Source organism: Ensifer sp. LC163, assembly GCF_001695855.1.
Taxonomy (GTDB): domain Bacteria; phylum Pseudomonadota; class Alphaproteobacteria; order Rhizobiales; family Rhizobiaceae; genus Ensifer.
This window is the reverse complement of sequence record NZ_MBSS01000004.1, coordinates 1-57671: the sequence shown is the minus strand read 5'-3', so window position 1 is coordinate 57671 and position 57671 is coordinate 1. Positions and strand designations below refer to the sequence as shown.

47 protein-coding genes, 1 tRNA gene and 1 pseudogene (1 of these 49 running past the window's edge) are annotated in these 57671 nt (G+C 63.0%); 18 read left to right on the top strand and 31 right to left on the bottom strand.

Translation table 11 applies throughout. The annotated features are described in order from the left end of the window. The 4 genes and pseudogenes from BC360_RS04500 to BC360_RS04485 form a co-directional block, all read right to left on the bottom strand. A pseudogene (locus BC360_RS04500) lies at nucleotides 1-1123 on the bottom strand (translocation/assembly module TamB domain-containing protein); its annotated part reaches 1709 nt to the left of the window's first position; the annotation flags it as partial. A 1458-nt stretch (nucleotides 1124-2581) separates the two neighbouring features. Continuing rightward, nucleotides 2582-4495: an autotransporter assembly complex protein TamA gene (locus BC360_RS04495; RefSeq protein WP_065780790.1), complete on the bottom strand. Its 1914-nt coding sequence runs from the start codon at nucleotides 4493-4495 to the stop codon at nucleotides 2582-2584. Nucleotides 4496-4776: 281 nt separating this feature from the next. Beyond that, the gene (locus BC360_RS04490) at nucleotides 4777-6006 is read right to left on the bottom strand and encodes an MFS transporter (RefSeq protein ID WP_065780828.1); all 1230 of its coding nucleotides are present in this window, start codon (nucleotides 6004-6006) and stop codon (nucleotides 4777-4779) included. Between the two features lie 242 nt (nucleotides 6007-6248). Then, complete coding sequence (locus BC360_RS04485; protein ID WP_065780791.1) at nucleotides 6249-6506, bottom strand: YMGG-like glycine zipper-containing protein; 258 nt, start codon at nucleotides 6504-6506, stop codon at nucleotides 6249-6251. Nucleotides 6507-6942: 436 nt separating this feature from the next. Here BC360_RS04485 and BC360_RS04480 point away from each other — a divergent pair, with 436 nt between their 5' ends. From BC360_RS04480 to hemA, 4 genes are all read left to right on the top strand, one after another. Then, complete coding sequence (locus tag BC360_RS04480) at nucleotides 6943-7431, top strand: (2Fe-2S)-binding protein (protein ID WP_065794440.1); 489 nt, start codon at nucleotides 6943-6945, stop codon at nucleotides 7429-7431. An 83-nt stretch (nucleotides 7432-7514) separates the two neighbouring features. Beyond that, nucleotides 7515-9863 (top strand): xanthine dehydrogenase family protein molybdopterin-binding subunit, encoded by a 2349-nt coding sequence (locus BC360_RS04475; RefSeq protein WP_065794439.1) that lies wholly within the window; start codon nucleotides 7515-7517, stop codon nucleotides 9861-9863. A gap of 15 nt (nucleotides 9864-9878) precedes the next feature. Continuing rightward, nucleotides 9879-10676 carry an FAD binding domain-containing protein gene (locus BC360_RS04470; RefSeq protein ID WP_065794438.1) on the top strand — a complete coding sequence of 266 codons (798 nt, stop codon included), beginning with the start codon at nucleotides 9879-9881 and terminating at the stop codon, nucleotides 10674-10676. A 225-nt stretch (nucleotides 10677-10901) separates the two neighbouring features. Next, nucleotides 10902-12116, top strand: a complete 1215-nt coding sequence (hemA, locus tag BC360_RS04465; protein ID WP_065780795.1) for a 5-aminolevulinate synthase — start codon at nucleotides 10902-10904, stop codon at nucleotides 12114-12116. Nucleotides 12117-12284: 168 nt separating this feature from the next. Here hemA and dxr read toward each other — a convergent pair whose 3' ends face one another. After that, on the bottom strand, nucleotides 12285-13460 hold the full coding sequence (gene dxr / locus BC360_RS04460) for a 1-deoxy-D-xylulose-5-phosphate reductoisomerase (RefSeq protein ID WP_065794437.1): 1176 nt from the start codon (nucleotides 13458-13460) through the stop codon (nucleotides 12285-12287). Between the two features lie 239 nt (nucleotides 13461-13699). Between dxr and BC360_RS04455 the strand changes: the two genes are divergently transcribed. After that, nucleotides 13700-14425: an META domain-containing protein gene (locus BC360_RS04455; protein WP_065780796.1), complete on the top strand. Its 726-nt coding sequence runs from the start codon at nucleotides 13700-13702 to the stop codon at nucleotides 14423-14425. 155 nt (nucleotides 14426-14580) lie between these two features. Here the strand turns inward: BC360_RS04455 and BC360_RS04450 are convergent, their stop codons facing one another. Both BC360_RS04450 and BC360_RS04445 read right to left on the bottom strand, forming a co-directional pair. Then, nucleotides 14581-16413: an ABC transporter ATP-binding protein gene (locus BC360_RS04450; protein ID WP_065794436.1), complete on the bottom strand. Its 1833-nt coding sequence runs from the start codon at nucleotides 16411-16413 to the stop codon at nucleotides 14581-14583. 45 nt (nucleotides 16414-16458) lie between these two features. Beyond that, complete coding sequence (locus tag BC360_RS04445; protein WP_065794498.1) at nucleotides 16459-17658, bottom strand: aminotransferase class V-fold PLP-dependent enzyme; 1200 nt, start codon at nucleotides 17656-17658, stop codon at nucleotides 16459-16461. Between the two features lie 229 nt (nucleotides 17659-17887). Here BC360_RS04445 and BC360_RS04440 point away from each other — a divergent pair, with 229 nt between their 5' ends. Next, nucleotides 17888-18667 carry an IclR family transcriptional regulator gene (locus tag BC360_RS04440; RefSeq protein ID WP_065794497.1) on the top strand — a complete coding sequence of 260 codons (780 nt, stop codon included), beginning with the start codon at nucleotides 17888-17890 and terminating at the stop codon, nucleotides 18665-18667. Between the two features lie 19 nt (nucleotides 18668-18686). On the opposite strand, the gene BC360_RS04435 is transcribed toward BC360_RS04440, so the two are convergent. From BC360_RS04435 to BC360_RS04410, 6 genes are all read right to left on the bottom strand, one after another. Further along, nucleotides 18687-19178, bottom strand: coding sequence for a RidA family protein (locus tag BC360_RS04435; protein ID WP_065794435.1), 492 nt, complete (start codon nucleotides 19176-19178; stop codon nucleotides 18687-18689). Nucleotides 19179-19222: 44 nt separating this feature from the next. After that, nucleotides 19223-20434, bottom strand: a complete 1212-nt coding sequence (locus BC360_RS04430) for an amidohydrolase/deacetylase family metallohydrolase (RefSeq protein WP_065794434.1) — start codon at nucleotides 20432-20434, stop codon at nucleotides 19223-19225. Nucleotides 20435-20437: 3 nt separating this feature from the next. After that, a complete protein-coding gene (locus tag BC360_RS04425) occupies nucleotides 20438-21307 on the bottom strand; it encodes an ABC transporter permease (RefSeq protein WP_065794433.1) in 870 nt (289 codons plus the stop codon). Continuing rightward, a complete protein-coding gene (locus tag BC360_RS04420; RefSeq protein ID WP_065780801.1) occupies nucleotides 21307-22248 on the bottom strand; it encodes an ABC transporter permease in 942 nt (313 codons plus the stop codon). The genes BC360_RS04425 and BC360_RS04420 overlap by 1 nt, the downstream gene beginning before the upstream one ends. Nucleotides 22249-22362: 114 nt before the next feature. Next, the gene (locus BC360_RS04415) at nucleotides 22363-23892 is read right to left on the bottom strand and encodes an ABC transporter substrate-binding protein (RefSeq protein WP_065794432.1); all 1530 of its coding nucleotides are present in this window, start codon (nucleotides 23890-23892) and stop codon (nucleotides 22363-22365) included. 458 nt (nucleotides 23893-24350) lie between these two features. Next, nucleotides 24351-24427: transfer RNA gene (locus tag BC360_RS04410), tRNA-Arg, on the bottom strand. A 265-nt stretch (nucleotides 24428-24692) separates the two neighbouring features. On the opposite strand from BC360_RS04410, the gene BC360_RS04405 reads away from it, so the two are divergent. The 8 genes from BC360_RS04405 to BC360_RS04370 all read left to right on the top strand — a co-directional run bounded on the left by BC360_RS04405 (nucleotide 24693) and on the right by BC360_RS04370 (nucleotide 33093). Next, nucleotides 24693-25589 (top strand): ROK family protein, encoded by an 897-nt coding sequence (locus tag BC360_RS04405; RefSeq protein ID WP_065794431.1) that lies wholly within the window; start codon nucleotides 24693-24695, stop codon nucleotides 25587-25589. A gap of 11 nt (nucleotides 25590-25600) precedes the next feature. Further along, a complete protein-coding gene (locus tag BC360_RS04400; protein ID WP_065785587.1) occupies nucleotides 25601-26095 on the top strand; it encodes a heme-degrading domain-containing protein in 495 nt (164 codons plus the stop codon). Nucleotides 26096-26099: 4 nt separating this feature from the next. Continuing rightward, entirely contained in the window at nucleotides 26100-27284 is a 1185-nt protein-coding gene (gene pmi / locus BC360_RS04395) for a mannose-6-phosphate isomerase Pmi (protein WP_065794430.1), read from the top strand. 325 nt (nucleotides 27285-27609) lie between these two features. Continuing rightward, on the top strand, nucleotides 27610-31383 hold the full coding sequence (gene metH, locus BC360_RS04390) for a methionine synthase (RefSeq protein WP_065794429.1): 3774 nt from the start codon (nucleotides 27610-27612) through the stop codon (nucleotides 31381-31383). 516 nt (nucleotides 31384-31899) lie between these two features. Beyond that, nucleotides 31900-32109, top strand: a complete 210-nt coding sequence (locus BC360_RS04385; RefSeq protein WP_025424998.1) for a cold-shock protein — start codon at nucleotides 31900-31902, stop codon at nucleotides 32107-32109. A 124-nt stretch (nucleotides 32110-32233) separates the two neighbouring features. Next, nucleotides 32234-32518, top strand: a complete 285-nt coding sequence (locus tag BC360_RS04380) for a cold-shock protein (RefSeq protein ID WP_065794496.1) — start codon at nucleotides 32234-32236, stop codon at nucleotides 32516-32518. A gap of 56 nt (nucleotides 32519-32574) precedes the next feature. Beyond that, on the top strand, nucleotides 32575-32811 hold the full coding sequence (gene rpsU, locus BC360_RS04375) for a 30S ribosomal protein S21 (protein WP_025424996.1): 237 nt from the start codon (nucleotides 32575-32577) through the stop codon (nucleotides 32809-32811). A gap of 57 nt (nucleotides 32812-32868) precedes the next feature. After that, on the top strand, nucleotides 32869-33093 hold the full coding sequence (locus BC360_RS04370) for a hypothetical protein (protein ID WP_065785584.1): 225 nt from the start codon (nucleotides 32869-32871) through the stop codon (nucleotides 33091-33093). Between the two features lie 248 nt (nucleotides 33094-33341). Here BC360_RS04370 and BC360_RS04365 read toward each other — a convergent pair whose 3' ends face one another. Together BC360_RS04365 and BC360_RS04360 are read right to left on the bottom strand one after the other, a co-directional pair. Next, nucleotides 33342-34364: a DUF1254 domain-containing protein gene (locus BC360_RS04365; RefSeq protein ID WP_083222447.1), complete on the bottom strand. Its 1023-nt coding sequence runs from the start codon at nucleotides 34362-34364 to the stop codon at nucleotides 33342-33344. Nucleotides 34365-34381: 17 nt separating this feature from the next. Beyond that, nucleotides 34382-35800 carry a DUF1254 domain-containing protein gene (locus tag BC360_RS04360; protein ID WP_065794428.1) on the bottom strand — a complete coding sequence of 473 codons (1419 nt, stop codon included), beginning with the start codon at nucleotides 35798-35800 and terminating at the stop codon, nucleotides 34382-34384. Between the two features lie 233 nt (nucleotides 35801-36033). Between BC360_RS04360 and BC360_RS04355 the strand changes: the two genes are divergently transcribed. Continuing rightward, nucleotides 36034-38250, top strand: a complete 2217-nt coding sequence (locus BC360_RS04355; RefSeq protein WP_065794427.1) for an adenylate/guanylate cyclase domain-containing protein — start codon at nucleotides 36034-36036, stop codon at nucleotides 38248-38250. Between the two features lie 24 nt (nucleotides 38251-38274). Here BC360_RS04355 and BC360_RS04350 read toward each other — a convergent pair whose 3' ends face one another. From BC360_RS04350 to BC360_RS04310, 9 genes are all read right to left on the bottom strand, one after another. Next, on the bottom strand, nucleotides 38275-38736 hold the full coding sequence (locus BC360_RS04350) for a YHS domain-containing (seleno)protein (RefSeq protein ID WP_139109918.1): 462 nt from the start codon (nucleotides 38734-38736) through the stop codon (nucleotides 38275-38277). 85 nt (nucleotides 38737-38821) lie between these two features. After that, a complete protein-coding gene (locus tag BC360_RS04345) occupies nucleotides 38822-39412 on the bottom strand; it encodes an ankyrin repeat domain-containing protein (protein ID WP_065785579.1) in 591 nt (196 codons plus the stop codon). 167 nt (nucleotides 39413-39579) lie between these two features. After that, nucleotides 39580-40239 carry an aspartate/glutamate racemase family protein gene (locus BC360_RS04340; RefSeq protein ID WP_065794425.1) on the bottom strand — a complete coding sequence of 220 codons (660 nt, stop codon included), beginning with the start codon at nucleotides 40237-40239 and terminating at the stop codon, nucleotides 39580-39582. Continuing rightward, nucleotides 40236-41699: an MFS transporter gene (locus tag BC360_RS04335; RefSeq protein WP_065794424.1), complete on the bottom strand. Its 1464-nt coding sequence runs from the start codon at nucleotides 41697-41699 to the stop codon at nucleotides 40236-40238. Before BC360_RS04335 ends, BC360_RS04340 begins: the two co-directional genes overlap by 4 nt. 327 nt (nucleotides 41700-42026) lie before the next feature. Continuing rightward, the gene (locus tag BC360_RS04330; RefSeq protein ID WP_065785590.1) at nucleotides 42027-42869 is read right to left on the bottom strand and encodes a MurR/RpiR family transcriptional regulator; all 843 of its coding nucleotides are present in this window, start codon (nucleotides 42867-42869) and stop codon (nucleotides 42027-42029) included. Nucleotides 42870-42981: 112 nt separating this feature from the next. Continuing rightward, entirely contained in the window at nucleotides 42982-43902 is a 921-nt protein-coding gene (gene ppk2 / locus BC360_RS04325; RefSeq protein WP_065785576.1) for a polyphosphate kinase 2, read from the bottom strand. A gap of 136 nt (nucleotides 43903-44038) precedes the next feature. Next, nucleotides 44039-45517: an aldehyde dehydrogenase family protein gene (locus tag BC360_RS04320; RefSeq protein WP_065794423.1), complete on the bottom strand. Its 1479-nt coding sequence runs from the start codon at nucleotides 45515-45517 to the stop codon at nucleotides 44039-44041. Nucleotides 45518-45622: 105 nt separating this feature from the next. After that, a complete protein-coding gene (locus BC360_RS04315) occupies nucleotides 45623-46831 on the bottom strand; it encodes an MFS transporter (protein WP_065794422.1) in 1209 nt (402 codons plus the stop codon). Nucleotides 46832-47093: 262 nt separating this feature from the next. After that, nucleotides 47094-47582 carry a DMT family transporter gene (locus tag BC360_RS04310; protein ID WP_065794421.1) on the bottom strand — a complete coding sequence of 163 codons (489 nt, stop codon included), beginning with the start codon at nucleotides 47580-47582 and terminating at the stop codon, nucleotides 47094-47096. Between the two features lie 89 nt (nucleotides 47583-47671). On the opposite strand from BC360_RS04310, the gene BC360_RS04305 reads away from it, so the two are divergent. Further along, the gene (locus tag BC360_RS04305) at nucleotides 47672-48622 is read left to right on the top strand and encodes a LysR family transcriptional regulator (protein WP_065794420.1); all 951 of its coding nucleotides are present in this window, start codon (nucleotides 47672-47674) and stop codon (nucleotides 48620-48622) included. Between the two features lie 220 nt (nucleotides 48623-48842). On the opposite strand, the gene BC360_RS04300 is transcribed toward BC360_RS04305, so the two are convergent. The 7 genes from BC360_RS04300 to BC360_RS04270 all read right to left on the bottom strand — a co-directional run bounded on the left by BC360_RS04300 (nucleotide 48843) and on the right by BC360_RS04270 (nucleotide 56277). After that, nucleotides 48843-49883 (bottom strand): Tim44 domain-containing protein, encoded by a 1041-nt coding sequence (locus tag BC360_RS04300; protein WP_065794419.1) that lies wholly within the window; start codon nucleotides 49881-49883, stop codon nucleotides 48843-48845. 141 nt (nucleotides 49884-50024) lie between these two features. Then, on the bottom strand, nucleotides 50025-51620 hold the full coding sequence (locus BC360_RS04295; RefSeq protein ID WP_065794418.1) for a GMC family oxidoreductase: 1596 nt from the start codon (nucleotides 51618-51620) through the stop codon (nucleotides 50025-50027). A gap of 72 nt (nucleotides 51621-51692) precedes the next feature. Beyond that, nucleotides 51693-52679 (bottom strand): branched-chain amino acid ABC transporter permease, encoded by a 987-nt coding sequence (locus BC360_RS04290; RefSeq protein WP_139109911.1) that lies wholly within the window; start codon nucleotides 52677-52679, stop codon nucleotides 51693-51695. 1 nt (nucleotide 52680) lies between these two features. Continuing rightward, the gene (locus BC360_RS04285; protein ID WP_065785568.1) at nucleotides 52681-53568 is read right to left on the bottom strand and encodes a branched-chain amino acid ABC transporter permease; all 888 of its coding nucleotides are present in this window, start codon (nucleotides 53566-53568) and stop codon (nucleotides 52681-52683) included. 3 nt (nucleotides 53569-53571) lie between these two features. Beyond that, complete coding sequence (locus BC360_RS04280; protein WP_065785567.1) at nucleotides 53572-54273, bottom strand: ABC transporter ATP-binding protein; 702 nt, start codon at nucleotides 54271-54273, stop codon at nucleotides 53572-53574. 1 nt (nucleotide 54274) lies between these two features. Further along, on the bottom strand, nucleotides 54275-55057 hold the full coding sequence (locus BC360_RS04275; protein WP_065794494.1) for an ABC transporter ATP-binding protein: 783 nt from the start codon (nucleotides 55055-55057) through the stop codon (nucleotides 54275-54277). Between the two features lie 14 nt (nucleotides 55058-55071). Further along, nucleotides 55072-56277: an ABC transporter substrate-binding protein gene (locus BC360_RS04270; protein ID WP_065785566.1), complete on the bottom strand. Its 1206-nt coding sequence runs from the start codon at nucleotides 56275-56277 to the stop codon at nucleotides 55072-55074. A 236-nt stretch (nucleotides 56278-56513) separates the two neighbouring features. Between BC360_RS04270 and BC360_RS04265 the strand changes: the two genes are divergently transcribed. Further along, nucleotides 56514-57452 (top strand): LysR family transcriptional regulator, encoded by a 939-nt coding sequence (locus tag BC360_RS04265; RefSeq protein ID WP_065794416.1) that lies wholly within the window; start codon nucleotides 56514-56516, stop codon nucleotides 57450-57452. Next, nucleotides 57449-57667 carry a hypothetical protein gene (locus BC360_RS31305; protein WP_139109910.1) on the top strand — a complete coding sequence of 73 codons (219 nt, stop codon included), beginning with the start codon at nucleotides 57449-57451 and terminating at the stop codon, nucleotides 57665-57667. The genes BC360_RS04265 and BC360_RS31305 overlap by 4 nt, the downstream gene beginning before the upstream one ends. The last annotated feature ends 4 nt before the right edge of the window (nucleotides 57668-57671 follow it).

Genomic DNA, 57671 nt, shown 5'->3' with positions numbered 1-57671 from the left:
CGGTCGGCGCCGCGAGCTTCAGCGCAATCCGCTTCGGCGTGGCGCCGAAAGAGGAAAGACGGATTTCCGTGCGGCCGCCCGAACTCGTCAGATCGCCCTTGGCCGTTAGCGGCCCGCCATCATATTTGCCGTCGATGGCAAAGCCCGTCTTGCCCGCCTGCTGGGTGAAATCGAGGCTCAACCCAGAGACCCGGTTGGCCCCCTGGGCAATCGTCTCTGCCCGGACGCTGCCCTTGATCGCCAGCGCCGAAAGGTCGGCAATGGTGATGTCGGCCGTCGGCTTGGCGATCGTCAGGTCGTCGCGCTTGATGCCGCTGCCGCCAGCTTTGAGAACGATGGAGGTGATGCCGTTGGTCGTCCGGATAGCGGCCGATCCCGAGAGGTCGCCGGAGGCTTTCTGGCCGGCCATCGCGGCAAGCAGCCCGAGGTCGGGAAGATTGAAGTCGACGGTGCCGTCGGGCTTGAAGTCGGGGGTGAAGTTGATTGCGCCGGTCAGCGTGTTCTCACCGATCTTGGCTTCAAGCACCGGGATCGATGTGCGGCCATCCCTGGAGACGACGTCGGCACGCACGTCGATCGGCTGGCCGTCGAGCGCACCGGTTGCCGTCAGCTTGGCCTGCGGGCTGCTCTGGTTGGCGGTGGCGTCGGCGTTGATCGTCAGGTCGCTGAGCGTGCGGCCGGCGAGCGTCGCGCCGCTCGAGGACAGCTCCGCCTCGATGCCAAGCTCGGCGAGTGGTCCGGTTACGGCGGCGGTGAAATCGGCCTTGCCCTTGGCATCGGCCAGCAGTTTGCCGAGATCCGGCAGAACGCCCTTGAGGTCTGCGGTCAGATTGCCGTCGGCGAGTGCGACGGAGCCGGCAGCCTCGATCGTCCCGGATTTGAGATCGATATTCTCGACGGTGACGCTGCCGTTGGCGCCGGTCTTGAGGCTTCCCGCAAGCGCGATAGTGCCGTCGAATTTTTCCGCGGCTGCCGGCGGCAGGGCGGCTGGGACCGTAAAGAGCTTGAAGGTTGCCGCGACGGTGTTGGTCTCGCGGGAGAAGGCGCCTTCGACCGTGCCGCCGATGCCGGGACTTTCGAGCGTCACCGGCGCAAAGGCGATGCTGTCCTCGGCAACCGAGATATCGCCGACGATCTTCATCGGCGCCTGGACCAGCCGGGCGAGATCGGCATTGTCGAAGCCGGCCTGACCGACCTCGATCGTCGTCTTGATCGGACCCGACTGTGTCGCCAGGTTGAAGCCGTCGCTCCGGGCCGACAGCTTGATGGCGCCGAGCGCCACGTCCGGCAATGCCACGGAGGCCACATCGGCCGCCACGTCGAGGATTGCCGACTGAGCGTCGCCGATCAGCGACAGATTGACGGTGTTGATCAGGGTGCGGGCTTCGCCCTTTTCCAGCGGCCAGCGGAAGTCGATGGCGCCGTTGGTGCCGGCGAGCCTTGCCTGCAAATTGTTCTCGCCCTTGCTGTCGAAGGTGCCGAAGGCAGCGAAGGCGAGCGCACCGGTCGCCACATGCCCCTTGTCGACGCGCACCATGCCCTTGCCGTCGAAGACGGCAGCGAGATCGATGCTGGTCTGACCCTCGAACATCGGCCGAAGTGCCGGCGGCACCAGCGAACCGAAGCCGCCGCCGCCCGAAAGCGTGAGCCGGTGCATGCCATCGGCCGTCTGGACATGGCGGCCGTCGAGCTTGAGGATCTCGGCGCCGTCGAGCGCCGCCGTGCCGGTTCCGGTCCAGTCCAAAAGCGGCCCTTCGCCGGTCACCTTGATATTGACGGCGGGTTCGTTCGGCAGGCTCAGCAGCTTGGCCAGCACGCCATTGGCGGGCTCATCGACGGTCGCCTCGAGCTTCAGCTCGTTGCCGGCCGGATTGAAGACGATGTCGGCAACGGCGCGGGCCTCGGGCCGATCGCGCTGTGCTGCCGTTAGCCCGAGTGCGATGCTCTCGTTGGTGGCATTCACCTTGCCGCTCGCCGTCAGGAACTGGTCCTCGCCGGCGATCGCCTTGCCGATGACGATTTCCTTCAGATCGATCGCGTCGATCTTGACGTCGACCGGCAGCGCGAAGGTCGAACGCACCTCCTTGGTTTCCGTCGAAGGTACGGGCATGCGCTCGACGCGGACAGAGCCGGCCGATATCGCCGCGGCGTCGAAGCGGAAGGAGAAGAGGGCTGCGGGCGACCAGTTGAGCGAGAGGTCGCGAACCTCCGCATAGATGCCTTCGCCATCGAACAGCGTCACGCTGCCGGCGGTAAACTGGCCGGTCAGGAGCGGGCTCGGGTCGGCAATCCGGACGATCTGGTCGGGGGTCGCTGCATATTTCTCGATCGCCCAGGCGACAAGGCGGGCGCCGGGTGTCGTGAAGCTCACGAAGGCGACGAGAAGAAGGGCTGCGACCGCGAGAGCGCCAAGCACATAGAGGCCAAAGCGCAGCGTCGCGCGAAGAAAGCGGACGACCTGATTCATGATCTACCCATAACGCAACTTGCGCCGCTGCGGAATCTTTGGAGACCGAAACTCCAGGCGATTGGGCGAAATTTACCGGCTGCGCGCAGAAATCGGTTCGAACCGGTGCGGATATCAGAAGGATTGGCCGATACCGGCATAGATGCCGTAGCTGGTGCCGCCGGGGTATTTGTTGAGCGGCATGGCCACATCGAGACGGATCGGCCCGAACGGCGTCTGATAGCGAAGGCCGATGCCGGCACCGGCGCGAATGTCGGAGAAATCAGGCGTGGTGCTGGTTGACACCGTGCCGGCATCGATGAAGGGAGCGATGCCGATCGTGTCGGTGATGGCGATGCGCGCCTCGACCGAAGCGTTGACATAGGAGCGACCGCCGGTCAGGTCGTTGTTGCTGTTGCGCGGGCTGATCTCCTGGTAGGAATAGCCGCGCACCGAGCCGCCGCCGCCGAGATAGAAGCGGCGGTTTGCGGGAATGTCGGCAAGGCCGTCGCCGCCGACCAGCACGCCAGCACCGATCTTGCCGGCAAGAACGAAGCGCTTCTCGTCGCCAAGCGCGTGATAACCCGAAGCGGACGCCTCGAAGGACGAGAAGAAGGTCTGGCCCTTGATCTCGTAGCTTGGCTTGGCGTTGATGAGCGCGCGGTAGCCCTCGGTCGCGTTCAACTTGTCGTCGCGGGTGTCGCGCACATATTCGAGCGGAATGGCGGCGGTCAGGTAGGAGTTCGAGCCGAAGGCGTCGTCGACATCCGCCCAGCTCAACTCGCCGCCACCGGAAAAGGTGTCTGTCGGCGACAGCTCGAAGGTAGCACCTGCCGCACCGGTCAGGATCTTGGCGCGATAGGCGTCCGGATCCTGGATGTTGGCCTTGAGGCTTGCCGTAAAGGTCGAGGCCGGACCGAAGGCGCCCGGCTTGGCAAAGAGGATGCCGGCGGAATAGTCGAGCTTGTCGAGCTCCTGGGTCTCGCCGATACGGTCGATCGAGCCTTCGACACGCAGCGATTCCGCCTGGCCGAACAGGTTGCGGTGTCCCCAATAGCCCGAAAGCCCGAGGCCATCCGTGGTCGAGACCTGGGCGCCGAAGCCGAAATAGCGATGCTTGCCCTCGGACACCTCGATCTTCATCGGAATGGAGCCATCGGGCGAAAGCGTGTTGGCTTCCTTGATGGTCACGCTCGAGAATACGCCGAGCTGGCGCAGCCGCTCGGAAGCCCTGCGGATGTCCTCGGGCGAATAGGGGCGGCCTTCGTTGAGGCGCGAATAGTCGCGCACGAAACCGGGATCGACGGTCTTGGTTCCGGAAACGCTGACCTCGCCGACGGGCGCCACCGGCCCGCTTTCGGCTGATATCACCACGTCGACGGTCGAATCCGCGTGATCGGCAACGACGCTGCGCTCGGTCAGCTTGGCAAGCGGCCGTCCCTGCTCGCGCAGATCGTTGACGACCTTTTCGCCGGCCTTGATGATCCGCGTCGAATCCGCCCTTGTCCCGAGCGCGAGATCGTAGTCGGCTGGGTTGAGACCGGCGGCATCGCCTTCGAACTTGACCGAGCCGAGCGAAAACACCGGGCCCGGCGTAACATTGACGGTGACGGGTATGGCCTGGCCGTCGGGGAAGGCCGGATCGGGCGGCAGGCTGTCGATGTCCTGGCCGTTGATCCGGATTGCGACCGTGCCGCCGTAACGCGCCTTCTCATAGAGTGCGGCCAGCAGGCGGTCGCGGTCGTCGCGGGCGCGGATCGCAAGGCCAAGGTTGCCGGAAACGGGTTTTTCCTGGCCCTGGACCAGCTGCGAGCTGTTCTCCAGCGCCTCTTTCAGTTCCTTGTCGTCGGTGCCGGCGTCGAAGGTGAGGGTATAGTTGACCGGGTCGATGACCTGGGCTTCGTCCTCGTCGCCCTCGAAAAACTTCATGCCGAAGATCTTGAACGCATAGGCCTTGGTGGCGGACATGGGGCCGAGCGCGCACGAGACGGCAACCGCAAGCGCAGTCGCTGCCTTCCAGTACGCAATACTCGACCGTGGTGGGGACATTCGCTTCCGCATCCCGTCTTAAGGCGACCCAATACAAACTGCCTTCATATGCGGCGGGGGTCACTATTGCATGCCTAAGGTTTTCCATCTGTTAACGATGACGGCCGCCCGCATCCACCCCCGAGGCCCGGATTCCGCGTCGATTCCTTTGAAAAAGAGCCGGAATGTTGTCAACGCAGCACAAAATCCGGGCGCCTCGGCCAGGATGTCGGTGGCGGCGCGAGGCTCTCGGTCGCCGTTTGCAGGGCGTCGAATGGTTGCGTCGAGGCAACTCCACCAGGTCAGGCGGCCTCGGGCAAGGCCCGCAGCCTGGGTACCTGGGAAACGAGGATCACCAGAAACTGGACGAGGAAACCGACTGTGGCGACCAGGAGGCAAGCCTTGACGCCGAAGTGAGTGGCGACGATGGCGCCGATCACTGCGCCAATCGGTCTTGCGCCGAACGTGGCCGTGGTGATGAAGGCCGAAACCCGCCCAAGCATTGCGTTCGGGGTGATGGCCTGCCTGAGCGTGAGGGTCGCAATCGACCAGAGAACCGGCCCCGCGCCGAACAGAAAGAAGCTCAATCCGGCAAGGGTGCCGAAGGGAAACCACACCGTCAGCAGCATCACCACGGCCGCGAGGAGACCGCCGAGCGGACCGAGCGCGATCATGACGCCGAACGGGATACGGTGCGCAAGGGCAGGGGCGGCATAGGCTCCGATCATCATCCCGGCTCCATAGATGCCGAGCGTGATGCCAACCCCCGTTGCCGTCAGCCCGAGCGTCTGGACGGCATAGGCGACATAGACTGCCTGCAGCACGAACCAGGATGTGTTGAACACGATCGCGGTGACGAGTATCGGCCGCAGGAGCGGATGGCCGGCGAGGAAACGCGCGCCTTCGATCAGATCGTGCAGCAGTTTGCGTTGTGGCCGGGTCGATTGCTCCTGTTCGCTGAGGCCGGAGAGCAAGACGACAGCGAGAAGGGAAAGCGTGGTGGCCGCGACATAGGCAAGCGAGGTGCCGGTCGAGGCAACGATCGCCCCGCCGATCGCCGGCCCTCCGGAATAGGCGAGGCTGCGGGCAAGTTCCAGCCAGCGATTGGCGTCGGCGAGTTGGGCGCGCGGAACGATGGCGGGGATCAGTGCCGGTGCGGCGACATTGTAGCAGACCGTTCCGATCGCGCCGACAAAGCCCATGATCGCCAGAAGCGCCAGGGTGAGGTGGCCGCTTGCCATCAAAAACAAGGTGGTGACGAGGGACGACGCGCGCAGCACTTCGGAGAAAACCATGAGGGTTCGCCGCGAGGCGCGATCGACGAGCAGGCCGGCCGGTATCGACAGCAGTAGAAACGGCAGCGTCTGGGCCATCTGCAGCCAGCCGGTTTCGGCCGGGCCAGCCGAAAGCAGAAGAACGGCAGCGAGTGGCGCTGCCGCCAGGGCGATCTGCTCGGAGAACTGCGCAAACAGGTTGGACCAGGCGATGCGCTTGAAAGCGGACGGCAGGGTGGCGGCAGGCGGTTTCGGCATGGAAATGTCCTCGATCATGCTGTTTCGAGGCACCTGACAGGATTGCGCTACCGCGAGCCACCCAGTTCCTGCGTCACCGCATTTGGTGTGACTGCTGGGCTCAGAATTTGACCGTCAGATTGATGAGAGGGGCAGGAAAACGAAAAACCCCTCACGGCAGGCGGCCATGAGGGGTGGTGTCTCGTCCGCTCCGTCACTCGACAGGCGGACGTCATGTCGATGTTATCGACTGTCCCGGCGGCTTAGCGCGGGCAGGAGTCGATGTAGCGGCGGCCGTAGCGGTCGCGGTAGTAGCACTGGCCCGGCTGTTCGGTGACATTGCCGATGACCGCGCCCGAGACACCGCCGATGGCAGCACCGACAGCAGCACCACGGACGTCGCCGGTGATCGCGCCGCCGATGATCGCGCCCGAAACGGCGCCGATGCCGGCACCCTTTTCAGTCTGGGTGCAGCTTGCAACCGACAAGGCAACCAGCACAAGTGCGATGGCTTTCTTCATTGTTGTTCTCTCCGATCTCTACGGATCTCAGCCTGTCGCCTCGTCCGTCCCTTACGTGATTGGCGCAAAGACGAGATGTCTTTCACCACTTGAACTTGCAATTTCAGAAAATAAACCGGCCGCTGTGAAAGTCTACAGGAGGTCCGGCGGATTCTCTTCGCCGCCAACATAATGATATCGTTCCTGAACGGGACATGAAGGCGCCATTCCGGCCAACACAACCATCACGCAAATTTTTTATCGCACCTAGCCCTCGGATGGTTGCGACATTCCAAAAAAAGACAATGATACAGACAAGCCACGAGTATCCGGAGGAGCGGGTCTCGAGGCGAAGGGCATCGATAGCAGTTGGCGCGTTTCTCAAGTCGCGTGGACAGATCATCACCCGGCTTACCGTTCGCGCTCGTGTTGGCATTGACCCACCCGGAGGAGCGAAATGGCGAAAATTACAATGACGGTCAACGGCCGTCAGGTGAGCGGTCAGTGCCATGACCGGACGTTGCTGGTGCATTTCATTCGCGAGAACCTTGGACTGACCGGCACCCATGTCGGCTGCGACACGTCGCAATGCGGCGCCTGCGTCGTGCATATGGACGGAATGTCGATCAAGAGCTGTTCCACCCTCGCCGCGCAGGCGGCGGGCTCTGAGATCACCACCATCGAAGGGCTGGCCGCAAATGGCGAGCTGCATCCGGTGCAGGCGGCCTTCAAGGCCAATCACGGCCTGCAATGCGGTTTCTGTACCCCCGGCATGGTGATGACGGCCGTCGACATGATCCGCCGACATGGCGGTCAGCTCGACGAGGCGACCGTGCGCGCCGAGCTCGAAGGCAATATCTGTCGTTGCACCGGCTACCACAACATCGTCAAGGCGATTCTTGCGGCCTCGGCCGAGATGGGCGGCGCGCGCGTCGCCGCCGAATGACGTCCGGCCCGCGGCGATGACTTCTCGCCGCGATCACATTTCACCGCAGGACTTTCGCTGGATATCTCGGGAGGAGATCGGCAATGGGCGTTGAAGGTATTGGCGCGCGGGTGGCGCGCAAGGAAGACAAGCGGTTCCTGACCGGTAAGGGACGCTATACCGACGACATGTCGGTGCCGGGCATGAAGTATGCGATCTTCGTGCGCAGTCCCTATGCGCATGCGAAAATCAGGTCGATCGACGCCGCGGCGGCCAGGGCCATGCCCGGCGTGATCGACGTGCTCGACGGCAAGCAGCTGCTCGCCGACGGTATCGGCAATCTCATCTGCGGTTGGATGATCCATTCCAAGGACGGATCGCCGATGAAGATGGGCGCCTGGAGGCCGCTCGCCCATGAAACGGTGCGCTATGTCGGCGATGCGGTCGCGATCGTCGTTGCCGACAGCATCGCCGAGGCGAAGGATGCGGCCGAAGCCGTCGTTGTCGACTACCAGGAACTGCCCGTCGTCACCGATGCGACGAAGGCACTGGAACCGGGCCAGCCGCAGTTGCACCCGGAGGCGCCGAACAATCTGATCTTCGACTGGCAGATCGGCGATCCCGCCGCCACCGACAAGGCGATCGCCTCGGCGGCGCATGTGACCGAGATCACCATCCAAAACAACCGCCTGTCGCCAAACCCGATGGAGCCGCGCGCCACGCTCGGCATCTATGACGGCGGCGACGATCACTACACCTGCTACACCACCAGCCAGAACCCGCATGTGGCGCGGCTGGTGATGAGCGCTTTCTACAATGTCGCGCCGGAAAACAAGCTGCGCGTCATCGCGCCGGATGTCGGTGGCGGCTTCGGCTCGAAGATCTACATCTATCCCGAAGAGATCGTCTGTCTCTGGGCCTCCAAGCGCACCGGCGTGCCGGTGAAATGGACGTCGGACCGAACCGAGGCCTTCCTGACCGACGCGCATGGCCGCGACCACCTTTCGACGGTGAAGATGGCTTTTGATGCCGACAACCGGATCATCGGTCTCAAGGTCGACACAACAGCCAATCTCGGCGCCTACATGTCGCTGTTCTCCTCGGCGGTGCCGACCTATCTCTATGCGACGCTGCTGTCCGGCCAGTACGACATCCCGGCGATCCACGCCAATGTGCGCACCGTCTACACCAACACCGCCCCGGTCGATGCCTATCGCGGTGCCGGCCGGCCGGAAGCGACCTATCTCCTGGAGCGCACCATGGAGACGGCGGCGCGTGAACTTGGGGTTTCGCCGGCGGAACTCCGGCGGGTGAATTTCATCCGCTCCTTCCCGCACCAGACGCCCGTCATCATGAACTACGATGCCGGCGACTACGAAGCCTCGCTCAATGCCGCGATGCAGGCCTCCGACTGGAACGGCTTTGCCGCCCGCAAGGCGGAAGCAGCCAAACGCGGGATGAAGCGCGGCATCGGCATGAGCTGCTATATCGAGGCCTGCGGCATCGCGCCGTCGGCTGCGGTCGGCTCGCTTGGCGCGGGCGTCGGTCTTTGGGAGTCGGCGGAGGTCCGCGTCAACGCCGTCGGCACGATCGAGGTTCTGACCGGGTCGCACAGCCACGGACAGGGGCATGAAACCACCTTCGCCCAGTTGGTCGCCGATCGCTTCGGCGTGCCGATCGACAGCGTCAACATCGTGCATGGCGATACCGACAAGGTGCAGATGGGCATGGGCACCTACGGCTCGCGCTCGGGCGCGGTCGGCATGTCGGCCGTCGTCAAGGCGCTCGACAAGGTCGAAGCCAAGGCGAAGAAGATCGCCGCCCACCTGATGGAGGCGGATGAAAGCGACATCGTCATCGAGAACGGCGAGCTCAAGGTCGCCGGTACCGACAAGGCCGTGCCGTGGTTCCAGATGGCGCTTGCCGCCTATACCGCCCACAACCTGCCGCCCGGCATGGAGCCGGGGCTGAAGGAGGGCGCCTTCTACGATCCGGCCAACTTCACCTTCCCGGCCGGCTGCTACATCTGCGAAGTCGAGGTCGATCCGGAGACCGGCGTCACCAAGATCATCCAGTTCGTGGCTGCCGACGATTTCGGCAACATCATCAATCCGATGATCGTCGAGGGGCAGGTGCACGGCGGCCTGGCGCAGGGCATCGGCCAGGCGCTGCTCGAGGGCGTTCACTACGATCCGGCCAACGGCCAGCTGCTGACGGCGAGCTACATGGACTACGCCATGCCGCGCGCCGACGATCTGCCGTCGTTCAAGGTATCGACCTCGAACACGCCCTGCCCGAACAATCCGCTCGGGATCAAGGGCTGCGGCGAGGCCGGCGCCATCGGCTCGCCGCCGGCGCTGATCAACGCCATCACCGACGCCATCGGCAACAACCGGCTGACTATGCCGGCGACGCCGCAAAAGGTGTGGGCTGCCGCCCATGCCGCAAACTGAACGGGAGGACGTGTCATGTACGAGACCCATTATCACCGGGCGTCCTCTATCCAGGATGCCGTCAAGCTCAAGCAGGCCGCGGGGGAGGGCAAATATCTCGCCGGTGGGATGACGCTGATACCCACCATGAAGCAGCGGCTTGCCGCACCGACCGATCTCATCGATCTCAGGCATGTCTCCGAAATGAGGGGCATCAAGGTGACGGGGAAAACCGTGAGGATCGCTGCGGCGACCACCCATTTCGAGGTGGCGTCCTCCGCCGAGCTTGCGGCCGTATGCCCGGCAATCTGCGGGCTCGCCAGCCATATCGGCGACCCGCATGTGCGCCACATGGGCACGATCGGCGGCTCGCTCGCCAACAACGATCCGGCGGCCGACTATCCCTCGGCAATGCTGGCGCTCGACGCGACCATTGTCACTGACCGGCGGGAGATTGCCGCCGGCGATTTCTTCACCGGTCTTTTCGAGACTGCCCTCGAGGACGGCGAGCTGGTGACAGCGATCACCTTCGAAGCGCCGGCGAAGGCGGCCTATCAGAAGTTCGCCAACCCGGCCTCGCGCTACGCCATGGCCGGCGTCTTCGTCGCAAGGCGGGACAATGGCGATGTTCGCGTCGCGGTGACGGGGGCCGGCTCGAGCGGCGTCTTCCGGCACAAGGGCATGGAGACAGCGCTTTCGTCCAACTGGTCGCCGGATGCGCTTGCCAATGTGCCGGTCGACGCTTCCGACCTGCTTTCCGATATCCATGCGGATGCCACCTATCGCGCCAATCTGGTGAAGGTGATGGCAAAACGCGCGGTGGCCGCGGCATGAGCAATGCGCACCCCGCTTGATGCGTCAAAAAGGACGGTTTCGGCCGCCCTTTTTTCGTCCAAGCTTGACTTCGATCAAGCTTGGAGGGATTTACATGCGCTAAGGCTTTCTTTGGAACGGTTCAAAACTAGAGGCCTTTTGCCGCAGGCGGTGGGCGCAGCGCAATGCGGGGTTGACCCCAGGTCGCTTTGAATCAAGAAAAGCGGCAGGGCACTGGAGAAGATGATGGATTTCGAGAATTTCTTTAAAACCGAGCTGGACGGGCTGCATCAGGAAGGTCGCTACCGGGTTTTCGCCGATATCGCTCGCCATCGCGGCAACTTCCCGAAGGCTGCGCGCCACACGGCCGAAGGCATCCAGGAAGTCACGGTCTGGTGTTCCAACGACTATCTCGGAATGGGCCAGCACCCCATCGTCACCGAAGCGATGAAGCGCGCGATCGACGAATGCGGTGCCGGTGCCGGCGGAACCCGCAACATTTCCGGAACGAATCACTACCATGTGCTGCTGGAGCGCGAGCTCGCAGATCTGCATGGCAAGGAATCGGCGCTGCTGTTCACTTCGGGTTACGTGTCCAACTGGGCTGCGCTTGGAACGCTCTGTTCGAAGATTCCCGGTATCATCGTCTTTTCGGACGCCGGGAATCACGCTTCGATGATCGAGGGGATCCGTCATTCCAAGTGCGAACGCGTCATCTTCAAGCACAATTCGGTGGCCGACCTCGAGGCCAAGCTTGCCGCTGCCGACCCGCGCGCGCCGAAGATCATCGCCTTTGAGTCCGTCTATTCGATGGACGGCGACATTGCCCCGATCAAGGAATTCTGCGATCTCGCCGACAAATACGGCGCGATGACCTATCTCGACGAAGTGCACGCCGTCGGCATGTATGGTCCGCGCGGCGGCGGCATTGCCGAGCGCGAAGGCCTGATGCATCGCCTGACCGTCATCGAAGGCACGCTCGGCAAGGCCTTCGGCGTCATGGGCGGCTACATCACCGGCTCGACGGCGCTTTGCGATTTCATCCGTTCGTTTGCCTCGGGCTTCATCTTCACGACGGCGCTGCCGCCGACGCTTGCTGCCGGGGCGCTCGCCTCCATCCGCCACCTGAAGGTAAGCCAGGTCGAACGCTTCGCCCACCAGGAGCGCGTGCGCCGGCTGCGCTCGCTGCTCGACCAGCGCGGCATCCCGCATATGCCGAACCCGAGCCATATCGTGCCGGTCATGGTCGGCGATGCGGCCAAGTGCAAGTGGATCTCCGACCTGCTGCTTGACCACTTCGGCGTCTATGTGCAGCCGATCAACTATCCGACGGTGCCGAAGAAGACCGAACGCCTGCGCATCACCCCGACGCCGCTGCATTCGGATGCCGATATCGACCATCTGGTCGGTGCACTGCATTCGCTGTGGTCGCGCTGTGCGCTGGCACGGGCGGTCGCCTGACGAACGGCTCACTTTTCTTTCGAGGGAATTGCCCCTCACCTAACCCTCTCCCCGCAAGCGGCGAGAGGGGATTTGGAAAGAGGCGCGTCCGCGTGTCCCCTTCGCCCCGCGTGCGGGGAGAAGGTGGCTGGCAGGCCGGATGAGGGGCGGGAACGTCCGATCAGAAAACTATCGGATCAGCCCGGCAGCCAACTGTCGGGCTTTTTCGTCGGCGGCGAAAACATCGTCCATGGTAACGGCCGCCGGCAGGTCCGACAGCTTGTCCATCACCTGCTCGACGATTTCGGCCATGGCCAGGAACCCGGTCCGACCGGCGATGAAGGCTTCCAGCGCCGTCTCCTTGGCGCCATTCAGCACGGCCCCCTGCGCGCCGCCCTGTTCCATGGCGCGGCGCGCCAGTCGGAGCGCCGGAAACCGCACTTCATCGGGCGCTTCGAAATCGAGGCGCGACAGCTTGGCGAAGTCTAGCCGTTCGATCGGCAGATCGCAGCGGCTGGGATAGGAGAGCGCATAACCGATGGCGGTGCGCATATCGGGGCAGCCGAGCTGTGCCAGCACCGAACCATCGGTATAGCCGACCATCGAGTGGATCACCGACTGCGGATGCACGATCACCTCGATCTGCTCCGGCCTGAGGCCAAACAGGTGCTTGGCCTCGATCATCTCCAGCGCCTTGTTGAACATCGAGGCACTGTCGATCGAGATCTTCAGCCCCATCGACCAGTTCGGATGAGCGCGGGCGACGTCGGCGGTCACGTGGCGCATCTCTTCCAGCGTCTTGGTGCGGAAAGGACCGCCGGAGGCTGTCAGGATAATGCGCTCGACGGCATGGCGCTGATGTTCTTCCAGCACCTGGAAGATGGCGTTGTGTTCGCTATCGACCGGCAACAATCTGCCGCCACCCTTCTTCACCGCTTCGATGAACAGGCTGCCGGCGGAAACCAGGCATTCCTTGTTGGCAAGGGCGATGTCGGCACCGCGGCTTGCGGCGGCCAGCGTCGGGGCCAGCCCGGCATTGCCGACGATTGCCGCCATCACCCAGCCGGCGTCGCGCTCCGCCGCCTCGATCAGGCCGCTCTTGCCGGATGCAACGGCTACACCGGTGCCGGAAAGCGCTGCCTTCAGGCTGGCGTAGTGGTTGTCGTCGGCGGTGACGGCAAGCTCTGCGCCGTGGGTGATCGCTTGCTGTGCCAGCAGCGGAATGTTGCCGTTGCCGGTGAGTGCAACGATTTCGAAACTGTCGCGACCACCCAGCCGCTCGACGACATCGAGCGTGTTGGTGCCGATGGAGCCGGTAGCGCCCAGGATCGTCAGTCGGCGCTTCGCGTTTTCGCGGGATGCCATGCCAATTCCCATATTCTTGTTCGCTCTTCCAGTGGGGGCGCAAGCGCCCGGCCGGGCGTCGAACGCTCGTTCCGACGGATGGAAGGCGCGTTTAGGTTTTGCCGAAAACCGATGCCGATCTTCAGGATATGCGCTAGGCTCTACAGCCGAAATCGACGTGCAACAAGGGCGCGGTCTTCAATCCGACGTGTGATCGGGCTAAGAATCGGATCACGAGTCGAAGCGCGAAGGAGTTCCCGATGCTGAAAGTCGCCGCCGCCCTTTCCTGCGCCTGCGTGCTGATCGAAATGGCTTCGATGCAGACGGTCGCCGCCGAGAACGTGCCGCAGCAACTTGTCGGCACCTGGCTTGCCGAAGACATCGCCGGTCGCGGGGTCATCGACAACCTTCAGTCAACATTGGAGATCCGTGACGACGGGACCTATGGCGGCATGGCCGGCTGCAACCATTTCACCGGAACGTTCAGCCTTTCGGGCGCGAAGATCACCTTCGGGCCGGCGGCCTCGACGCGCAAGATGTGCGTGCCGGCGGTGATGGACCAGGAGCAGAAGTTCTTCGAGGCGCTGCGCACCGAGCTTTCCTGGGCAGTCGAAAGCTCCAAACTGATCCTCGCCAAGCCGACCGGTGCGCCGGCACTGACACTCGCGTCGATGACGGCGGGCGGATCAGGCAGTGTCGATGTCACGATCTCCATTCCGGATGCCGAGACGGTCGATCGCCAAGCGGTTCGCTATGATTGCGGCGGCAAGACGGTCGAAGCCGAATACATCAATGCCGGCCCGGTCTCCTTGGTGACCTTTACCATCGACGGCAACTTCATCGTCGCCTCCAACGTGATCTCCGGATCGGGCGCCAAATATGCCGGCGGCCAGTACATCTGGTGGACGAAGGGCAACGAGGCAACGCTCTACGACGCGACGAAGGGCGAGAATGATGCCGGGATCGCCTGCAAGGCGGCCGGCTGACACGCTCATCCCGACCTTCCAGGCAATGGACGCGGGCGAGGCAGTCGTACGCCACCGGAGATCGCTTTCATGGTCAAGGATGTTGCCAAAGTCGAGCGGCTGCATCCGGCGTGGCGGAAGCCCGACGAGTGCCGGCGCGATTTCAGCGCCGTCCTTTACACCTGCACGAAGTGTTCGGCCGAAATCTGGCGGTATTCCCGTGCGGCAACGACGTAATCGGGCGCCCGCATCGGGCTCTTGATCTCGTCGCTGGCGACATTGCGCCTGGTGTGACGCCGGGTCGGGTCGGCGATCGGCACGGCAGCCATGAGCTTGCGAGTATAAGGGTGCTGCGGGTTCTCGAAGATGTCGGCGCGCGGGCCGATCTCGACGATCTCTCCGAGATACATCACCGCGACGCGATGGCTGACGCGCTCGACGACGGCCATGTCGTGCGAGATGAAGAGATAGGCAAGGCCGAGGCTCGCCTGCAGGTCGAGCAGGAGATTGATGACCTGCGCCTTGATCGAGACGTCGAGCGCCGAGACCGACTCGTCGGCAACGATGACCTTCGGATCGAGCGCCAGCGCCCGGGCAATGCAGACGCGCTGGCGCTGTCCGCCGGAGAATTCGTGCGGATAGCGCGCGGCCATGTCGGCCTGCAGGCCGACGCGCTCGAGCAGGTCGGCGACCTTGTCTCGGGCCTGGCTCGCGGTGCCGAGCTTGTGCTCGAGATAGGGTTCGGCGATCGCGGCGCCCACGGTCATGCGCGGGTTGAGGCTGGCAAAGGGATCCTGGAAGATCATCTGCATGGTCCGGCGCATTTCGCGCAAGCGTTTGCGATCCATGGCAAGTACGTCCTGACCGTTGAGAACGACCGATCCGCTCTGCGGCTCGATCAGGCGCATGATGGCGCGACCGGTCGTCGATTTGCCGCAGCCGGATTCGCCGACGAGCGACAGCGTCTCGCCTGGCTGCAGGCTGAAGGACACGTTCTCGATGGCGTGCACGCGGCCCTGCAGTCTGCCGAGGAGGCCGGCATGAATGTCGAAGCGCTTGACGAGGTTCTTCACCTCAAGGATCGGGCGGGCCGCCGCGACCGTGCTTGTTCCCTCGGCCGGCGTATCCGGCAGGCCGGTGATGCTGTCGATAACAGGAAAGCGCAGCGGCTGCGGCCTGCCCTTCATAGAGCCGAGCATGGGCACGGCTGAGAGAAGCGCGCGGGTATAGGGATGTTTCGCGCGCAGGAAGATGTCGTCCGTCCGGCCGGTCTCCACCGCTTCGCCGCGGAACATCACCACCGTGCGGTCGGCAATCTCCGCAACCACGCCCATGTCATGGGTGACGAACAGGACGGAGGTTCCTTCCTCCTCCTGCAGCACCTTGATCAGGTCGAGGATCTGCCCCTGGATTGTGACATCGAGCGCGGTCGTCGGTTCGTCGGCGATCAGGAGCTTCGGACGGCTGGCAAGCGCCATGGCGATCATGACGCGCTGGCGCATGCCGCCGGAGAAGCGATGCGGGTATTCGTCGAAACGGGACGCCGCCGACGGGATCCTGACCTTGTCGAGCAGGCGAATGGTTTCCGCCTTCGCCTCCGCCTTGCTCATCGGCCGATGGCAAAGCAGCGCTTCGGAGATCTGGTCGCCGATGGTGAACAGCGGGTTCAGGCTGGTCATCGGCTCCTGGAAGATCATCGCCACGTCATTGCCGCGCACGCGTCGCATGTCGCTTTCCGGCAGGTCGAGGATGTTGCGGCCGCCGAGCATGACACGCCCCTCGGTCCGGCTCATGTCCTTCTGCAAGAGGCGCATGATCGACAGCGACGTGACGCTCTTGCCGGAGCCGGATTCGCCGACGATCGCCACCGTCTCTCCCGGCATGACCGAAAACGAGATGTCCCGCACCACCGGCTTCCAGGTGCCGTCGACCAGAAACGAGGTCGTCAGGTTCTCGACCGAAAGCACGGGGGCTCTCAATGGGTCAGTGGCAGCGTCGGTGCGGGTCATGTCTCACATTCCTTGTCGTTCTGCGCGGATGGTGGCGGATCGGTCTCAGTCGGGCCAGCGCAACAGGCTGGTGAAACGGCGGGCGTTGCGGTCCGCCAGCGGCGTGGCGATGATCTCGTTGGAGCCGCGCGCCGTCGTCAGTTCCTCGGAAAGGCGGTTCGCCACGATGGTTTCCTGGCCGGGGTGCAGATTGCAGGGGTCGAGGTAGAAGTAGTTATGCTCGACTTCGTGGTCGCGCACGATCACCGGCGGTTGACCTCGGGCCAATGCATCGGCGAGATCCCAGGCGGTGATGTGGGCTTCCTGCGGATCGATGGTGACGCGCAGGCGATCAAGCGGATTTCCGGTCGGATCGGCTTCGATCACCGGCTTGATGCCCGGGCGGCCATCAAGCGTGTCGCGCCAGAGATGGAGATAGCCGGTCTCGCGGTCGCGGATCCCCTGGTGGTCGCGCGTTTCCCAGGCGAGCAGCGCTGCCATCACGCCGAGCATGCTTTCCTTGCCGACCTTCATGCCGCGGCCGATGCCGAGGTTCTGCAGGAAGGCGTTGCGCACCAGCGTCTTCTCGCCGGCGACGATGCCCGAGGTCGGGCCGCCCAGGAACTTGTGACCGGAATAGAGGACGATATCCGCGCCCTGCTCAAGGAAGATCTTCAGGTCGTATTCGGAGGCCGCATCGACGATCACGGGCACGCCCTTGGCATGGCAGGCTTCGGCGAATTCCTTGAGACCGACAAGGCCGTATTGCACGACATGGTGGGAGACGACGTAGACAGCGGCCGCCGTGCGCTCGTTGATGGCACCTTCGAGGTGATAGCGATAGGCCGATGTCGCCTGGCCGACAAGGATCGGCTTGCCGCCGGCAATGCGGATTGCCTGATCGACCGGCGCGCCATAGCTGACGACATGGCCCATCTGGATGATGACTTCGTTCTTCAGCCCGGTCGCGTCGGGCAGGCGCTCGATCGCCGCGATGTTGTCGCCGGTCATTGTGCCGGCGACGGCAAGGCTGATGCCCGCGGAGCAGGAGGCGGTGACGAAGCCGGCCTCAGCGCCGGTCAGCCGGGCAATCACCGGGCTGATCTTGCGCTGCAGGTCGTTGATCTCGACGAATTGCGGCAGTATGCCTGTCATCGCGGCGATCGCTTCCGGGACCACGATCGATGCGCCGAGGCTGGTCATCGTGCCGGATACGTTGATAACTGGGCGAAGTCCGAGAGCTTCGCGGATGTCGCGGTCAGGCATGGTGGTCTCCATATGTTTTTCTGGCAGTCGAAATAGGTAAGCTATTCCGTTTTCGCGGAATATCTACCATAGTAATGAGATATGAACGGGCGGTTTCGGAGTGACGAGCCGGCCGTTGTCGCGGGTGAGGCGGGAAGCCGCCGCTGCCCGCCCATCTGTTGCGAATTTCGAATTGCGCGGGAGCAGACCCTTGGACAAGACGACAATTGCCGCCGAGCCAGGCGAGGACATGGAGCCGACCGCAAAAACCCGCCGCTCGCGCGTGAGCGGTATGGATCGGGCACTGCAGGTGCTCGACTTTCTCTACGAGACCGGCTCTCCGAGTGGCGTCTACGCCATCGCCAAGGCGGTGGGTGCACCGCTGTCGACGGCCTATGTCATCGTCGACGACATGGTGGAAAAGAACCTGCTCAGCCGCGACGCCGACGGCCAGGTCTGGCTCGGCGACCGGCTCTATCACTATGGTCTTGCCTATGCGCGCTCGCTCGATTTCCTCGGGGTCGCGACGCGGGAGATGCACGATCTCGGCCGCGAGGTTGCCGAAACCATCCAGCTCTGCGGCCGCGACGGCGACTATATGCAGGTGCTTGCCATGGCCGACGGTCCCGGGCATTTTCAGGTGACATCCAGGGTCGGCACCCGGGTGCCGCTCAACTGGACGGCGTCGGGACGATTGCTGGTCGGCCATCTGCCCTCCGACGAACGGCTGGAACTTTTCCGCCGTTGCGCCCGCACGTCGCCGACCGGACGGGCCGATATCGATCCGGCGGCACTGTCGAGCCAGGCCGAGACGGCGCTTGCCGCCAAGCTTTCGATCCAGGCTGGTGAATCCGACTATGCGGTCGCCTGCGTCGCCGCACCGATCCTCGACGACAAGGGGAGTTGCGTCGCGACCATCTCCATCGTTCTGCCCGAACAGAAGATCCTCGACGATCGCGACTTCTACGCCGATCACGTCAGGGTTTCCGCCGAGCGGATCGAGAAGATGATGGGCTGGCGCAGCCATTGATCCGAGCTCCCTTGGACCGTCACGCGTGAAGCGAGACGATCGCTTCGATCTCGACGGTGATGTTGCCGGGAAGCGACCCGAAACCGACGGCTGAACGGGCATGCTGTCCCGCGTCACCGAAGACGTCGATCATCAGGTCCGAGCAGCCGTTGATCACCTGCGGGTGATCGGCGAATTCCGGCACGGCGTTGACCATGCCGAGGATCTTGACGACGCGCTTGACGCGACCGAGATCGCCCAGCGCGTCGTGCATCACCGCAAGCAGATTGATGCCCGTCAGCCGGGCGTGCTCGTAGGCGCTTTCGATGTCGACGTCGGCGCCGACCTTGCCGGCATGCAGGTGGCCGTCGACTTCGCGCGGGCCCTGCCCGGAGAGGTAGAGGATGTTGCCCTCCTGGACGTGGGTGACGAAGTTGGCAATCGGCGGCGGCGCCGGCGGCAGGTCGATGCCGAGGGCGGCGAGCCTTTGGTAGGGCGAAGCCGGCGCATGGCCCTTTGTCTTGTGGTCCAAACTGTTCACGCGATATCCTGCCAGTTTATGTGGTCTGTGATGGTTCAGCGGTAGCTGTAGCCGTGGCTGTGGTCGGGGCATTCGACATGCTGCGGCTGGTATCGGTTTGCCGCCACGACGTTGGTGCCCATGACGGCGTAGCGCGGCTCGAATAGGCGATTGAGATGCGCTTCGGTTCCCAGCGAATCGAAGACGCGCAGATCGGAATCAACGAGATCGAAGAGGGTGAATTCGGCGCGAGCGCCGACGCTCAGAAGGTTGTCCATCGGCAGGCGAATGACCGAGGCCGGCGCATGGGTCACGGCCTCGACGACTTTTTCGAACGGCATGCCGACGCTGAGCAGCTTCGACATGGTGGTGCCGAGATCCCAGACCGACTGGTTCATGCTGCGCAGATGCACATCGGTGGAAATCGAGAAGGGCAGCAGGCCGCGGGCGATGGCGACTTCCGCGACGCGGAACGAGAAGGATGCGCCGCCATGGCCGATATCGAGGCGGATGCCTTCGCCGGCGCAGCGCTCGGCGAGTTCGAACAGATCCTCGTCCTCGATGATGCTCGAGCCGGCCTTGCCGTTGAAGCAATGGGTGACGATGTCGCCGGGGCCGAGGATTTCCAGCACCTCGTCATAGAGTGCCGGCGGTTCGCCGACATGCACCATCATCGGGATCTTCAGGATCTTGGCGATCTTCTTGCCGAGCCTGACCGGGGTCACGCCCCAGGAGCCGGTGATCACGTGGCTGGCGCGCACTTTCAGGCCGACGATATGCTCGCGGTTTTCCTGGTAGCAGGCGATGATGCGGTCGATATCGATCGAACGGATGTCGCTGAGTTCGCTGACGCGGTTGCAGGCGACGAGACCGATGGAGCCGAGATTGAGGAAGGCCTTGATGCGCTCGCGCGCCGGCTCGATGATGTATTCGCGAAAGCCGTGAAAATTGGCTTCGCCGGCCGAACCGGCATCGACGATCGTGGTGACGCCGCGCTCCATGCCGCAGAGCTGCGGCCTGACCGAGATATCGGTGCCGCCATGCCAGACATGGGCGTGAAGGTCGATCCAGCCGGGCGAGATCCAGGCGCCGTTGCCGTCGATGCGCGTGGCGCCTTCAGGTGCTGCCAGTTGGCTGCCAATGCCGGCGATGATGCCGTCGCCTCCGATGAGGATATCGACGGTTTCGGCCGGCGCCGCCATGCCGAAGGTGACGGGCTTCACGTTGCTGATCAGCACGGGGCTGGTGCTACGGTTTGCGGTGGGCATGGATTACAGGTCCTTTCTGAGGCGGGGGTCGAGCATGTCGCGCAAACCGTCGCCAACCATCTGCAGGGACAGGACCGAAAGCACGATGGCGATGCCGGGAAACAGCGTCACCCAATCGGCCTGTCCGATATATTGCCGACCCGAGGCGATCATCGTGCCCCAGGTCGGGATTTCCGGGCTGACGCCGACACCGAGGAAGGAAAGCCCGGCTTCGGCGAGCATGGCATGGGCAAACAGGAACGTGCCCTGCACCAGGAGCGGCGAGAGCAGGTTGCGCAGCACATGCCGCGTCATGATGTGCTGCGTCGAGATGCCGAGTGCCCGGGCCGCCTCGACATAGGGCAGTTCGCGGATTACCAGCGTCGAGGCGCGCACCACCCGCGCCAGCCGCGGCGCGTAGACGACGCTGAGCGCAACGATCACCGTCGTCAGCGACGGGCCGAGGGCAGCGACAAGCGCGATCGCCAGCAGGATATCGGGAAAGGCCATCATCGCGTCGATCAGGCGGGCAATCGGCGCGTCGAGCTTCGGGAAGAAGCCGGCGAGAAGCCCCATGACGACGCCGACGATCGTCGCGAGCGTGACGACGGCAGCGCCGACCAGCAGCGACAGCCGGCCGGCATAGATCGTGCGCGAAAACACGTCGCGACCGAATTCGTCGGTGCCGAAGAACCATCGCATGCTCGGTGGCGACAGACGGTTGACGATCGACAGCTTGCCCGGTGCGTAGGGCGCAATCAGCGGCGCAAAGACGGCCAAAAGCACGAAGACGAGGAGAATGAAGAGACCGAAGGCCACGGTCTTGCGCTTGAGCAGGCGGCGCAGGAACTTGGCTCGTTCGCTTTCGACAGGGGTTGATACGGTGACGGTCATCAGTAGCGAACCCTTGGATCAACGAGGAGGTAGAGCATGTCGATCGCGAAATTGATCAGCACGTACAGAGCGGCGATCACCAGAAGCGCGCCCTGGATCACCGGGTAGTCGCGCCTGAGCACGGCCGAGACGACGAGATTGCCGACGCCGGGAAGGCCGAAGACGGTTTCGGTGACGACGGCGCCGGAGATCAGGACGGCAGCGGTCAGGCCGATGATCGTCAGGATCGGGATAAGGGCGTTCTTCAGGGCGTGTTTCATCACCACGCGGCGCTCGCCCAGGCCCTTGGCGCGGGCGGTGCGGATGAAGTCGTCGCCGAGAACGTCGAGCATCGAGGCACGGGTAAAACGCAGGATCAGTGCCGAGGAGACGACCCCGAGCGCAATTGCCGGCAGCGTGAGATGGTACATGCGCTCGACAAAGGACGCGCCCGGGCCGCCGTAACCCGAAACCGGGAACCAGCCGAGGCGCACGGCGAGGATCTGGATGAGGATGAGGCCGAGCCAGAAGCTCGGAATGCTGGCGGCGAGCATTGCCAGCGTGGTGGCGGCCTGGTCGACGAAGGAGCCGCGCCGGTAGGCGGCGTAGATGCCGATCGGAAGCGCAATGGCGCTGGCGATCAGGATCGAAAACAGGGTGAGGAAGAAGGTCGGCTCGGCCCGTTCGGCAAGCGCCGAGGTGACTGGCTGGTTGAGGAAGATCGACTGGCCGAGATCGCCCTGCAGCAACTGCCCGATATAGTAGACATATTGCAGGCCGAGCGACTGATCGAGGCCAAGCTTGGTTCTCAAGTCGGCTATGTCTTGCTGGGTTGCTTCCGGCCCGAGCATGACGGCGGCGGGATCGCCGGGCGTCACGCGCACGATGACGAAGACAATGGTGACGACAAGCGCCATGACCACGATCATGCCGAACAGGCGCTGGAGGATATAGCGTATCATGAGTGCCTCGAACTTCTTCCGCACGGGCGCCGACAAAGCAGCGCCGGGCTATCCGGCGGGCAGCAATCCCTGAAGGGAAAGACCACCCGCCGAAGGCTTCAAGTGGGTGAAAGCTTACTTCTTGATCGAAGCGTTCCAGAAGTAGGGCCACGGCGCGGGAGAGACGCCGTCAAGCGTCTTGGTCTTGGCCGACAGGGCATTGAAATCGCCGATCTTGATGAACGGCACTTCCTCGTAGATCACCTTCTGAACATCGGCCCAGCGGGCGACGCGCTCGCCTGCATCCGATTCGGCGTTGAAGGCATCGACCGCCTTGGCGCGGGCCGGCGTATCCCAGTTCCCGGGCGCCTTCGTCGACATCATGCCGATCAGCGCCGGTTCGGGCAGGAACGGGCTGTGGGTGATGTAGATATCCCAGAGCGTCGGATCGGCGCGGCGCTGGGTGAGCGTCGCCCAATCCACCACCTGCATGTCGACGGTGAAGCCGGCAAGCTTGAGATATTCGGCGGCAACCTGGGCCATCTTGTAGTGGAACTCGTACTGGCGGCTGGTCAGGATGCGCAGCGGCTCGCCCTGGTAGCCAGCGGCCTTCAGCAGTTCGCCCGCCTTTTCCGGATCGGCGATATTGTAGCCGCCTTCGGTGCCGGCCTCGGTGCGCCAGACATATTGCGCGGGGTAGAGAGCAGCATCGAGGGCGTAGAAGTCGGTGCTGCCGAAGGCCGCCGCCATCATGTCTTCCATGCTGAGGGCTGCGCGGATCGCCTTGCGCAGCTCCAGGTTCTTGGTCATGCCGTTGCCGGAGTTGAGCACGAAGACAGGCCAGCCGAAGGGCTGCAGCATCACCGGCTCGGAGGCGCTCGAGCCCTTCACCCGATCGAAGGATTCGACCGGCAGCGAATCGACATAGTCGTACTGGCCCGAGACGGCGGCCTCGACGCGGGTGTTCGGGTCCGGCACCGGCACGAAGCGGATCTCGTCGGCATATTGGTGGCGGGCGCCGCCATAGCCATTGGCTTCACCTTCCGGCGACCTGTAGGCGTCGAAACGGGTCAGCTGGATGTACTGGTCGGCCTTGCGCTCCTTGAGCTGGTAGGGGCCGGTGCCGACAAAATCGACCATCGGCTCGGCCTGCCTTTCCGAAGGCAGCACGATCGCGGCGGAATTGTTGAAGGCGAGCAGCGAGACCAGCGGCGCATAGGGCGAGTTGAGCGAGATTTTCACTGTGGTCGGGTCGACGGCCTCGATGCCGGCAATCGTCGTTGCCGTCTGCTTGCCGCGCGACGCCGTCTTCGTCCAGCGCTCGAGCGAAGCGATGACATCGGTTGCATCCATGTCGGTGCCGTCATGGAACTTGACGCCGGAGCGCAGCTTGATCGTGTAGGTCTTGCCGTCGGCGCTGATCTCCGGGAGGGCGGCGGCCAGAAGCGGCGTCGGCTTCCAATCCTTGTCGAAGGTGTAGAGCGTCTCGAACATATGCTGCGAGACGATGCCGACCAGGTCTGCGGTCGACGCCATCGGATCGAGCGTCGGCGGCTCGCCAACCGTGGCGACGTTGATGACCCCACCCTTTTCCTGCGCGAAGGCGAATGACGAGGAGGCGATAAGCGCCGTTCCCAGAAGCAGTGCGATCCTTGCTGATTTCATCGTATGTTCCTCTCTTATTTTTATTTCATAGTTATGTACTAAGATACTTTATATTGGAATGATAAGGTCGAGCTTACGGAAATGTCAAGCCGCAGCAAAAAAGCAGCCGGTGCGGTGGCAGGCGTCTGGCAACCAACCGAGGCGATGGACGCAAGAGCGACGTCTCGAGGAGAGAATCGACGTGTGAGCTATGGAGAGGCGCGGCGATGAAGTGGAGCGCGGTGCTCGACGCCTGGGCACGGCGACATCGGTGGCGGAGCGCCGAAGAAAATTCCAACTTTTCAGATGTTTATGCGCGGCGCCCCGTCACCGTTGCAGGCGAACGGACGCACGCCCCGATCACCGGAAAGGCGAATGGCAGGCGCGGCGGGAGCCGCAAGATGACTGATTGGTATTGTCCCACGCCCGCCGGCCGGGCAGAGCGGTGTGCCTGTGCGTTGTCTTGCTGACGAGAAGAATGGTGATCCCGGCGCGATTCGAACGCGCGACCCCCAGATTAGGAATCTGGTGCTCTATCCTGCTGAGCTACGGGACCACTCGGATAGCACCCATACAAAAGCAAGGCGTCTTCGCCAAGTGTTTTTGCACGGTCCCTTCGCGAAATCGGGCGCGGCGCGCGGTGCCGGCGATGCTCGGGATGGCGGATCGCGCCGGCCCGATGACGTGCTCCCCCTCTACCGATGCGTGCCGAAATCGGGGGCTGGCGTTTCCGGTCTTTCGAATGCTAAGCAGGGATTGGCGCCGGCTTGAGGAGGTTGGCGCTCCCTCATGCGACCCTCACCCAGAGACCTGATCCAGACATGTTCATCGGAATTGATTGGGGCGGCACGAAAATGGAAGTCATCGCGCTCGATCGCGATGGCGAAACGCGCGCCCGCCACCGTGTCGCGACGCCGACCAGCGGCTATGACGACTGTATTCGGGCCGTTCTCGACCTCGTGGCCGCCGCCGAAAAGACGGCGGGCGAACAGGGCTCGATCGGCATCGGCATTCCCGGCAGTCCCAATCCGCGCACCGGCATCGTGCGCAACTCCAACGCCGTGCTGATCAACGGCAAGCCGCTCGGGCGGGATCTCGAGCTGGCGCTCGGCCGCAAGGTGCGTCTTGCCAACGACGCCAATTGCCTGGCGGTGTCGGAGGCGGTCGACGGCGCTGGCAAGGACGCGCAGACCGTGTTCGGCGTGATCGTCGGCACGGGGCATGGCGGCGGCCTTGCGATCGGCAAGAGGGTGCATGCCGGCTATCAGGGCGTCGCCGCCGAGATCGGCCATTATCCGCTGCCGTGGATGACGAAGGACGAATATCCCGGCCACAAATGCTGGTGCGGCAAACACGGCTGCCTCGACATGTATGCCTGCGGCACCGGGGTCGAGCTCGACTATCGCCTGACCACCGGCGTCGAAAAGCGTGGGCGCGATATCATCGAAGCAAAGCGGGCGGGCGATCCGGTGGCGTCAGGCGTCTATGACCGTTTCGTCGACCGGCTGGCGCGCAGCCTTGCGCTATTGACCAACATCGTCGACCCCGATGTCTTCGTGCTCGGCGGAGGCATGTCGAATGTTGACGAGATCTATGAGGACGTCCCACCGCTGGTGGTCAACTATCTCTTTGGCGACAGTTTCGAAACGCCGATCCGCAAGGCGGTGCACGGGGACAGCTCCGGCGTGCGCGGTGCGGCTTGGCTCTGGAAGGATTGAGCGGAGGCTTCATGAATATTGACAGTGATCTCAAGCGCATCGCCCACCAGGAGCACGAACTGCAGTTTGACAGTTTCGACCTGGAAGCCGCATGGCAGCTCGGCTCGACGCTGCGCCGCATGGCCGCCGAACGCAAGCTCGGCGTCGTCATCGACATCACGCTGTTTTCCATGCAGGTGTTCTATGCCGCGCTTGAAGGCGCGACGCCTGACAATCCGAACTGGGTGCGCCGCAAGCGCAACACCGTTTTTCGCCTGTTCAAGAGCAGCTATTCGACAGGCCTTGGGCTGTTGAAGCAGCAGACCAATCTGCAGGCGAAGCTCGGGCTTTCGGATGCTGACTATGCCGCCCATGGCGGCAGCTTCCCCATCGTCGTCAAGGGCACGGGTTGCATCGGTGCGGTGACCGTGTCCGGCCTGCCGCAGCGCGAGGACCACAACATGGTGGTCGAGGCGCTGGCCGAACTGCTCGGCAAGAACCATGATGAACTGAAGCTTGAGGGCTGAACCGTTGCCGCAGGATATTTTCTCGCAATCCGCCACCCTGTCGGCGTGGCTGGCTGAAAAGGCCCTGCCGCTTTGGCGCGAAAAGGGCGTCGATGCTGGCGGCGGCGGTTTCGTCGAGACCATCGACATGCAGGGCGAGCCGACGCGCGCCAACCGCCGGGCGCGGGTGCAGCCGCGCCAGGTCTATTGTTTCGCTGAGGCCGGCAGGCGCGGCTGGAGCGGCGACTGGCAGGGGGCCGCCGAGGGCGGACTTGGCTATTTCGATCGCGTCTATCTGCAGCCGACAGGTTTTTACGGCGCGCTTGCGGATGCCGATGGCAACCCCATCGATGCTTCCTTCGATCTCTACAATCAGGCTTTCGCGCTGCTGGCCTTCGCCTATCTGGCCGAGGTCTTCCCGGAGCGCAAGCCGGAGATGGTCGAGCGCAGCAACGGTTTGCGCCAGCGTCTCGAAGCCCATTGCAAGCATCCGCTCGTCGGCTTCGAGGAGGATGATCCGTCGCGGCTGCCGCTGTGCTCCAATCCGCACATGCACCTGTTCGAAGCATGCCTGGCCAGCGAAGAGGTCGAGGGCTTTGACCGTGTCGCCTGGTCCAACCTTGCCGACGAGATCGCTCATCTGGCGATGGATCACTTCATCGACGGCGATACCGGCGCGCTGCGGGAGTTTTTCGACCACGACTGGGCGCCGTTCCCCGGCGACAAGGGACACATCGTCGAGCCGGGCCATCTGTTCGAATGGGCCTGGCTGCTGTTGCGCTGGGCCGAGCGGCGCGGCAATGCCGAAGCCATTGTCAAGGCGCGGCGGCTCTTCGAGATCGGCGAAGCGCATGGGATCTGCCCGAACCGCAATGTCGCTGTCATGACGCTGCTTGATGATTTCTCGGTTGCCGATCCGATTGCGCGGCTGTGGCCGCAGACGGAATGGCTGAAGGCTTCCGTCCGGTTTGCAGCCCTCACAGACGGTGCCGAGCGCGAGCGCTATCTCGCCTCGGCCGCGCGTGCTGCGGCCGCGCTTGGATTGTTCCTGGAGACGCCCGTTGCCGGGTTGTGGCGCGACAAGCAGAAGGCCGATGGCTCGTTCGTCGATGAACCGGCGCCGGCCAGCAGCTTCTATCACATCCTTTGTGCGATCTATGAAACACGGGATTGCCTCGCGCGCCTCTACAGCGCCGCGCGTCAAATATGACGCGCGGCGCTGTAATGCTTTAAATTTGCTGCATAATTTCATCCTTAAATCGGATCCGATTTAAGGAATTATGCAGTAAGTTTTTCCGCTTGAAGCATCAAATGGCTCGTCGCAGTCGCGACGGGCCATTTTCTTTGGCTTGCATGTCAGCCGAAAAGTGGAATCGCTTTTCGGCCAAGCCTGTGCGCAGACTGAAACGGCGCAAACATCGGCTCTTGAGCCAGCGTCCATGCGGCAAAATAAGTCCGCTGATATGTTGACATAAAGATATCTTTATGTGACTGACTTGACAATTGTTTGTCGTTTTCAGAACGGGAGATTTCCCATGTCCGCCATCGACGCCCTTTTCGGCGACCTTTCCTCCAAGCCGGATGGCTCCGAAGTCATGCGGGCGCTGAAGCAGGCGGCCAGCGAGCGCATCCTGATCATGGACGGCGCAATGGGCACGGAAATCCAGCAACTGGGTTTCGTCGAGCAGCATTTCCGCGGAGATCGGTTCGGCGGCTGCGCCTGTCATCAACAGGGCAACAACGACCTTCTGACGCTGACCCAGCCGAAGGCGATCGAGGACATCCACTATTCCTACGCCATCGCCGGCGCCGATATCCTCGAAACCAACACGTTCTCCTCGACCCGCATCGCCCAGGCCGATTACGGCATGGAGGACATGGTCTATGACCTCAACCGCGATGGCGCCCGCCTGGCGCGCCGCGCCGCCAAGCGCGCCGAAGCGCATGACAGTCGCAGGCGCTTCGTCGCTGGTGCGCTCGGCCCGACGAACCGGACCGCGTCGATTTCGCCCGATGTCAACAATCCGGGTTATCGGGCGGTGACCTTCGACGATCTTAGGATCGCCTATGCCGAGCAGATCCGCGGGCTGATCGACGGCGGCGCCGACATCATCCTGATCGAAACCATCTTCGACACGCTCAACGCCAAGGCGGCGATCTTCGCCACCAAGGAAGTGTTCGCGGAAAAGGGCATCGAGCTGCCGGTGATGATTTCCGGGACGATCACCGATCTTTCCGGCCGCACGCTGTCCGGCCAGACGCCGACGGCGTTCTGGCATTCCGTGCGCCATGCCGACCCCTTCACCATCGGGCTCAACTGCGCGCTCGGCGCCAATGCCATGCGCTCGCACATCGACGAACTCTCTGGCGTTGCCGATACCTTCGTCTGCGCCTATCCGAACGCCGGCCTGCCAAACGAATTCGGGCAGTATGACGAGACGCCGGAGCAGATGGCAGCCCAGGTCGAAGCCTTTGCCCGCGACGGCCTCGTCAACATCGTGGGCGGCTGTTGCGGCTCGACGCCCGCCCATATCAGCGCGATTGCCAAGGCGGTTGCCAAGCATCCGCCGCGCCGGATCCCCGACGTCGCGCCGCTGATGCGGCTTTCCGGGCTCGAGCCCTTCACGCTGACGTCGGACATTCCCTTCGTCAATGTCGGCGAGCGCACCAACGTCACCGGTTCGGCCAAGTTCCGCAAGCTGATCACCGCCGGCGACTATTCGGCAGCGCTCGATGTCGCCCGCGACCAGGTCGCCAACGGCGCGCAGATCATCGACATCAACATGGACGAGGGCCTGATCGATTCGAAGCAGGCGATGGTCGAGTTTCTCAACCTCGTCGCCTCCGAACCGGACATCGCCCGCGTCCCCGTCATGATCGACTCGTCCAAGTGGGACGTGATCGAGGCCGGCCTGAAATGCGTCCAAGGCAAGCCGTTGGTCAACTCGATCTCGATGAAGGAGGGCGAAGAGGCGTTTCTTCATCACGCCAGGCTTTGCCGCGCCTATGGCGCTGCCGTCGTCATCATGGCCTTCGACGAGGTCGGTCAGGCCGATACCAAGGTGCGCAAGGTCGAGATCTGCAGCCGCGCCTACACATTGCTGACGCAAGAGGCCGGGTTCCCGCCCGAAGACATCATCTTCGACCCGAACATCTTCGCGGTCGCGACCGGGATCGAGGAGCACAACAACTACGGCGTCGATTTCATCGAAGCGACGCGCGAAATCATCGCGACGCTGCCGCATGTGCACATCTCCGGCGGCGTCTCCAACCTTTCGTTCTCCTTCCGCGGCAACGAGCCGGTGCGCGAGGCGATGCACGCGGTGTTCCTCTACCACGCCATCCAGGCGGGCATGGACATGGGCATCGTCAATGCCGGCCAACTCGCCGTCTATGATACGATCGATGCCGAGCTGCGCGAGGCCTGCGAGGATGTGGTGCTGAACCGCCGTGCTGATTCGACCGAGCGCATGCTGGAGATCGCCGAGCGCTATCGCGGCCAGGGCGGGGCGCAAGGCAAGGAGAAGGACCTTTCCTGGCGCGAATGGCCGGTGGAAAAGCGGCTCGAACACGCGCTGGTCAACGGCATCACCGAATATATCGAAGCCGATACCGATGAGGCACGGCTGGCGTCCGCCCGGCCGCTGCACGTGATCGAGGGCCCGCTGATGGCCGGCATGAATGTCGTCGGCGACCTTTTCGGCTCGGGCAAGATGTTCCTGCCGCAGGTGGTAAAGTCGGCGCGCGTGATGAAGCAGGCGGTTGCGGTGCTCTTGCCGCACATGGAAGCCGAGCGGCTGGCCGCCGGCGGTGAAGGCGAGCGCCAGAGCGCCGGCACGATCCTGATGGCAACGGTCAAGGGCGATGTGCACGACATCGGCAAGAACATCGTCGGCGTCGTGCTTGCCTGCAACAATTACGAGATCATCGATCTCGGCGTCATGGTGCCGTCTGCCAAGATCCTTGAGGTGGCGAGAGAGCAGAAGGTCGATATCATCGGTCTTTCCGGCCTGATCACGCCGTCGCTCGACGAGATGGTGCATGTCGCCTCCGAACTCGAGCGCGAAGGTTTTGACATCCCGCTGTTGATCGGCGGCGCGACGACGAGCCGGGTGCATACGGCGGTCAAGATCAATCCGCGCTACGACCGCGGCCAGACGGTCTATGTCACCGATGCGAGTCGTGCGGTCGGCGTCGTCTCCAGCCTGCTGTCGCCGGAAGCCAAGACATCCTATGTCGAGACGATCCGTGCGGAATACCGCAAGGTCGCCGACGCCCATGCCCGCAACGAGGCGGAAAAGCGCCGTCTGCCGCTGTCGCAGGCGCGGGCCAATGCCCACAAGATCGACTGGAACGCCCACCAGGCGAAGGCTCCCTCGTTCCTCGGCACGCGGGTTTTCCAGGGCTGGGAACTGGAGGAGCTGGCGCGCTACATCGACTGGACGCCGTTCTTCCAGACCTGGGAGCTGAAGGGCGTCTATCCCAAGATCCTCGACGACGAGAAGCAGGGGCAGGCCGCGCGCCAGCTGTTTGACGATGCGCAGGCCATGCTTGCCAAGATCATCGACGAGAAGTGGTTCGCGCCGAAGGCGGTCGTCGGCTTCTGGCCGGCGGGAACCGTCGGTGACGACATCCGACTGTTTGCCGATGAGGCGCGCGGCCAGGAGCTTGCCACCTTCTACACGCTGCGCCAGCAGCTGAGCAAGCGCGACGGCCGGGCGAACGTGGCGCTGTCCGATTTCGTGGCACCTGTCGACAGCGGCAGCCGAGACTATCTCGGCGGCTTCGTCGTCACCGCCGGCATCGAGGAAGTGGCGATCGCCGAGCGCTTCGAGCGCGCCAACGACGACTATTCGTCGATCATGGTCAAGGCGCTGGCCGACCGTTTTGCCGAGGCCTTTGCCGAGCGCATGCACGAATATGTGCGCAAGGAGCTCTGGGGCTACGCCGCCGACGAGGCGTTCTCGCCGCAGGATCTGGTCGGTGAACCCTATGCCGGCATCCGTCCGGCACCGGGCTATCCGGCGCAGCCCGACCACACAGAAAAGGAAACGCTGTTCCGGCTGCTCGACGCTGAAAAGACGATCGGCGTGACCCTGACCGAGAGCTACGCCATGTGGCCGGGCTCGTCCGTCTCCGGCCTCTATATCGGTCATCCCGAAGCCTATTATTTCGGTGTTGCCAAGGTCGAACGGGATCAGGTCGAGGACTATGCCGCGCGCAAGCGCATGCCGGTTCGAGAGGTCGAGCGCTGGCTGTCGCCGATCCTCAACTACGTGCCGATGCCCGAAGCAGAGGCTGCCGAGTAATCTCGGGCATCCAACAATAGCGCTGGCGGGCAATCATGCCCGTCAGTGTCGCTCTTGAAGCGGCGTGCGTCCCAAGGCCGGCCACGGGGCGAAATCGTCTTTCCCACTTGCCTGAAGCCAAGATGAAACGGCGTTGAGCGGTTGTTGATGCCGGCGATTGCCATTCTTGACCACACTATGCTTCGCTGAACTGGCCTATTGCTCTGCATTCGTGGTTTACGGCCGGTGGCGCCAATATATTTCTTAAGGCGTGCAAAAATAATAGGATGGAAATTCCGGAAGGATTCCAATTGAAATGAATGTGATTCAACGTTGTCTTTCGACGACGCAGTTGCATTTCGGGTCGTTTTCCAAATGAAACATTGAAAATCCCGAAAAAAGAATTATATGGGTGCCATCGAATATTGCTTGCGACCTTTGTCAAAGCGCTGAAAAGCGTTGTCAGATTTCCTCTCAACATCGACACGGCTCGGCGAATACCCGTCGAGCGAAATCAACGATTGAAAGGAGATCGTTATGAATTCAGGCACTGTAAAGTGGTTCAATGGCACCAAGGGTTTTGGCTTCATCCAGCCGGATGACGGCACGACCGACGTGTTCGTTCATGTTTCCGCTGTAGAGCGTGCAGGCATGGGCTCGCTGGCGGAAGGCCAGAAGGTCACCTACGACATCGTCCGCGACCGCAAGACCGGCAAGAACTCCGCCGACAATCTCCGGGCGGAATGAATCGTCATCTGCCTCCCCCGACCACGGATGTACTGGCTGGGGACGTTTGATTGACGGGAAGAGGTCGGGTGAAGCCCGGCCTTTTTGCGTCCGGACCCTGCACATTCCGGGGAAAGAAACTATGATGACCCGCAGAGTTTGTGCCGTTGGCGACACGGTGACCGTAAGGGCCGATTTCACCAAGCTGGCACCCGCCATGAGGACGTGCCGGATCATCGGTGTCCTGCCCGCCGACCACGGCGAAACACAATATCGCGTCCGTTTCGACGGCGAGAACTTCGAACGTCGCATCGTTGCAAGCGACGTCGAGACCACAGAGGCGGCCTCTCCCATCGAAGAGGGACCGTCGCGCAGCATTGCCAAGGGTGAACCCTGGCTGAAACCGTCGCGCATCCGGATCGGAAGATAGCTACGCCAATTTCGGTCCGCCGATGTGCGGCCACCAACCAAAGGGAAGGATACATCTTGCAGGTACTCGTCAGAGACAACAACGTCGACCAGGCACTCCGCATCCTGAAGAAGAAGATGCAGCGGGAGGGATTGTTCCGCGAATTCAAGGCGCGCAGCGCCTATGAAAAGCCGTCGGAAAAGCGCGTTCGCGAAAAGGCGGAAGCCGTTCGTCGCCAGCGCAAGCTCGCACGCAAGAAGCTTCAGCGCGAAGGCCTGCTGCCGGCGCCGAAGAAGGCCGTCCGCACCCGCTAAATCTGAGGCACCGATGCCGATTTCGGCATCGGTCCACGCCCGAGCGAGGAGGTACGCATGACGTCGACGAAGAAAGATCTTTTCAAGCCCGAGCGGCTGTCGGCAAGCGACAAGGCCGCCGCGACCGATCATACGGCCCGCGGTATCGTCGCGGCCGAAAAGCTGGCGCGTGAGAAGAAGACCGAGAAGCTTAGGGCACAGCGGCTTTTGCAAGAGGCTGATGCCGAACCGGTTTCCCCGGCGCCGAAGCGCCAGCCGGCACGCAAGCGCACAGGCGCCTGACCGCATTCATTGCTCGATCCAGGTGCTGCCACGGTCTGCCAGTCAGGCAGGCGCAGATCTAACCTCACTGATAATTCGTTTGCCTGCCGCGCTTCCCACGCGACGCGCGACCAGTGATTGCTTCGGTTCCGGGTTCCGAAGGCCGCCTAGAGCATTTCCAGGAAAAGTGCGAAGCGGTTTTCCGTCAGGAAATGCGTAAAAACAAAGAGTTATAGTGTTTCTGCGATTCCGTTTAGACCGGAAATGCTCTAGTTGACCGCGCTCGGCTCTGGAAACTGCCAGGTTCCATCCAGTATTTCCTGCCGCGGCCGATAGAGGCGCACCGTGTAATTCCAGCCCTTCGTCGTCGGCAGGCAATTTTCTATCTTGCCGTCGCAACCGCCGAACTGGATCCCGATGGCGCCGTCGTCGCCTTTCTTCGCGGTGATGTTGTTGATGGTGTAGGCGCCGTACTGGTTCTTCTCGTAGTATCCCGCCGCATTGTAGACGCTCACCGACCAGAACGCGTCGACCGGCACATCCTTCACATTGAGCTTATAGACAGTTGCGCCATCGTTTTTCGCCGGTGTCACGTTGAGATAGGTCGCATCCTTGTCCGGGTTCCCGCCCCAGCCGGTGGCGGTCCCGATCAGGTGGCGAACCGGATCGACGTCCTCCTTGGTCCCGAAGGCCTTCTTGAAGTCCGGCATGGTTGAGCCGAGCACAAGCAGCGCTTCGCGCACCGTCTTCTGGCTCGCCGGATCCCAAGCGGGGACCTCGAAGCTGCCAATGCTCTGCTGGCTGACTTTGATCGCGTCCTGCAGCGCGTGGACTTCGTCGAGATCTTTGGGATCGGCGGGATCCACGAGCGTCCGGATCCCGACCACGGCATAGCGCGTGCCGACGCTTTCCTTCGTCAGCCTATGCTCGCCGGCATCATAGGTCACCTGCGGCACGTAGTGGTCCTCGTTGATCACCTGCATCGACATGAAGCGCTTTCCGGCATCGGGCAGCGTGATCGTGACGGGACCGGCGTCCAGGTCGAACACCGCCGACGAATAGAGCGTGTCGCGGTTGAGGCGAATGACGGTCTGGTTGTCGATGGAGGCGGGTTCGCGGCGATGCAGGAACTTGCCCAGCGCCCCTTCCTTGACCATGGCGGCGGCATACATGTCGCTCTCGGCGCGGATGAAATTGTCGACCCCGACGATAGCAGGATCGGCTGCCTTGGCCGGCATTGTGCCGATCATGGCAGCCGCCGCCAGAGCGAAGGTGATGCGAAATGTCGTCATGTCGTGATCCTCGGTGCTCAGTTGACGTGTTGCAGCGGCGGGGCCTTCCATTTGCCGTCCAGCGCGTCCGGTTTCGGCCAGTAGAGGCGCATCGCCGTGAAGAACGGGCCTGTGGGCGCCGGCAACCAATTGGCCTCCTTGTCAGGACCGGGGCTTTCGTTCTGAATGTAGAGCGTCAGGCCGCCATCGGCGTCCTTCTTCAGGCCGGGCAGCATCGGCGAGTTGATGAGATAACGGTTGAGCGGATTGGCGTAGAGCAGGCTGGAAGGCAGATCATAGAGGGTGAGGGACCAGAAGGCGTTGACCGGCGGTAGTTGCCCGGGTGCGAGGCGCAGCGTGTATTTGCCGGCGCCTGTCAGCAGTTTCTTCTGATCGTCGATGAAATAGACGGGATAGAGGGCCTCGTCCTTAAGGTTGCCATAGATGCCGAGCACCGCGCCCGACATGCGCTGCATGTAGTCGTTCTTCAGGAATGCCCGCGTGCCGAAGCTGTCGGCGCTCGAAGCCTTGCCGGTATCGACCATGGTTTCCTTGTACTCCCTAAAAGCAGCCCAGCCGTCGGCCATGCCGTCGGTGATCGCCTTCTGGATTTCCGGCGGGAAGGCCTTGAGGTCGAATGTCTTGCCGGCACCAATGTTCAGCTCGGCGAAGCGGGCCATCAACTCCTTCTCCGAAGGATCGGTCGGGCAGAACTGCAGAATGAAGTTGAGTACCCTGAAGAAATCGGGCGAGGTCTTTTCGTCGGCGGCGCTCAAGGGGGCGATGAAGTCGACGGCGGGTGCGGGTGCCGGTGCGGGCTGGCCGAGGAATTTCGACAGGGGCTCGACCTTGTAGCCGGCTTGGATCTCCTTGACGTTTTCTATATCGCCAGGATTGAAGAGTTGCGTGCGGTAGAGCACGAAGGCGAACTCCGTCTCCGAGCGGATGACGGATTTGATCCCGGGCGGTGTCTCGCCTTTCCAGTTCGGGCCTGCCAGCAGGTAACCGCCTGCCTCGTTGCCGGTGGCGCGGCTGCCGATATAGGCGAAGTTGAAGGTGTAGAGGTCGATGAATTGCAGGGAGTAGTAACGTTCCTTGTCGATCACCGGCACCGTGAATACCAGCGGCTCGGCCCTGAGATCGGCGCCGACATAGGAGTAGGGCGTGTCGGAATTCGGGGTCTGGATCGCCTTGTCATCCGGCGTATAGACCCGTGCATTGTTGACGAGTTCGTTCCAGGGCGCCTTGAACTCCGGACCGCCGGCGTCGACGAAATAGGAGTGCTGGACGCGATAATTGTCGACCAGCGGAAATCCGTAGATCGTCGCCTCCTTGGCGATCGCCCGTGCTTCATCCGGCGCGAGGGCGGCATCGGCGGCGATCGCTGGCACGCTTGCCAGATGGGGGAGCGCGGCAGCAAGCGCGCCGACCATCAGAAGGGTCCGTCGTCTGAGCATGGCAAAATCCTCCGGGTGAACGCAAGCACCGAGCAGATGACCGACGGATAATCCGGCGGTATGCGCAAAGCCATGCGGGCTAGCAACTCGTCTATGGTGAGCGATGGGCCGAAAACCGCAAGTACGTAACGGTTACGACGGCGCCGATACCGTTCACCGCCGACGCGATAGCGGCGCCTGGCGACCTGCGGTAACATCGCTGCTGGAATACATCGCACGTGAAGAGACCGTCGATGGAGCGCCGCCTCGCAGCCGTCCTGATCGCCGACGTCGCCGGATACAGTCGCCTGAGCCGGCTCGACGAGGAGGGAACGCGCGCCAGATTCCAGAGCGACCTGCACGACATTCTTGAGCCGCAGTTTGCCGAACATCACGGACGTCTAGTCAAGACGATGGGCGACGGGCTGCTGGTGGAATTCCGCAGCGTGGTCGACGCGCTTCGCTGTGCGGTGGAGATCCAGCAGCGAAAGGCCGAACAGGCCGACAAGGCCGCAGCCGATCGGCGGCTCGATTTTCGCATCGGCATCAATCTCGGCGACATCATCGTAGAAGGCGACGACATTCACGGCGATGGCGTCAACACCGCCGATCGGGTACAGGGGCTCGCCGAGCCGGGCGGCATCGCGATATCCGGCACGGCCTATGACCAGGTCCACTCGAATGTTGGCGTCGGTTATGCCTCTCTCGGCGAGCAGAGGGTCAGGGGGATCGCCGAGCCCATCCGCGTCTACCGCGTGCTGCTCGACCCGACCGATGCCGGCAAGACGATCGTCACGGATACGAAGCGGCGAGCCGCGCGAAGGAGGATACTCATTGCCGGCGCCGTGATGCTGGCCCTCGCATTTGCCGCCGCCTGGTGGCAGCCGTGGACGCTCGTTCTGCCGGAGACGCCGACCGAGCGCTTTGCCTATCCCCTGCCGGACCAGCCCTCCGTCGCCGTCCTGCCGTTCATCAATGTCAGCGGTGACCGGGATCACGACCATCTGGCCGAAGGGTTGACCGACGACCTCATCACCGAGCTTTCGAAAGTGTCCGGCCTGTTCGTCATCGCCCGTCACTCGGTGTTCGCAATGAAGGACAGCGCCTGGAAGATCCAGGATGTGGCAGCGGAACTCGGGGTTCACTACATTCTCGAGGGAACGCTGCAGCGGGCCGATCAGCGCCTGCGCATCAACGTCAAGCTGATCGATGCGATGAGCGGTCTGTCGCTCTGGGCGGAGCGCTACGACCGGCAATATGCCGATCTGTTCGCGGTCCAGGACGATGTCATCGGCAAGATCATCTCGGCGCTCGAGGTCAAGCTCAGTGAAGGCGAGCGCGACCAGCTGGCGCGCATCCCGACCGACAATCTCGAGGCCTATGATTATTACATGCGGGCCGAGCAGCAGGGGCTCGTCTACAGCGACGTCGACACCTATCGCCAGACGCTGGCCTTCTATCAAAAGGCGATCGATCTCGACCCGCGCTTCGCCAATGCCCATGCGGGGATAGCGCGGGTTGCCGTCGACGTCTGGCGCAACGACTACAATTATCTCTGGTCGGCGGCAGTCGCCCGCAAGATCGCCTATGACGCTGCGGGTGAGGCGCTGAAGCTCGACGCCAACAATGCGCGCGCCCACACGGTGCTGGCATTGCTGCAGCTCGTCGACGGCCGCGAGACGGAGGCGCGGGAATCAGCGGCCAGGGCGGTCCGGGCGCAGCCGAGCGATGCCGAGGCCTTCGCCAATCTGGCGCTGATCCTCGCGCAGACCGGAGACCACCAACAGGCGATCGCCGATCTGGAGCGGGCATTGAGGCTCGATCCGTCGCCATCCCCGAGTTTTCGGCTGCTGGCCGGCATCGTCTATTACACGGCACGGGACAACGACCGAGCGATCCCGCTCATCGAAGCCGCGGGCGAGGCCTTGCCGAACGCAGAGGCTGCACGGGAATATCTGGCGTCTGCCTATGCCCAGCGCGGCGATCGGGCCCGCGCGGTGGCGGAAGGCGAGAAGCTGCTTCGGCTCTTTCCCGACACCAACCTTACCTACTACGGCTATCTCTATGATTATTGGCGCGAAGAGGACCTCAATCGCCATTTACACGGCCTGCGCACCGCGGGCATTCCGGAGTGGCCCTTCGGTTTCGTCGGGGCTGCGGCCGACCGAATAGGTCCCGCGGAACTTGGCGTCCTGACCCTCGACAAGACCTGGAGCGGGCGGCACAAGAATGGCACGAGTTTCGTGCAATTCTTCGATAAGGCCGGCAATACCGCCTATCGCAGCGCCAATACGAGCATCACCGGCCGCGCCGAGGTGAAGGGCAACCAGCTCTGCGAGAAGTTCGACGGTTATTTTCTCGACCGAATGGTCTGCGGCTACGTCTATCGCAACACGGCCAAGGGCGAGCGCGGCGCCGAGTTCATCCACGTGACGCCGCAGGCGCTGAAATTCTTCTCGATCGCGCAGTGACGACTATACCGTGAGGACCGAGTGTCAGCGCGGCTTCTGCCAGGTGGTGCCGAGCTTTTCCGAAATGAGCGTGTTTTCCACTTCGGACCAGTGCTTCTTGGAATCGACCAGCTTGTTCGGGTTCTTCTCAAAACCTTCCGCCGCACCCGGATCGTAGCTCAGGAACAGCTTGCCCTCGATGATGCGCCAGGCCTTCGGGTCGATGTTGGTGGTCACCGTTCCAAACGAGACGCCGTCGGCGCAGTAGCCGCCATATTGCGGGGCGTAGCGGGTGGGTTCGCGGATGAAGAGTTCACGGTTCTCGGCGCTGGCAAACTGCCAGTTCGCCCCGAGCCAGCGGTAGGAATATTGCGGCGAACCCTCTAAAGCCTTGCTTTCGGTGAAATAGGCGACCGGGTCGTAGCCCTTGATGGCGACATCGCCGAAATAGCCGGTGTTGACGAGGTCCTCGGCCATTGTGGGACCGGACAGCGCCAGAAACGCCATCGCAGAGACGCCGATGACGCATGCGTATCGATGGTAGGACATTCCTTTTCTCCGATTTCCGGATGCGGGTGGCGCGCTTCTGGCGTCACTTCCGCTTCGTGCATTCGGTATAGAGCCAGTCGCCGACGAGGTCGGCCTTCTGGCAGGTGGCGCCCGCCTTCAAGAGAAGCTCGGCTGCGTCCCAGTGCGAGCGCCAGCCGGCCTGCGTCAGCGGCGTGTAGCCATTGCGTTCCTTCGCCTCGACTTCGGCCTTCTGGGTTAGCAGCAAGGCCACGACGTCGGCGTGGCCTTCCTCGGCGGCGGCATGCAGAGGCGACATATGGTAGAAGTTCTTGGTGTCGTTGACATCGGCGCCCTTGGCCAGCAGTAGCTTGACGGTGTCGAGATTGCCGCCATAGGCGGCGGCATGCAGGGCGGTCAGCCCGCCTTTGTTGCGGATATCGATGTCGCAGCCGCGATCGAGCAGCAGAGTGACCACATCCGGCTGCCCGGCTAGCGACGCAATCAGCAATGCCGGCTCGCCGGCCGTGTCCGGCGCGGTGATGTCGGTCCCCTGATCCAGCAACTGTGTGACGCGCTTGATGTCGCCGTCTCTTGCCGCGTCATGCAAGGGACCCGCAAATGCCGTCGAGGTGAAAAACGCCAGCCCGGCGACCGAAGCACAAAGACAGTTCATCGCGCCACCTCCGCCCCAGCTTCGGTTTTGCATGCAAGGACATTCGAAAATATCACAGAGTCCTTGCCGTCAACAAGGTCAGTCGCCGGCGCAGGCCCGGGCCTACCCGGTTCGCCCTGATGTGTCCGGCGAAATTGCCGGCCGGATCGGGCTTCGAAAGTGGCGAGTCAGGCGTTGACCCGCATCAGGTCGAGCACGCGCTCCACCGCGCAAGGGATGGGGGCGATGATCGGCGTGGTGAAATCGGGCTGCAATTGTTCGGCCGCCTGGCCGAGCGGGCCGCCGCCGATGATGACGGCCCCGGCGCCATCAAGTTCGATGCAGTGCCGGACCGCTTCGCCGAGCTGGTCCCGCAGCCGTTTTTCATCGCCGGCAAGCGCGAGCGGATCGCCGGGCGTGCAACGGATGCCGGTGTATTGGCCGGCAAGGCCGAGGTCGTGGGCGCGCTCGTCGATCGCTTCGATCAGGTCCGGGGTCGTGGTTGCGACGCCGAACTTGCGGCCGTTTCGCGCGGCTTCGATCATCGATGCCTCGCAGATGCCGACGACGGGGATGTCGACACGATCCTTAAGGGCGGCAAGGCCTGGATCGCCGAAAGCGCTGACGATGATGCCGAGGCAATCCGCGGCATGGGACGTGCCGATCTCGATGACCTCGTCAGCCGCGGCCGTCAACTGCTCCGGCGTGACGATCATCTGCGGGTTCCGCTTGGCCGTGGCGATTGCCACGGCCAAGCGTCCGGTTACAGCCCGCTCAGCGATGGCGAGCATCATGCTGCTTGTTGCGTGCGAGCTGTTCGGGTTGATCAACAGGATATGTGCGGTCACGTTCTGACTTCCATGCCGACATTGACCTGTTTTGGTTCAGCCTTGGCGAGGTCGGCGTCCGCCGGCTGGTCCAGATCTTCCATCGACATGCCATAGGTCTCGGGACCGAGCTGGATGCAGAATGCGAAGACCGCGTACATGCCGGCCGCCAGACCGAAAACCCCGACCATGCCGTAGGTATCGAACAGCATGCCGGAGATCGTCGGAACGAAGGAGCCCGCTGCCGATCCCGTTGCCAGGATGAGTGCGACGCCGAAGGCACGGATGCGCGTCGGGAAGAGTTCCGGCGCGTAGATCCAGATCGAGGTGTTGAGCAAGAGCACGAAGAACTGGAAGATCGCTCCGAACATCAAGACGAGGTAGATGTTGGTTCCGAGATAGGCGATCGAAACTGCTGCCAGGCAGGCGAAGACCGCACCTGTTGTCAGCACCTTCTTGCGCGGGAAATAGTAGCCGAACATCGAGGCGGCGATGGCGCCGAGCACGCTGCCGCTCTGGATGATCATGCTGTAGAGCAGGCTGCCCTGCAGGGTGTAGCCCATCGACACGAAGATGATCGGCATCAGCGTCAGCACCGACAGCTGGGCGCCGTAACTCATCAGGATGGCGATCGCAACGGGGATGGTCCGGCCGATGAACGGTGCCCGGAAAAGCTCTTTCCAATCACTCTTCGCGGGCGCTTCGTCCTGGACGTGATCCTTGGTCAGATATTCCTCGACCTTAAGATTGCGCGGCCGCAGCGATCCGGAGGCGAGGATCGACAGCACCTTGTTCGCCTCGTCGATCTTTCCCTGCGAGGCAAGGAACCGCGGGGTTTCGGGCACGAAACGGCGATAGAAGACCACGAGCAGCGCCGGCAGGGCCAGCGCGGCGAACAGCCAGCGCCAGCTGTTTTCCCCCGGGAAGAGCGTGAAGATCAGCAGGCCGAAGGCGGGGGCGAGGAAGTTGCCGAAGCCGCCGGCGCCGACATTGACGAGGCCGGCGGCCGTGCCGCGGAATTTCGGCGAGCAGAATTCCGACAGCATCGTCACTGCGGTGGAGATTTCACCGCCGACGCCGAAGCCGACAATGGCGCGGGCAAAGCACAGCGCCGCGAAATTCGGTGCGAGCGCGCAGGCGGCCGAGCCGATGGTGAAGAGCAGAAGGTTGATCGTCAGCATCACGCGGCGGCCGTAGCGATCGCCGAGGATGCCCGACAGCAACCGGCCGATGGCGGCGCTGCCGAAGGTGATGGTGTTGAGGAAGCCGATATCCGTACCGGTCAGGCCCCAATGTTCCTTCAGGATGGGGCCGGCGACGCCGATGGTGTTCTGCTCGAAACTGTCGAACAGGCAGCCGATCAGAACGAGGGCGATGATCTGCTTGTGGGCGCCGGTGACGCCGATCTTGGTGAATGCTGATTCCAACTGTCGAATGACCGGCGAAGACTTGCCGGACGGCACCATATTTTCCGCTGCCATGGTTTGTTCCCCTTTATGGCTTAACTGGCGTGAAAACTTAGTTTCATGATGCTACATCAAGAAATCGTAGTTTCATACTGAAATTTTGCTTCGAACCGGGCGAACCGGACGTTTCGCGCCTGGCGGGCGCTCTTGTCGTCCAGCACAATTCATCTTCGAAACAACGCCATCGAGGAATGCAGGTTTCGTGCCAAAAGATGAGAAACCATAGTTTCGCGTTTATAATCAGATATATGGACAAAAGTCGGTCTGTATCCGCCGCGTGAAACTGTGATTTCTTATGATCGAATAATGCACCTCAGTTTCAGGCAGATGCCCAAACAACGGTCACAGTTCTTCGAGCGCGTCGTTCAGGGCTTCGATGCCGCGCAGACGGTTGCGACCGGTCACACCGGCCGTTTCGATGCATCGCGTCGTCAAGAGATGGCAGAGCGCCATGACGGAGACGTGGTTGAAGAGGGGCCCGGGCGCCAGCGTCTGGCAGCGGAAATGCCACTCGGCCTGGCTGAGGAAGGGTACGCCTTCGTCGGTGATGTAGAGCAGGCGGGCTCCGGATTTTTCCACCTGGTTGAGCAGCGCGTCCATCAGCGCGATGCGGCGGCGCAGGCCGAAGACGATGACGACGTCGTCGGGCGTGAAGCTGACGAGATGCTCGCCCAGCGTCTGTCCGCCACCGGGAATGGCCGAGATGTTCTCGATCACCTGTGTCAGCTGCCATTGCAGATAGGTGGCGAAGGAATGGCTGGCGCGAAAGCCGATGACCCAGACCTTGCGCGCCTTCAACAGCGCTGCAGACGCGGTGTTGATCTGGGTTTCCGATATCGCGAGAAACGTGGCTTCGATATTGGCGACCCCTTGCGCGACATGGGCGGTGACGGATTGCTCGCCCGCCGTATCCGCGCTTGTCGCGAGGAAGAGGCGCGACCCCGTCTGCTTGTCGGCACGCGCATGGCGGCGCGCTTCCTCGTAGTTTTCATAGCCTAGCCGCTGGATGAAACGTGACACGGTGGCCTTCGACACATGCGCCAGAGCTGCCAGTTCCTGGGCGGAATAGCTGGCGACTTCGCCCGGAAAGTCGCAGAGAAAATCTCCAAGGCGCCGCTCTGCCGGATGGAGCTCCGGCAGGACCTGACGAACGCGGGTGAGGAAGGATCGCTCTTTGGGACTCATTGCCAATTCCATGAAACTGTCGTTTCACGGACTGTCCGATTTCCGCGTCACCTTGGCAAGAGCGCAGGGCCGGAAAGCGCCGGCCTTGCACCATGTCGTGCCAGAGCCGCGGTCAGTATTTTGACGGCACGTAGAGTTCGGGCGGCAGGACCTTGCGCTCGTAATCGGGGTTGAAGACCCGCTCCGGCAGGGTGATCTCCTCGTGCGGCACATCCTCATAGGGAATCTGCTGCAGCAGGTGATCCATACAGTTCAGCCGCGCCCGCTTCTTGTCGTTGCCTTCGACGATGTGCCACGGCGCTTCGGGAATGTTGGTTCTGGCGAAGGTCTCTTCCTTGGCCTTGGTATAGGCCTCCCAGCGCACGCGCGACTGCAGATCCATCGGCGACAGCTTCCACTGCTTCAGCGGGTCGTGGATGCGCACGAGGAAGCGCATCTGCTGCTCCTCGTCAGTGATCGAGAACCAGTATTTGACCAGCCGGATGCCGGAGCGCACCAGCATGCGCTCGAATTCCGGCACGTCGTTGAAGAACTGCTCGACCTGGTCTTCGCTGGCAAAGCCCATGACGCGTTCGACGCCGGAACGATTGTACCAGGAGCGGTCGAACAGCACGATCTCGCCGCCGGCCGGCAGATGCGGCACGTAGCGCTGGAAATACCATTGGGTCTTTTCGCGGTCCGACGGGGCGGGCAGCGCCGTGACCCTGACGACGCGCGGATTGAGCCGCTGGGTAATGCGCTTGATCACGCCGCCCTTGCCGGCAGAATCGCGCCCCTCGAAGATCACCACGACCTTCTCCTTGTGGTGCACGACCCAGTCCTGCAGCTTGATCAGTTCGGATTGCAAACCTATCAGGGTGCGGAAATAGTCGATGCGCGGAAGCGACGGCGGGTGGTTCTTGCGGTAGATCTTGCGGATCTCTTCCGAAAGCGCCGGCTCGGAAAGCTCGAGCTCGTAGTCTTCATCGAGCGTATCGGCGAGTTCCGCCTCGAGCCAGTCCTGCCCATCGAAGTCGCCGTTTAACCTGTTCATCGCATCCCTCCAGCGCACAAGCGCGCAGTGCGGCAGCTCGCGGCATGATGCTACCGTTATCTGGCTTATTCCATAGGCGCATGAAGGGAATTTGACGCCGCCCGTCGAGGCCGGCGCCTTTGCTGCGGGGGCGCCTCTACGCCTTGATGTACCAGCCCCACGGCTCGTCGGCATCGAAGCTGGTGATCTGCTTGGTCTCGAGATAGTTGGCAAGGCCCCAGCGACCGAGCTCGCGGCCGATGCCCGACTGCTTGTAGCCGCCCCAGGGCGCTTCAGGGAAGGTCGGTTGCGAGCAGTTGACCCAGACGATGCCGGCGTGAAAAGCCCGGGCGACGCGCTCGCAGCGCTGCTTGTCGGCAGACATGACCGCGGCGGCAAGGCCGAAACGGCTGTCGTTGGCCATGCGCACCGCATCAGCCTCGTCCGTAAACGGCTTGACGCAGACGACCGGCCCGAAGATTTCCTCACGCCAGACATAGCTGTCTTCGCCCATGTCGGTCAGCACGGTCGGTTCGATGAAATAGCCGCTGTTGAAACCGGCGGGCCTGCCGCCCCCCGCCGCGATGGTCGCTCCGTCCTGGCGGGCGCGGTCGATCGCGGTCAGGACCTTGTCATATTGTCCCTTGGAAACGATCGGCCCGAGCAGCGTGCCCTCGTCGAGGCCGTTGCCGATGGTGATCTTGGCCGCCTCTTCGCAGAGCCTTTTGACGACGGCATCGTAGATCGGCTCCTCGATGAGCACGCGCGAGGTTGCCGAACAGACCTGCCCCTGGTTCCAGAAGATGCCGAACATGATCCATTCGACCGCTTTGTCGATATCGCTGTCGGCAAAGACCACGAAGGGAGACTTGCCGCCGAGCTCGAGGCTGATGTTTTTGATGTCCTGGGCACCGGCCATCATCACCTTTCGCCCTGTGGGTACCGAGCCGGTAAAGGCGAGCTTGTCGACCAGCGGATGTTCGGTCAGCGGCTGGCCCGCATCCTGGCCGGTGCCGGTGACGATGTTGAGCACGCCCGGCGGAAGCTCTATTTCCTCGGCAATGGCGCCCAGTTCCAGAGCCGTCAGCGGCGTCAGTTCGGACGGTTTCAGCACCATGGTGCAGCCGGCGGCAAGCGCCGGTGCCACCTTCCAGGAGACCATCAGCAGCGGATAGTTCCAGGGCGTGATCGCGCCGACGATACCGAGCGGTTCGCGAATGGCGCGGGCGGTGAACCGGTTGTCGCCGACGGTGATGGTTTCCTCGGGATTGGCGTCGAGTTCCTCGGCAAGCCCGGCATAGTAGCGGAAGCAACCGGCGGCATCGTCGATATCCCATAGCGCCTCCGTCAGCGGCTTGCCGTTGTCGGTGACTTCGAGACGCGCCAGGGAGTGCCGCCTTTCCTCGATCTTCTCGGCAATCGCCCGGAGATAGACGGCCCGTTCGGTGCCGGAAAGCTTCGGCCATGGGCCGCTGTCAAACGCAATGCGGGCGGCTTTGACGGCGCGGTCGATATCGTCATAGGTGGCTGCGGGCGCATGGTGGATGACTTCCTCCGTCGCCGGATCGATCACGTCGAGCGTACCGCCGCGGCGGGGTTTCTCCCATTTGCCGTCAATGAACAACTTGTCCCGCATGCCTGTACCCTCATTTCAGCCCGGCAGAGTATGGCCCTCTCCATGGGGATCGCGCCAGCGGCCGGCCATACTTTTTCTGGGCTATCTTGCTTTTCGCTGAGGCCCTTACGTTCCTCGGCTCAGAGGCCTCCAGGCAAGGAACGGAAGGACGGGAAGGATCGCGCTGGCGCCGGCAATGAACCAGAATTGCCGAAGCGTCATCCAGCCGTCACTGTAAAGCGTGCCCGCCAGGACGCCAACGACCATGAACAGATCCATCAACGGCAGACTCAGCGCATAGAAAACGGCCTGGCGCGCAAGGCTCAGCCGTTGCTGGATGAGCGTGAAATAGGCGGCGAAGGCGACCATCTCCGGTATGCCACCGATGATCAGCATCGCCGTTGCCAGCGCATGGTTCGGCGCGACGACCAGCGCAAGCGTCGTCACGCCTTCGAGAAGGCTTGCGACGAGATAGGCGGTCAGCAGCGACTGTGCATCGACCAGCGTTTTCGCCAGCCGGTTCGACACGAGAGCGCCGATGACGGCGCCCGTTCCTTGTGCTGCGAGCAGCACGGTCCACATCGCCGGGCCGAGCCCGAACTGATCGTGATTGAGCCAGAAAAGGAAGGGCTGCAGCGCGCCGAGAGAAATCATGTAGCCGAGCGCCGGCAGGACGAGAGCCCAGAGCATCGGGTTCTCTCGCATCGTCGCTGTGGCTTCTCGAAGAAGACCCGATCTGGCGGCCAGCTCCGGTTCGAGCGACATCTGCCACGATGCCACGATGCCCCGGCAAAGGGCGATCGCGGCCACGAGATGGCCGCCGGCAAGCGCCGGGAAGGCCAGGGCAGGGGATGTGATCGTCAGCATGAGCCCGGCCGCCGGCGGGCCAAGGATCTTGGCAAGACGATCGATCGTTTGAAACGTTGTGTTTGCTTCCATGTTGCGACCGACAGGCGTCGTAGCGGCGCGCAGCGCCAGCAGGCCCGGGACAACAATGGTGTCGGCAAGACCGATTGCCAGAACAACGATCTGCAGCGCGCCGGCATGCTCTACGACGGCAAGAGCGATGAGGCACAGCGCCGTCACGATCAGTCCGGCACAAACGGGGAACCGAGGACCAAAGCGCCGGATCAGCCCTGCGGCCACGGGGGCAAACAGGATGCGCGGTGCGAGCCGCAGCGCGAGGCTGTCGACAAGTTCTGTGCCGGCGCCGAACCGCTGCGCGACGAGAAGCGGCAGCGCTGCGACCAGCATCCATGAGCAGAAGGAGTAAAAGGTAAGAGCGAATCCGACGCGCCGGAAGACGGCCGATTTCCAAAGGGATGGCGATTTCATAACGAGCCCGAATGGCGGTCGATTGCCTCGCGCTCCCCACCATCGCACCGGCCTGCGATTGGGCCGTGCCGCGAACCTAGGAGAAAGAGGTCAATCGAATCAATGGAGACCAGCCCGTGAACCACGGGCGACTTTGGGCTCGCTGCTGCAAGCCCCGCCTTGCGGGGCTCGTCACGCCATCAGGTGTGGTTCGGTCGACATGAACGCTTGTTATCACGGCGGCGGGGCAGCGACAAGAATTGTGGCGGGGAGGTACACATGGTCACCGGCCCTGGCTTGCGAGTGCGGGCATGGTGCTTGCGATCTGCGTGATCACCATGCCGCTGATGATCAGCGCGACGCCGACGAGGCGGGCGACGCTCACCTGTTTTTCCGGAAAGCCCATCAGGCCGAAGTGGTCGATGATGATCGAGACCGCCATCTGTCCGGCAATCGCCGCGACGATGAAGCTGGCGGCGCCGAGCTTCGGGGCGAGGAGAAGGGCCGCGGTGATGTAGATGACGCCGGCTGCGCCGCCGATCCAGATCCACCAAGGGCCCTTCAGTGCCGCGCCGGGGCTCGGCATCGGCACGCGAAAGGCGATCATGATGGGGATGATGAGGGCGAGGCTGACGCCGAGCGAAACGGCGGTCGCCCATAGAGGGTGACCGATCAGGCGGCCGAGCACGGCGTTGGCGCCGGCCTGCAGCGGCACGACCGCTCCGGCGAAGACGGCTGCGAGGATGAGGAGGAGTGGGCCAGCATTTGGCATGACGATATTCCGATCTGTTTGACGGCCCTATGGTCGATCATTCAAATCAAGAATGGAAATTCGCAGTTTGCACGGTCTATATTCGTAAGATGAATAACCTCGCTGGAATCGATCTGAACCTGCTTGTTGTGCTCGATGCGCTGTTGGCCGAACGCCATGTTTCGCGCGCCGCAGTGCGCCTGAACAAGAGCCAGCCTGCGGTCAGCCATGCGCTGGCCCGCTTGCGCGATCTCTTCAATGATCCCCTGCTGGTGCGGCATGGTGGGCGGCTGGAGCCGACCATACGGGCGCTCGAGATCGCGCCGCGGCTCGCTGAAGCAATGGCTCGGATGCGGTCGCTGCTTGCGCCGGTAGGTTTCGACCCTGCAACGGAGCGGCATGTGTTCCGAGTGGCGATGTCGGACTATGGTGCGGCGGTGCTGCTGCCGAGGCTGATGGCGACCCTGCGGGTCGAGGCGCCACATGTCGATCTGATCGTCAGCCAGGCGAGCCGCGAGGTCATGGCGTCGCAGGTGGTGGACGGAGAGATCGATCTGGCCCTGGGCGTGTTCCCGGCGCACGGTGAAGGCATCCGGTCATCGCTGCTTTTCAGGGAAAGCTTTGCCTGCCTTGCAGACGCGTCGCGGCTTGGCGGATCGCTAGCCATTGATCTTGCCGAATATCTCGTCCGGCCGCATGTGCTGGTGTCGTTGCGTGGCGATGCCAGCAATGAGATCGATCTTGCGCTGGCGGCGACGGGAAATGCACGCCGCATCTGTCTTGCGGTTCCGCACTGGAGCGTCGCGCCCGACCTGGTGCGTGGAACGGATCTCGTCCTGACCGTCGCCCGCCGCATCCTTCCGCAGGCAGACGCCGACGGGCTTGCCGTCTTCGAACCGCCCTTTGCCATTCCGCCGTTCGACTTCGAGCAGATCTGGCACCGTCGCCGCGACGGCGACCCGGGGCATCGCTGGTTGCGGGCGCTCGTCGCGCGCCTTCTCGGCGATGAGGAACCGGTTACTACAGCGGGCGTCAAATATGGCGCGCAAAGGACGCTGTAACGCTTTAAACTTGCTGCATAATTTTATCCTTAAATCGATTCCGATTTGAGGAATTATGCAGTAGCCGATGACGCAGTGGCACTCGCCTCCGTCGTTGTGCGAGCCAAATGAACCTGCGCTTCACCCTGTCGGGCCGTGTAATCGGGTGGTGGCTGAAGCGCAAAAAAAGACCCGGTCGGATGGGCCGGCCGGGTCTCAAGGGTTTAGGTCGCTGGCGCTATCAGGCGTGCCCGACGCCCTGGATCGCCGACACCTGCCACTCGCCGGAAGCCTTGCGTACGAAGGTCCAGAGCTCGACGGCCTCGGTCAGATTGTCCGGATCGCCGCTGACGACACGCGCGGTGGTGCGGTCGCGCATCACGTCGATGCTCTCGTAGCGCATGGCAACGGTTGCGTAGTCCGTACCGTCTTCCGACCAGGCTTCGGCGACGTCACCCTGGACGAGATGGACGTCGCTGACGTCGTTCTTGACGCCGCTGGTGGCGTTGTCGCTGAGTTCTTCGGCGAGATAGGACATGGCTTCGGGCGTCGTCAGGCGACGCAAGGTGCCGTAGTCCTCGGCCGCGTAGGCCGCCTGAACGTCCTTCAGCATCTTCTCGAACTGCTCGAGGTCCGACTGGCCGATGCCGATTTCGTCGGCAGGGCCGTCGGCGGCAGGCGCCGGTGCGGCTGCAACGGTGGGGCGCGCACTCGTCTGACCACCCGCTTGGCCACCGCCGATGCTCGGGATCTTGAACGAGGGCACACCGGCCGAAGGCGCGTTCGCTGACGACCGCTCAGACGGGCCGGCATAGGCCGGCTGGCGGTTGCGGCCGAAGAAACGCATCGCCAGCATGATCAGGCCGCCGATCAGCAGCATCTGGACGATCAGGCCGAGGAAGCCGGCGGCGCCGCCGAAGCCGCCGCCCATCAGCATGCCGATCAGGCCGCCGACCATGAGGCCGCCGAGAAGCGAACCGCCGAAGCCGCTGAAGAAGCCGGGTCGTGCATTGGGCGTGTTGGCACCGGTCGGGCGCGTCTGGGCTGCCCCGGGATTGGTCGTCGTCGGGCCGGCATCCTGGCGCGGCGTCATCGTACGGTCGATCGGTGCCGCATTTGTCGGCGCGGTGCGGGTGACGGGCGGCTGCGAAAAGGTGCGTGTGCCACGGCTGCCGAAGCCGCCGCCCGAGCGCCGGGCCTCGGCGACATCCACAACTGTGAGCGCGACAGTGAGACCGATCGCCATCATCGCCAGAGCTCGTCCAAAACGCTGCATTGCCATTCAAACCCCTTGTATTGTGCTTGGGCCCACGAAGGCCTTCGCTGGCTCATATAGAGGTTCCGATCCCGGATTTTAAGGTTTCCGTGTCGCTTTTGGTCCGGTTTACCGTAATCGCGCCGGTGAAATCGGCCGGAAAAACCCTCAGCGGTTGGCTTCGAGGATCATCGTCGCCGCCTTTTCGGCGATCATGATCGTCGGCGAATTGGTGTTGCCCGAGGTGATCGTCGGCATGATCGAGGCATCGGCGATGCGCAGGCCGTGCAGGCCGCGCAGGCGCAGCTCCGCGTCGACGACGCTCGCCGGATCCGCCCCCATCCGGCAGGTGCCGACCGGGTGGAAGATCGTCGTGCCGATATCGCCGGCGGCGCGGCGCAGATCCTCGTCACTCTCATAGGACGGTCCCGGCTTGAACTCGGTCGGGTTGAAGCGGGCGAAGGATGGCTGATTGACGATGCGACGCGTCAGGCGGATGGAGCGGACCGCGACATCGCGGTCGGCCTCAGCCGTCAGATAGCGCGGGCGAATGTCGGGCGCTGCGGCGAAATCCGGCCCTTTGAGATGTACCGATCCCCGACTTTCCGGCCGGAGATTGCAGACGCTGGCAGTAATCGCCGGGAAGGGATGAACCGGCTCGCCGAACTTCTCGAGCGACACCGGCTGGACGTGATATTGCAGATCCGGCGTCTCCTTCTCGGGGCCGGAACGGGTGAAGATGCCGAGCTGGCTCGGCGCCATGGCCATCGGACCCGAGCGCCTCGCGAGATATTCGAGACCGATCGCCGCCTTGCCAAGGAGTGTGCTTGCCTTCTCGTTCAGTGTCGGCACCCCGGTCACCTTGTAGGCGAGGCGCAATTGCAGGTGATCCTGCAGGTTTTCGCCGACGCCAACCAGCTCGTGCCGGACCTCGATACCGTTGTCGCGCAACACATCGCCACGACCGATACCGGAGAGCTCCAATATCTGCGGCGAGCCGATGGCTCCGGCAGAAAGAATGGTTTCGCGGCGAGACCGCGCCTGTGTGACCATGCCGTCATGCTGGAATTCGACGCCGGCGATGCGACCTTCCTCGATCACCAATCGGCGGACATGCGCCTTCGTAAGAACAGTCAGATTGTGCCGGTTGCGCGCGGGCCGCAGAAACGCCTTGGCCGTGTTCCACCTGATGCCGGAGCGTTGGTTGACGTCGAAATAGCCCGAGCCTTCATTGTCGCCGCGGTTGAAGTCCGTCGTTTCCGGAATGCCGGCCTCGGTCGCTGCCTTCTGGAAGGCGTCCAGCACGGCCCAGCGAACGCGTGCCTTCTCCACCCGCCATTCGCCGCCCGCGCCATGCATCTCGTCGGCGCCGCGATAGTGGTCTTCCGACTTGCGGAAATGCGGCAGGACGTCGTCCCAGCCCCAGCCGGTGCACCCCAGTTGGCGCCAATGGTCGTAGTCTCGCGCCTGGCCGCGCATGTAAATCATGCCGTTGATCGACGAGCAGCCGCCGAGCACCTTGCCGCGGGGATAGCCGAGCGCGCGGCCGTTCAGGCCCTCCTCGGCGGCGGTGGTGAAACACCAGTCGGTGCGGGGGTTGTTGATGCAATAGAGATAGCCGACCGGAATGTGGATCCAGTGATAATTGTCGCTGCCGCCGGCTTCGAGCAGCAGGACGCGGTGATCCGGATTTTCGGAAAGGCGGTTGGCCAGAACGCAACCGGCGCTACCCGCTCCGACGACAATGTAGTCGAACGTGTCCATAGGCTTTCTCTTGTGTCGTTGCCCGGTCCGGCGCAATCGGGACCGGGCTCGCTCTCTTCCTCGAGGAACGTTCTAGTGGCGATGTTCGAAACCGAGCTTGCGGCCGAGCCTCGAATTGTAGAACTCGCCGACGATGCCGCGCCGGAAAAGCAGCACGCAGACCATGAACACCAGGCCGGTGATGATGGTGACCGGGAATTCGGAGGTTGCGAGGTAGTTCTGCAAAGTCACGACAAGGCCAGCGCCGAACAGTGGACCGATCAGCGTGCCGATGCCGCCGAGCAGCGTCATCAGGATGACCTCGCCCGACATCTGCCAGCTGACGTCGGTCAACGTCGCAAACTGGAAGACCAGGGCCTTGACGCCGCCGGCAAGGCCGGTGAGCGCCGCCGACATGACGAAGGCCGCAAGCTTGTAATTGCGCACGGAGTAGCCGAGCGAGACGGCGCGCGTCTCGTTCTCACGGATCGATTTCAGGATCATGCCGAAGGGCGAGTGAATGATCCGCCAGATGATCGCGACGCCGATGATGAAGACGCCGAGCACGAAATAATACATGTTGGTCGACTGGCTGAGATCGATGAAGCCGAAGAGATGGCCGCGCGGCACGGACTGGATGCCGTCCTCACCCTTGGTGAACTCGGCCTGCAGACAGAAGAAATAGAACATCTGCGCCAGCGCCAGCGTGATCATGGCGAAGTAGATGCCCTGCCTGCGAATTGCGAGATAACCGATGATCGCACCGAGAAATGCTGCCCCCGCGACGCCGACGAGAATGCCGAGTTCCGGCGGTAGCCCCCATTCCTTGACCGCATGGGCGGTGAAATAGGCGGCCCCGCCGAAGAAGGCCGCGTGCCCGAAAGACAGCAGACCGGTATAGCCGAGCAGCAGATTGAAGGCGCAGGCAAACAGCGCGAAGCACAAGAGCTTCATCAGGAAGACGGGATAGAAGAACAAGGGGGCGAGCACGAGCAGGGCAAGACCCGCCGCCAGGAACATCGTCTGCGCGACGACTGGCTTCTTTTCCCTGGGCTTATCGATATCGAGTGTCAATGTCATATCAAACATCCCGGCCGAAGAGGCCTGCCGGCCGTATCAGGAGAACGATGGCCATGATCACGAAGATCACGATGTTGGAAGCCTCGGGGTAGAAGACCTTGGTCAGCCCTTCGGCGACGCCAAGCAGGTAGCCGGTGACGATCGCCCCCATGATCGAGCCCATGCCGCCGACGACCACGACGGCGAAGACAACGATGATGATGTTCGAGCCCATCAACGGCGAGACCTGGTAGATCGGCGCCGCGAGCACGCCGGCAAGGGCGGCGAGTGCGGCTCCAAGCGCATAGGTCAGCGTCAGCAGGAACGGCACGTTGATGCCGAAAGACTGGACGAGGATAGGGTTTTCGGTCGCGGCGCGCAAATAGGAGCCGAGCTTGGTCTTCTCGATCACCAGCCAGGTGCCGATGCAGACGATGAGAGAGAAGGCGATCACCCAGCCGCGATAGACCGGCAGGAACATGAAGCCGAGATTGGTGCCGCCCGCAAGCGCTGCCGGCGTGGCATAGGGCTGGCCCGAAGCGCCATAGAGATAACGGAACGTGCCTTCGATTGTCAGCGCCAGGCCGAAGGTGAAGAGCAGGCCGTAGAGCGGATCGAGCGAATAGAGCCGCCGCAGCATCGTGCGTTCGATGACGGCGCCGACAAGCCCGACGGCAAGCGGCGCGACGATCAGCGCCGGCCAGTAGCCGATGCCGAAATAGGACAGCAGCATCCAGGCGAAGAATGCGCCGAGCATATATTGCGCGCCGTGGGCGAAGTTGATGACGCGCAGCAGGCCGAAGATGATCGCAAGGCCGAGGCTCAAGAGTGCATAGAACGAGCCGTTGATCAGACCGATCAGCAGCTGGCCGAGGAAGGCTTGCAGCGGAATTCCAAAGATCATGGTCATGGCTCAGACCCCCAGCACGTCATGCAGCATGTCCATGCGGGCGGAGAGTTCCGAGACCGGAAACTCGCCGACCATGCGGCCATGATCCATCAGGTAGAAGCGGTCGGCTACCTTGCTGGCGAAGCGGAAATTCTGCTCGACCAGAAGAACGGTCATGCCGCGCTCCTTCAATGTCTTGAGCACGTCGCCGATGCGCTGGACGATGACCGGGGCAAGCCCCTCGGTCGGCTCGTCGAGCAGCATCATGCGCACACCGGTTCTCAAGATCCGGGCGATCGCCAGCATCTGCTGTTCGCCACCGGAAAGCTTGGTGCCCGGGCTGTTGCGGCGCTCGTGCAGATTGGGGAAAAGCTCGAAGATCTCGTCGACCGTCATGCCGCCCTTGGCCACGGCCGGCGGCAACAGCAGGTTTTCGTAGACCGACAGCGTCGAGAAGATGCCGCGCTCCTCGGGGATGAAGCCGAGGCCGCGATGGGCGACCCGGTGCAGCGGCACCTTGATCAGGTCCTCGCCGGCAAAATCGATCGCGCCCTTGCGATTGCGCACGATGCCCATGATCGAACGCAGGGTGGTGGTCTTGCCGACGCCGTTGCGTCCGAGCAGGGTGACCATCTCGCCTTCGCCGACCGTCATGTCGACGCCATGCAGGATGTGGCTTTCGCCGTACCAGGCGTTGAGGCCGGAGACTTTCAGAAGCGGTTTCATCTCAGGCCTCCTCGGTGCCCATATAGGCGGTGCGCACCCGCGGGTCGGCTGACACTTTTGCGTAGTCGCCCTCGGCGAGGATCTCGCCGCGCTGCAAGACGGTGACGTGATGGCAGAGCGTCGAGACGACGGAGAGATTGTGCTCGACCATCAGCACGGCGCGTTCGCGCGCCACCTCGCGGATGATCTCGGCCACCATGCCGACATCCTCGTGGCCCATGCCGGCCATCGGCTCGTCGAGCAGCAGGACCTTCGGGTCGAGCGCCAGGGTCGTGGCGATCTCCAACACCCGCTTGCGCCCGTAGGAAAGGTCGGCGGCAATCGCGTTTCTCTCCCGGTCGAGGCCGACGGAACGGATCAGCTGATCGGCCTTGGCCGTCAGCCCGTCGAGTGCCGACATCGGCTTCCAGAACTGGGTCGCAAGGCCGTGCGGCCGTTGCAGCGCCACGCGCACGTTGTCGAGCACGCTCATATGCGGAAACACCGCCGAGATCTGGAACGAGCGCACCAGTCCCATGCGCGCCACCTTGTCGGGCGCCATGCGGGTGATGTCTTCGCCCAGCAGCGTGATCGTGCCGTCAGTCGGCCGTAGGAACTTTGTCAGCAGGTTGAAGACCGTCGTCTTGCCGGCGCCGTTCGGGCCGATCAGCGCATGCACGCGGGCATGGTGGACGTCGAGGTTGACGTTGTTGACGGCGGTGAAGCCGCCGAAATCGCGACGGAGACCGCGGGCGGACAAAACCACCCGCGGCGCTCCATTCTGTTCTGACGAGGCAGCGGTCATCGCGATCCGACCGCTCACGATTTTACGAGTTCGCAGCCGCTCTTGGCCGGGTCGATGAAGGCTTCGGCACCCGGAATGGTGGCGAGCACCTTGAAATAGTCCCAGGGCTCCTTGCTTTCGTCCGGCTTCTTCACTTCCAGCAGATACATGTCGTGGACCATGCGGCCGTTCTCTGCGACCTTGCCGTTTTCGGCAAAGATGTCGTTGACGGGAAGGACATGCAACTCCTTCGAAACCGCATCGCCGTCATCGCTGCCGGCCTTTTCGATCGCTTTGAGATAGGAAAGCACGGCCGAGTAGGTGCCGGCGTGAACCATGTTCGGCATCTTGCCGGTGCGTTCCATGAAGCGCTTGCCGAACTTTGCCGTCTCTTCGTTGCGGTTCCAGTAGAAGCCTTCGGTCAGCGTCAGCCCCTGTGCCGCTTCGAGGCCGAGGCCGTGGACCTCGGCGAGCGTGAAGAGCAGCGCCGCCAGACGCTGGCCGCCCTGGACGATGCCGAATTCGGCTGCCTGCTTGATGGCGTTGGACGTATCGAGGCCGGCATTGGCAAGGCCGATGACCTTGGCACCCGAAGACTGCGCCTGCAGCAGGAAGGACGAGAAGTCGGTGGTCGCAAGCGGATGGCGGACGGAGCCGACGACGGTACCGCCGTTTTCTTTGACGTAGTTGCCGGTGTTTTCCTCGAGCGAGTAGCCGAAGGCGTAGTCGGCGGTCAGGAAGAACCAGCTGTCGCCGCCCTGCTTGACGAGCGCGCCGCCGGTGCCGACCGCAAGCGCATGGGTGTCATAGGCCCAGTGGAAACCATAGGGCGAGCACTGCTTGCCGGTCAGTTCGGTGGTGGCCGCGCCGGTATTGATGGTGATCTTCTTCTTTTCCTTCGACAATGCCTGGACGGCGAGGCCGACCGAGGAGCTCGTCAGCTCCATGATGCTGTCGACCTGTTCGGTGTCGTACCACTGACGGGCGATGTTGGAGGCGATGTCGGCCTTGTTCTGGTGGTCGGCGGTGATCACCTCCACCGGAACGCCGAGAACCTTGCCGCCGAAGTCCTCCACCGCCATCAGCGCGGCTTCATAGGAGGACTTGCCGCCGAAATCGGCGTAGACGCCGGACTGGTCGTTGAGAATGCCGATCTTGACCTTGCCGTCGGATGCGTCGGCGAGTGCCGCGGTGCTGCTGGCAAGCATCATTGCGAATGCGGTGAGCAGTTTCTTCGTCATCTTGTCCTCCTCCAAAGGCTTCAGGCGGGAGTGTCTCGCGCAAAATCGCGCTCGGCTCCGGCAAAGCGCATGGCGTTGCCGGACAGTCGGTCCCGTTCTGTTCAAATTTGGCCAGACATGCTCCTCAGATGCCGGCTCCGACGGTACAATCCGGAAAAAATCGCTTGGACGCAAGCGGCACGGACCGTAAATTGCAAACAGGGTCTGTTCATTTTCGAACAGATGGGGGCGATGACATGAATCCGAACTTTACCTGGGACGACTTGCAGTTCTTTCTGGCGGTGGCGCGCACGGGGCAACTGTCGACGGCTGCGCGACGGCTGCGCACCAGCCATGCGACAGTTTCGCGTCGCATCGACCGGTTGGAATTCGCGCTCAAGGTCAAGCTGTTCGAGCGCAATCCGCGCGGCTACGTGCTGACGGCGATCGGCCAGCGTTTCGTCGAGACCGCTGAACGCATCGAGCGCGAGACCGAGCAGCTGCAGCTCGATATCAGCGACGGCCTGACGGCGCAGCGCGGCGTCGTGCGGCTGAGCACGCTCGAAGGCTTCGGCAATTTCTTCCTGTCGGACAGGTTGTCGAGCTTTGCGGCGACCTACCCGAACATTTCGCTGGAACTCGTGGCGATCCAGCAGATCATGTCGCTGTCGCGCAAGGAGGCAGATCTGTCGGTGGCGCTGACGGCGCCAAAGGCCGGTCCCTATCATTCCGAGGTGCTGACACCCTATACGCTGCATGTCTATGGTTCCCGCAGCTATCTCGCCAGCCACCCGCCGATCAGGAGCCGCAACGATCTCGCCGCCCATCGCTTCGTCGGCTACATCGAAGACATGATCTTTGCGCCCGGGCTCGATTATCTCGGCGAGATCCAGCCGGGCTTGCGGGCGCATTTCCAGAGTTCCAGCATTCTCACCCAGCTAAAGGCCGTGCGCCAGGGGCTTGGCCTCTGCGTGCTGCCGCATTTCATGGCGCGCGAGGAAAAGGACATCGAGATCGTGCTGCCCGACGAGATCGAACTGAAGCGGACCTATTGGATGATCTGTCACCGCGATCTGGTTGCCGTGCCGCGGGTGAGGGCGGTGCGCGAGTTTCTGACGCAGATCGTGCGGGAGAATTGGGCGTGTTTCAGCCGCGAGCGAGCGCTGGTGCCGGCCGGCCCGGCGCTTCAGCCATGATCGACGGCCTGCCAGGTTCCTGCGCGATTCCTGACCTGCCCGATGTTTTTTGCCGATTTGGGCGATGGTTCTGGTTCTGGTTTGGGTGTTTTGCTGGTCTGGATTGGTCTGTTGATAACTTCCGTTTGAATTTGTTGTTTGTTTTCAGTTGGTTGTTCGATCTTGTCGGTTTTTTGAAATTGTCTGTTGACGTCTGTGAGGATGGGGGTCTATAAGCCC

Coding starts and splice junctions, on each gene's coding strand:
- BC360_RS04480 (WP_065794440.1), top strand. CDS start 6,943: ATGGCGAAAATTACAATGACGGTCAACGGCCGTCAGGTGAGCGGTCAG.
- BC360_RS04305 (WP_065794420.1), top strand. CDS start 47,672: ATGAATAACCTCGCTGGAATCGATCTGAACCTGCTTGTTGTGCTCGAT.
- BC360_RS04275 (WP_065794494.1), bottom strand. CDS start 55,057: ATGACCGCTGCCTCGTCAGAACAGAATGGAGCGCCGCGGGTGGTTTTG.
- BC360_RS31305 (WP_139109910.1), top strand. CDS start 57,449: ATGATCGACGGCCTGCCAGGTTCCTGCGCGATTCCTGACCTGCCCGAT.
- BC360_RS04490 (WP_065780828.1), bottom strand. CDS start 6,006: ATGCCGAAACCGCCTGCCGCCACCCTGCCGTCCGCTTTCAAGCGCATC.
- BC360_RS04265 (WP_065794416.1), top strand. CDS start 56,514: ATGAATCCGAACTTTACCTGGGACGACTTGCAGTTCTTTCTGGCGGTG.
- BC360_RS04290 (WP_139109911.1), bottom strand. CDS start 52,679: ATGACATTGACACTCGATATCGATAAGCCCAGGGAAAAGAAGCCAGTC.
- BC360_RS04310 (WP_065794421.1), bottom strand. CDS start 47,582: ATGCCAAATGCTGGCCCACTCCTCCTCATCCTCGCAGCCGTCTTCGCC.
- BC360_RS04415 (WP_065794432.1), bottom strand. CDS start 23,892: ATGAAATCAGCAAGGATCGCACTGCTTCTGGGAACGGCGCTTATCGCC.
- BC360_RS04270 (WP_065785566.1), bottom strand. CDS start 56,277: ATGACGAAGAAACTGCTCACCGCATTCGCAATGATGCTTGCCAGCAGC.
- BC360_RS04355 (WP_065794427.1), top strand. CDS start 36,034: ATGGAGCGCCGCCTCGCAGCCGTCCTGATCGCCGACGTCGCCGGATAC.
- BC360_RS04440 (WP_065794497.1), top strand. CDS start 17,888: ATGGAGCCGACCGCAAAAACCCGCCGCTCGCGCGTGAGCGGTATGGAT.
- BC360_RS04370 (WP_065785584.1), top strand. CDS start 32,869: ATGACGTCGACGAAGAAAGATCTTTTCAAGCCCGAGCGGCTGTCGGCA.
- BC360_RS04470 (WP_065794438.1), top strand. CDS start 9,879: ATGTACGAGACCCATTATCACCGGGCGTCCTCTATCCAGGATGCCGTC.
- BC360_RS04320 (WP_065794423.1), bottom strand. CDS start 45,517: ATGCGGGACAAGTTGTTCATTGACGGCAAATGGGAGAAACCCCGCCGC.
- BC360_RS04300 (WP_065794419.1), bottom strand. CDS start 49,883: ATGGCAATGCAGCGTTTTGGACGAGCTCTGGCGATGATGGCGATCGGT.
- hemA (WP_065780795.1), top strand. CDS start 10,902: ATGGATTTCGAGAATTTCTTTAAAACCGAGCTGGACGGGCTGCATCAG.
- ppk2 (WP_065785576.1), bottom strand. CDS start 43,902: ATGAACAGGTTAAACGGCGACTTCGATGGGCAGGACTGGCTCGAGGCG.
- BC360_RS04365 (WP_083222447.1), bottom strand. CDS start 34,364: ATGACGACATTTCGCATCACCTTCGCTCTGGCGGCGGCTGCCATGATC.
- BC360_RS04425 (WP_065794433.1), bottom strand. CDS start 21,307: ATGACCGTCACCGTATCAACCCCTGTCGAAAGCGAACGAGCCAAGTTC.
- BC360_RS04295 (WP_065794418.1), bottom strand. CDS start 51,620: ATGGACACGTTCGACTACATTGTCGTCGGAGCGGGTAGCGCCGGTTGC.
- BC360_RS04495 (WP_065780790.1), bottom strand. CDS start 4,495: ATGTCCCCACCACGGTCGAGTATTGCGTACTGGAAGGCAGCGACTGCG.
- BC360_RS04430 (WP_065794434.1), bottom strand. CDS start 20,434: ATGCCCACCGCAAACCGTAGCACCAGCCCCGTGCTGATCAGCAACGTG.
- BC360_RS04420 (WP_065780801.1), bottom strand. CDS start 22,248: ATGATACGCTATATCCTCCAGCGCCTGTTCGGCATGATCGTGGTCATG.
- BC360_RS04350 (WP_139109918.1), bottom strand. CDS start 38,736: ATGGCGTTTCTGGCGCTGTCCGGTCCCACAATGGCCGAGGACCTCGTC.
- BC360_RS04285 (WP_065785568.1), bottom strand. CDS start 53,568: ATGACCATGATCTTTGGAATTCCGCTGCAAGCCTTCCTCGGCCAGCTG.
- BC360_RS04385 (WP_025424998.1), top strand. CDS start 31,900: ATGAATTCAGGCACTGTAAAGTGGTTCAATGGCACCAAGGGTTTTGGC.
- metH (WP_065794429.1), top strand. CDS start 27,610: ATGTCCGCCATCGACGCCCTTTTCGGCGACCTTTCCTCCAAGCCGGAT.
- BC360_RS04445 (WP_065794498.1), bottom strand. CDS start 17,658: ATGCCTGACCGCGACATCCGCGAAGCTCTCGGACTTCGCCCAGTTATC.
- BC360_RS04315 (WP_065794422.1), bottom strand. CDS start 46,831: ATGAAATCGCCATCCCTTTGGAAATCGGCCGTCTTCCGGCGCGTCGGA.
- BC360_RS04345 (WP_065785579.1), bottom strand. CDS start 39,412: ATGAACTGTCTTTGTGCTTCGGTCGCCGGGCTGGCGTTTTTCACCTCG.
- BC360_RS04485 (WP_065780791.1), bottom strand. CDS start 6,506: ATGAAGAAAGCCATCGCACTTGTGCTGGTTGCCTTGTCGGTTGCAAGC.
- BC360_RS04400 (WP_065785587.1), top strand. CDS start 25,601: ATGAATATTGACAGTGATCTCAAGCGCATCGCCCACCAGGAGCACGAA.
- BC360_RS04405 (WP_065794431.1), top strand. CDS start 24,693: ATGTTCATCGGAATTGATTGGGGCGGCACGAAAATGGAAGTCATCGCG.
- BC360_RS04280 (WP_065785567.1), bottom strand. CDS start 54,273: ATGAAACCGCTTCTGAAAGTCTCCGGCCTCAACGCCTGGTACGGCGAA.
- BC360_RS04360 (WP_065794428.1), bottom strand. CDS start 35,800: ATGCTCAGACGACGGACCCTTCTGATGGTCGGCGCGCTTGCTGCCGCG.
- BC360_RS04475 (WP_065794439.1), top strand. CDS start 7,515: ATGGGCGTTGAAGGTATTGGCGCGCGGGTGGCGCGCAAGGAAGACAAG.
- BC360_RS04450 (WP_065794436.1), bottom strand. CDS start 16,413: ATGACCCGCACCGACGCTGCCACTGACCCATTGAGAGCCCCCGTGCTT.
- BC360_RS04380 (WP_065794496.1), top strand. CDS start 32,234: ATGACCCGCAGAGTTTGTGCCGTTGGCGACACGGTGACCGTAAGGGCC.
- dxr (WP_065794437.1), bottom strand. CDS start 13,460: ATGGCATCCCGCGAAAACGCGAAGCGCCGACTGACGATCCTGGGCGCT.
- BC360_RS04330 (WP_065785590.1), bottom strand. CDS start 42,869: ATGAGTCCCAAAGAGCGATCCTTCCTCACCCGCGTTCGTCAGGTCCTG.
- BC360_RS04455 (WP_065780796.1), top strand. CDS start 13,700: ATGCTGAAAGTCGCCGCCGCCCTTTCCTGCGCCTGCGTGCTGATCGAA.
- BC360_RS04335 (WP_065794424.1), bottom strand. CDS start 41,699: ATGGCAGCGGAAAATATGGTGCCGTCCGGCAAGTCTTCGCCGGTCATT.